Genomic DNA, 57671 nt, shown 5'->3' on the forward strand with positions numbered 1-57671 from the left:
TACGACTTCCCGTCCGCGGGTGAGCGCCTGCAGGTCCTCGACGAGACGCTGACGGTCGTGAAGCGGATGTGGACCGAGGAGACCGTCACCTTCGACGGCAAGCACCTGCACTTCGACGGCGCGTACTGCGACCCGAAGCCGATCCAGCAGCTTCCGCCCGTCTGGGTCGGTGGCGGGGGCGAGAAGGTGACGCTCGGGATCGCGGCCCGCCATGCGGACGCGACGAACTGGCAGGTCGGGCTGGACGCGTTCGTGCGCAAGTCACAGGTGCTACGGGAGCACTGCGAGCGCACGGGTCGCGACTTCGACGGGATCGTGCGGACGCACGGGCCCGACTGCCGGATCTTCGAGACCGACGCCGACCTGCGCCGGTGGATGGACGAGCCCGACGGCGGCGACCTCTGGGGCAACGACGACCCGGAGGAGTACGTGCGCGACAACCTCGTCGGGACGGTGGAGCAGGTGACCGAGAAGGTGCAGGCGTTCGTGGACGCCGGGTGCCGGGCGTTCGTGCTGTGGTTCCGCGACGCGCCGTCGTCGGCGAGCCTCGAGGCGTTCGCCCGTGAGGTCGCGCCCCAGATCACGGCATGACGCGGTGCGCCGGTCCGGGCGCGGCGGGTCGTATCATCCCCCGGATGTCCCGGGCGGCGCGATGAAGCTCGACCCCGGCGCGCCCGTCACCGTCGCGGAGCGCCCCACGGGTGCGCGCCCGCTCGAGGAGCGGTCGTGGTGGCGGCCGCTCGTCGCCTGGGCGATCGCCGGGATGCTGCTGGTGGCGGTCGTGCTGCGCTTCGTCACCAAGAGCGACCTGTGGCTCGACGAGGCGCTCTCGGTCAACATCTCGCGCCTCCCGCTGAAGGACCTCCACCAGGCGCTCAAGCAGGACGGCGCGCCGCCGCTCTACTACCTCCTGCTGCACGGCTGGATCTCGCTCTTCGGCACGTCGGACCTCGCGGTCCGGTCGTTGTCGGGCATCATCGGCGTCCTCACACTGCCGGTCGCGTGGCTGTGCGGACGCCGCATCGCGCGCGACGACCACCAGCGCAGCTGGCTCCCGTGGGCGGCCGTCCTCGTGGTCGGGTTCTCGCCGTACGCGATCCGGTACTCGACCGAGACGCGCATGTACGGGCTCGAGATCCTGCTCGTCCTGCTCGGGTACCTCGCGCTGCGCGGCGCGCTCGACGGGCCCCGCTGGACGAACCTGGTCGGCCTCGCGCTCGTCACCGGGCTGCTCCTCTACACGCAGTACTGGGCGCTGTACCTCGTCGTCGTCATCGGGGTCGCGCTCGCGTACGCGTCGTGGCGCGGCGACAACCGGCGCCATGCCCGGCTCGCGCTCGGCGCGATCGTCGTCGGTTGCCTCACGTGGGCGCCGTGGATCCCGACGTTCCTGTACCAGACGAGGCACACGGGCACGCCGTGGGGCCGTCCCGTCGCGCCACCGACCGGGATGGCGTTCACGTTCCTCGACTTCGCCGGCTCCAACCGGACCGAGGGCTGGCTCCTCGTCCTGCCGCTGTTGCTGCTCGCCCTGCTCGGCGTCTTCGCGCGAGCCATCGACCCGAACCGCATCGAGGTCGACGTCCGCACGTTGCCCGGTGTGCGCTGGGAAGCGCTGATCGCGTTCGTCACGCTGCTCTTCGGGCTCACCGCGTCGTTCGCGGCCCGGAGCGCCTTCCAACCTCGCTACGCCGCCATCATGTTCGGGCTGTTCGCGCTCGTCGTCGCGTACGGGACGCTCGTGTTCGCGCGCTACACGCTGCGGGTCGCCGCGCTGCTCGTCGTCGTCGCGCTGGGCTTTGCCGGCGGCGTCCGCAACGTCGTCGAGAACCGCACCCAGGCGTTCCAGTCCGCGAACGACATCAAGGCCCGCAGCCACCCGGGCGACGTCGTCGTGTACTGCCCCGACCAGGTCGCTCCCGACGTGTCGCGCCTGCTGCCCGCGAGCCTGCGCCTCGTGCAGGGGACGTTCCCGGGCTTCCGCGCGCCCGAGCGGGTGGACTGGATCGACTACGCGACCCGCAACGAGGCCGCCGACATCAACACGTTCGCCAAGCAGGTGCTCGCGACGGCCGGCACCCACGACATCTGGTACGTCTACTCGCCGGGCTACCGGACGTACGGCACGAAGTGCGAGGACCTGATCACCGCCTTCGCGGCGTCGAGGACGCCCGACCGGCTCGTCGCCCCCGACGACGTCAACTACTTCGAGTACATGGGTCTCGTGCACTTCCCCGCACGCACCCCCTGACCGTCGCGTGCCGGCCGGATGGCTCGGCGCCCACGTCCCGTCCTAGGCTTGCCACGCTCCGGGGTCACGGATGGCGTACGGACACGAGGGCGGGGGACAGATGAGGAACACGTTCACGTCGCGGACGGCGGCCGTCGTCGTCGCCGCGACCACCGTCGTGGCGCTCGGGGCATGCAGCTCCTCGGGCTCGGCGAAGTCGTCACGTCGGACGACGTCGACCAGCGCGGCGACGACGACCACCACGGCGGTCGTCCCCAAGGTGACCGTCGCACCGACCACCGGCCTGCACGACGGCCAGGGCGTCGACGTCACGGCGACGGGGTTCCCTCCGAACACGCAGCTCGCGGTCCAGCAGTGCGCGGACAAGGGCCAGCAGACGACGCCCGGTGACTGCGACCTCGACAAGACCGTCTCGGTGACGTCGGACGTCGCCGGCATCGTCCACACGTCGCTGCGCGTGACCGTCGGACCCTTCGGTACGAACAAGGTCACGTGCGCACCGCCGCAGCGGTGCCTCGTGCTCGTCGAGGTCGTGCCCGGCCGGACCGGGCTCAACGCGTTCGCGCCGATCACGTTCGGGGCCTAGCTTCTCGCCGCATGGCGCCCGACCCGAAGTCGTTCCTGCTGACCGACGACGTCCACCGGTACCTCGTCGAGCACGGCACACCACCCGATCGCGTGCAGGAGTCGCTGATCACCGCGACCCGCGAGCTGGGCGCCTTCGCGGGCATGCAGATCGCGCCCGAGCAGGGTGCGTTCATGACCGTCCTCGCACGGCTCGTCGGCGCGCAGCACGCGATCGAGATCGGCACGTTCACGGGCTACTCCGCGCTGTGCATCGCGCGCGGGCTGGCCGACGGCGGCCACCTGCTGTGCTGCGACGTCAGCGAGGAGTGGACGTCGATCGGCCGGCGGTTCTGGGAGCAGGCGGGAGTCGCAGACCGCATCGACCTCCGCATCGGCCCCGCGCTCGACACCCTCCGCGCGCTGCCCGACGACACGACCTTCGACTTCGCCTTCATCGACGCCGACAAGCGCAACTACGGCGCGTACTACGACGAGGTGCTCGCGCGGCTCGTGCCGAACGGCGTGATCCTCGTCGACAACGTGCTGTGGGGCGGTGGTGTGCTCGACGAGTCGCAACAGGACGACGACGTCCGCGCGATCCGCGCGTTCAACGACCGCGTCGCGGCCGACGACCGCGTCGACACCGTCATGCTTCCTATCGCCGACGGGCTCACGCTTGTCCGCAAGCGCAGCTGACCCGGGCCCGATCTCCGCACGCATGGGCCCGTTCCGGAACGGGTACCGCTCCGCGGTGACCACGCGCACGATCGATCCGCGCGACCTCGCCCACGAGGCGGCGGACACGCTCCACCGCGAGGAGGAGGAGTACGCACACGGCCGCGCGCGCCCGCTCGGCGGCTACGCGGCGCTGCTGACCGTCTACGGGAGCGGCGTCGCTGCCCTCGCGGTCGCGATCCGAAGGACAGGGAGGCTGCCCGAGCGGATCCCGGCCGGCGATCTCGTCCTCATGGCGATCGCGACGCACAAGCTCAGCCGGCTCGTGGCGAAGGACACCGTCACCGCGATCGTCCGCGCGCCGTTCACGCGCTTCGACAAGTCGATCGGCGAGGGCGAGGTGCAGGAGCAGGTGCGCGGCACCGGCGTCCGCCACGCGACGGGTGAGCTGCTGACGTGCCCGTTCTGCATCGGCCAGTGGATCGCGACGGGCTTCGTCGGCGGCTACGCGCTCGCGCCGCGCGCGACGCGCATGATCGCGTCCGTGCTCGCGCTTCTCGCCGGCAGCGATGCGCTCCAGTTCGCGTACTCCGCGCTGCGCGAGTCGGAGCAGTAGAGCGACGAGCTACATCGGGTTCGTGCGCATGAACCCCGTGTAGATGCTCGCGAACTTCGCGTTCAGCTCGCTCGGCAGCTCGTGGATCGTGCCGAGCTGACGCGCGCCCCACACGATCTCCGCCGTCCGCTCGACGAGCGCCGCGATCTTCATCGCGTGGTGGGGGTTCGCACCGACGGTCAGGAGCCCGTGGTTCGCCATCAGCACCGCGCTGCGGTCGCCGACGTGCTTCGCCACCTCCTCGGCCAGCGCCTCGGAGCCTGTCTCCCGGTACTCGGCGACCGGGACGTCACCGCCGACGTACACGACGAACTCCTCGATGACCGCCGGGATCGGCTGGCGGACCGAGGCGAACATCGTCGCGAACTTGGCGTGCGAGTGGATGACCGCGCCGATGTCCGTGTGCAGGCGCAGCGCGGTGCAGTGCAACGCCTTCTCCGACGTCGGCCCCCGGGTGCCGTCGACCACGTTGCCGTCGGGGTCGCACACCACGAGGTCTTCGAGCGCCATGGTCTCGTACGGCAACGACGAGGGCGTGAGCAGGACGTTGCCGTCGGGGAGTCGAGCCGAGAGATTGCCGGACGTACCCTCGACCAGACCCTTGCGGAGCATCTCCTTCGCCGTCGCGAGGAGCATCTCCTTCGTCTGCTGCACGTCGAGCTGGTCCGCCATGTCACGTCCCTCCTGTCGGTACGTCTCGGTCAGGCGCGGTCGAGGACCTCGGGGTTGCAGATGTGGACGGGCCGCTCGCCGTTCAGCAGGCGGACGAGGTCGTCGGCGATCAGGCACGAGTGGTTCGCCTCGGTGTCGTACGTCGCGCCCCCGATGTGGGGCGTGAGCACGACATTGCTCATCGTGCACAGCGGGTGATCCGTCGGTAGGTGCTCGCCCTCGAAATGGTCGAGGCCCGCGCCCCCGAGGTGCCCGGACTGGAGCGCGGCGACGAGCGCGTCCGTGTCGTGCAGCGCGGCGCGTGCCGTGTTGACGTAGATCGCGCCGTCCTTCATGCCCGCGAACTGGTCGGCGCCGATCATGCCGGTCGTCTCGGGCGTGACGACCGCGTGCATCGAGACGACGTCCGACTCCGCGAGGAGGTCGTCGAGCGAGTGCGTGGCCTCCGCGGCGTAGGGGTCGTACGAGATGACGCGCATCCCGAGGCCCTCGAGCCGCCACTTCGTCGCCCGGCCGACCGCGCCGAGGCCGACGATGCCGGCCGTCCGCCCGGACAGCTCCCACGCGCGGAACCGTTGGTAGGGGATGGTGCCGTCGCGGAACACCTGGCCCTCCCGGACGTCGCGGTCGGCGGGCACGACGCCGCGGTTGACCGCGAACAGCAGCGCCACGGTGAGCTCGGCGACGCCGTTGGCGTTGCGCCCGGGCGCACGCAACACGGGGATGCCGCGCTGGGTCGCGGCCGCGATGTCGACGTTGTTGGGATCACCGCGGCACGACCCGACCGCGACGAGCGGCAGGTCGAGGACCGGGCCCTTCACGCTGTCGCTCTCGACGACGAGGATGTCCGCCCCCTCGTCCTTCACGCGCTCCGCGAGCTGCTCCGAGCCGTAGATGCGCAGCGGCTGCTGCTCGATCCACGGGTCGTACACGACCTCGGCGATCTCGCGCAGGGTGTCGAGCCCCTCGCCGCGGAACGGCGCGGTGACCAGGGCCTTGTGGGCGTCCGTCATGGGCGCAGTCTCGCGCGCCGGAGCGTTCCCTGACTAACGTGTCAGGTTTGCGAGCCGGTGCGGCGACCGGAGACGAGCGAAGCGAGCGCAGGGAACTCGCCAGCGAACGAACGACGCGGGCGGTGCACGGTGAACTCCCGTGCCCTGCAGCGAGGGAGTGAGCGAGAAGACATTGCCGATTCACTACGCCAAGGACGACGAGCACATCGTGCTCATCACGATCGACCGGCCCGACGCGCGCAACTCGGCCGACATGGAGCACTTCAAGCAGCTGCGCGAGTCGTGGGAGCGCTTCAACGAGGACGACGACGCCTGGGTCGCGATCATCACCGGCGTCGGGGACGCGTTCTTCACCGGTGCCGACCTCAAGCGGTACATCCCGGAGATCACGAAGTTCCAGAAGCAGATCGCCGAGGAGGGCTTGAAGGAGCTCAACGGCTACCGGATCGACGACGGGACGCGCGCCGTGCTGCGCAACGTCCCGATCTTCAAGCCGATCGTCGCCGCGGTGAACGGGTTCTGCACCGCGGGCGGCATGGAGATGCTCGGCGGCACTGACCTGCGGATCGCCTGCCCGGAGGCGAAGTTCGCGGTGATGGAGCCGAAGCGCGGCCTGTTCGCGGGCGGCGGCACGACGGTGCGCCTCCCTCGCCAGATCCCGTGGCCGCAGGCGATGGAGTTCCTCTTGTGCGCCGACCTGATCCCGGCGCAGCGCGCGTTCGAGATGGGGCTGCTGAACGCGGTCGTCCCGCGCGAGCAGCTGCTCGACGCCGCGTACGAGCTCGCGCGTCGCATGACCGTCAACGCGCCGCTCGCCGTGCAGGCGACGAAGCGCAGCGCGCTCCAGGGCCTGTACTTCGACGAGGACACGACGCGTCTGCTGCGCGAGTCGCTCGCGTCGGTCGCGTCGTCGCTGCGTGAGGCGGGCGACCCGGAGGCTGCGCTGAAGAGCGCGGCCGACGCGCTCGACGGGCTCGTCAAGGAGCTGCGCACGCCGTTCGAGAAGGAGAGCAAGCTGTCGTCGAAGATCTTCCAGACCGAGGACGCGAAGGAAGGTCCCAAGGCGTTCGCGGAGAAGCGTCCGCCCCGCTGGCAGGCGAAGTGAGCGGGACCATCGATCCCCGGACGCCGTGCGTCATCGGGGTCGCGCAGCACACGTGGCATCCCGAGGACGTCGGCGACGAGGGCGCGCCCGAGCCGCTCGTCATGTGGGAGGACGTCGCGCGCGCGGCCGCAGCCGACGCCGGCGCGCGTGCGGACGTCGTCCGCGCGCTCGACAGCGTGCAGATCGTCTACTGCCAGACGTGGCAGTACGACGATCCCGTCGAGCGGCTGGTGGCGCGTCTCGGCATCTCGCCGCCGACGCGGCACTACTCCGGCATCGGCGGCACGACCCCGCAGGTGCTCGTGTCGCAGCAGTGCGAGGCGATCCTGCGCGGCGACGTCGACCTGGCGCTCGTCACAGGTGCCGAGGCGCTCGCGACGCAACGCCGGTACAAGCAGCGCGGTGAGCGGCCGTCGTACAGCTTCAAGCCCGCGGACAAGCGCGGGTTCCCGTGGGAGGCGCCGTTCCACCCGGCCGAGGTCGCGCACGACGTGTTCCAGGCGTGGCTGACGTTCGCCATCTTCGACAACGCGCGACGTGCCCACCTCGGGGTCGGTCTCGACGAGTACCGGCGCGCCCTCGGCGAGCTCCTGTCGCCGATGACCGCGGTCGCGGCGGCGAACCCGCACGCGTGGTTTCGCGTCGAGCGCTCGGCGCAGGAGATCGTCGAGCCGACGGCCGACAACCGCATCGTCGGGTACCCGTACACGAAGTACATGGTGTCGATCATGGACGTCGACATGGCGTCCGCCGTCATCCTCGCGAGCGAGGCGAAGGCCGACGAGCTCGGGGTGCCGCGCGAGCGGCGCGTGTACCCGCGCGGCTGGTGCTACGCGACCGATCCGACGTATGTCGCCGAGCACGACGACCTGTGGCGCTCGCCCGCGATGGCCGCCGCGAGTAGCGAGGCGCTGCGGATCGCGGGCGCCGGCGTGGACGACGTCGCCCACTTCGACCTGTACAGCTGCTTCGGCAGCTCGGTGAACTTCGCGCGCGACGCCCTCGGCCTGCGCGACGGCGACCCGCGGGGTGTGACCGTCACCGGTGGCCTCCCGTACAACGGCGGGGCCGGCAGCGACTACATGACGCACTCCATCGCGCAGATGGTGGACGTGTTGCGCCGCGACCCGGGATCGCTCGGGATGGTGAGCGGCGTCGGCATGCACATGACCAAGCACGTCTACGGCATCTACTCCACCGAGCCCGGGCCGGTCGCTCCGCCCCAGCAGTCGGACGTGCAGGCCAAGCTCGACGCGCGCGGCCACGTCGCGATCGTCGACGCGCACGAGGGCGACGCGACGGTCGCGGCGTACTCGGTCGCACACGGACGGGACGGGTCGCCCGAGTGGGGGGTCGCGGTGTGCGACGTCCCGGGCGGCCGGTGCTACGCGCGGCTCGAGGACGCCGACCTGTTGCGCGGGGCCGAGCGCGAGGAGCTCGTCGGCACGACGGTCACGCTCGAGACCCGGACCGTCCCGCTGATGACGGGCGGCGAGGGGCCGCGCAACGTCGTCAGGGTGTGAGTCAGGTCGTCGTCGCGACGGTCGACGCGCCGGGCGCCTGACGGGTGAACGCGGTGACCCGATCGGGGTCGTCGACGACGGCGACGATCGAGCCACCCGAGCCGGCCGACGTCGCGCGCATGCCGGCGCGGCGCGCGGCATCGACGAGAGCCTCCTGCGCGGGCGCGACGGCGCCGAGCGAACGGCGGATGCGCCACGTCACGTCGACGAGCTCGGCGAGGGACCGCTCGTCCCCAGACTCGATCGCGCTCGCTGTATCGCGCGCCGCCTGCGCGAGCTGGTGCATCGCGGCCTTGACCGGTCGGTCGCCGTCGTCGAAGCGGGCGCGCAAGTTGCCGTGGTACCGGTGCGAGGGACCCGCGCCGTCGGTGTCCCACGCGACGAGCAGCGCGATCGGACGCTCGACCCGTAACGGTGTGATGACCGGTGTCGAGCCTGACGTGTCGACGAGCACGGTGGCGTCGTGGGCCTGCACGGCGCGGTCCTGGAGGCCGGCCGCGATCCCGAGCTCGTCGCGCTCGACCGTCAGCGCGAGCGTCGCGAGCGCGTCGGCGTCCAGCGGGCACCGCCATCGTTGCGCGAGCGCGCGCAGCGTCGCGACGACGAGCGCGCTCGATCCACCGAGGCCGACAGACCGCGGGATGGTGGTGGTCCACGCAACGCGGAATGGCCGGTCGTCGGCGGGCGTGCCGATCGTCCGTGCGAGGCAGGCGATGCTCGCGGTCACCAGTCGCCCCGCGCCTTCGTGGCCGAATCGCTCCACGTCGTGCAGCAGCGTCGCGACGTCCGGCCAGTCGGACAGCTCCGGTCCGGTGATCTCGATGCGGTCGGCGTCTCGCACCTCGACGGTCGCGGCGCGCGCACGGACGGGAACCGCGACGACCGCGCCGCCGTACGCGTCGGACGGGTTGCCCACCAGGCCGGCCCGTCCCGGCGCGGTCGCCACGGTGCGCGTGGGCACGTCCATCGCCCCAGCTTGCTTGAATGACCGGCCGTGACGGTGCACGAGGCGGCGGACGGGCTCCGCGCGACGGTCGATCGCGACGGCACCGTGCGCATCGGCTGGGGCGAGGACCACGACTGGTTCGGTCCCGCGACGCCGCCTGCGCTGGACGGCATCCGATGCGACGTCACCGCGGACCCCGACCGGGCTGTCGTGGTGTTCACGATCGAGGCGACACGCGACCTCGCGGGGATCGCGACCGGGACGTTCGCGGATGCGTCGGTGCCGTGGCCGTGGTTCCGCCCGCGTGACCGCGCGCCCGGCGGGCAACCGGAGGGGACGCGCGCGTTCGGGTTCCAGTACAGCGAGTTCTGCTTCCCGGCCCACGCCGGCGGCGACCTCGCGGGCTGGAGGCTGCTCCCACACCGGCCCGCCGTCGTGTGGCCGCTGTGGCTGCGCGGACCTGACGGGCGGACGCTGCTGCTCGCGCCGCTCGACTACTTCCACGAGCACGTCGTCGGCGTGCAGGCTGCGGGCGACGACGTCGACCGCGGGCTCCGATGCGGCTGGCACGGCGATCTCGACCGTGTCCCGGCCGGGTTCACGACCCACCTCGCGGTCTGGGCCGGTCCCGGGCCGCGCGCGTGTCTGGACGCGTGGGCCGCGGACATCCGCCGACAGAACGCAACCGTGCGCCCCGGCCGGGACGCCGACGCGCTCTCCCGCCGGCCGTCGTACTGGACCGACAACGGCTCCGCGTACTGGTACCGCACGGACCGTGGCCGCACCATCGCGCAGACGTTGGCGGCCGCGGTCGACGACCTGCGCGCGCGGGACGTGCCGTTCGACGCGGTGCAGCTCGACTCGTGGTGGTACCCCCACGAGGTGCTGCGTCCGTTCGACACTGAGGAGTGGGAGGTCCCGCCGAGCGGGCTCGTGCGCTGGGAGGCGCGCGACGACGTGCTCCCCGACGGCGTGACCGGGCTCCGCCACGCGCTCGGCGACCCGCCGCTCGTGACGCACTGCCGGCACCTGTCCGCGTCGTCGCCGTACGTCGACGAGCTCCCCTGCTGGGTCGACGGCGACCGCGCGCACCCGAAGGGTCCCCAGCTCTACGAGCGCTGGCTCGACCAGTGCGTCGCGTGGGGCGTCGAGACGTTCGAGCACGACTGGCTCGTCGAGGCGTACCTGGGCGTGCGCGGGCTCCGGGAGGTGCCCGGCCGCGCGCGTGCCTGGCAGGAGGGCATCGACGCCGCCGCGGGAGAGCGCGGCATGACGTTGCAGTGGTGCATGGCGAGCCCCGCGGACTTCTGCCAGACCGCGACTTTGCGGAACGTCACGTCGATCCGCACGTCGGGCGATCACGGCTACATCGCGTGGCCGGGAATGCTGTGGGCCTGGTTCCTGTGGGTCAACGCGTTCGCACGCGCGCTCGGTCTGCGCCCGTACAAGGACGTGTTCCACGCCGACACGTCGGACGCGGGCGCGCATTCCGAGGTGGAGGCGTTGCTCTCGGCGCTGTCGACCGGACCGGTCGGGTTCGGCGACGCGATCGGGCGCGCCGATCCCGGCCTCGTGCGTCGGACGTGCCGCGCCGACGGTGTGCTCGTGAAGCCCGACGTCCCCGTCGCGGCGCTCGACCGTTCGTTCACGCGCGGGGTGCTGTCGGGACGGCGGCTGTTGGTCGGCGAGACGTCGACGCGTCACGGCGACGAGACGTGGCGGTACGTCGTCGCGTTGAACGCGGGTGCCGCGGGCGAGCCTGTGCGCGAGCGCGTCACGCTCGACGAGCTCGGCGTCGACGGGCCGGCCGTCGTCTGGGACTGGCGCGCGCGTCGGGGTGCGGTCGTGGGCGCGGGCGGCGGTTGGGACGTCGAGCTGGGACCGCACGGCTGGGACTACCGGGTCGTGGCGCCGGTGCTCGCGGGCAGAGTCGCGGTCGTCGGTGACGCCGAGCTCTTCGTGCCCGCGGGCGACCGGCGGATCGCCGACGTGACGGCCGAGGGCGTGGTGACGGTGAGCGGCGCGCCCGGCGAGACCGTCACGGTCACGGGCTGGGACGTCGAGCGCGACACGCCCGTCACTGCGACCCTGACGCTCCCGGACCGCGGCTGGACTCGGATCGAGCTATGAGCGAGGCAGCCCGAGGACGCGCTGGGCGAGGACGTTCTTGTTGACCTGGCTGGTGCCGCCCGCGATCGTCATCGAGCGCGAGTAGACCGCGTCGCGCCCCCACGTGCCCCGGTTCGCGTCGGGACCGAGCACGTCGGCGGCGACCTCCGCGAGATGCTGTCCGGTCTCGCTCCACACGAGCTTGGCGATGCTCGACTCCGGCCCCGTCGCGCGCCCGTGCAGCGCGCCGGAGATCGCCCGGTCGGCGAGTAGCTTCAGGTACTCGGCCTCGAGGTAGACGCGCGCGAGCTTGCGGCGGATCACCGGGTCGTCGGCGGCCGTGTGCCCGTCGCCCGCCGGCGTCGACTTCGCCAGTGCGAGCAGGTCGGCGACCTTTTCGCGCAACCCGAGATGCAACGCCGCGACGCCACCGCGCTCGTGCGCGAGCGTCGTCATCGCGACCCGCCACCCGTCGTGCAACGGCCCGAGCAGCGCGTCGCGCGGCACGCGCACGTCCGTGAAGAAGATCTCGTTGAACTCGGCGTCACCCGTGATCGTGACGAGCGGACGGACCTCGATGCCGGGCAGCGTCATGTCGACGAGCAGGCACGAGATGCCCTTGTGCTTCGGAGCGGTCGGGACCGTGCGGACGAGCAGCTCGCACCACCCCGCCAGGTTCCCGAGCGTGTTCCACGTCTTTTGCCCGTTCACGACGAAGTGGTCGCCGTCGAGCACCGCGGCCGTCTTCAGCGACGCGAGATCGGACCCGGCGTCGGGCTCGGAGAAGCCCTGACACCACACGTCGTCCCCGCGCAGCATGCGGGGGAGCAGCGTCCGCTTCTGCTCCTCGGTCCCGTGCTCGATGATCGCGGGCGCGATGTTCGACAGCCCGATCGGGTTCATCGTGCCGGGTGCGCCCGCACGGTGCAGCTCCTCGGCGAGGACGACCTGCTCCATGACGCCCGCGCCTCGCCCGCCGTACTCCTCGGGCCACGCGATGGCGGCGAAGCGCGCGTCCGCGAGCTTCCGGTTCCAGTCACGCAGCCGGGCGATCTCGTCGTCGGTCGCGCCGATGACCGACAGGCCGCGGACGTCGTCGGTCAGGTTCGCGTCGAGCCACGCGCGCACCTCGGCCCGGAACGCCTCCGCCTCGGGCGGGTACTCGAAGTTCACCGGCGCCCACCCCTCCTTCTGTGAAGCGTCATGCACACGTGGTGTGTCTGAGGCTTCACAGAACGGTCTTGAGCTCGCCGACGACGTGGACCTCGCCGAGCGTCTCGGTCATGTAGCCCGGACCCTCCGCGGTGGGGACGAACCATCCCGTCGGGCACATCGTGAGCACCTCGACGAACGAGAAGCCGTCACCGCGCAGCTGCGTCTCGAACGCGCGCCGCAGCATCTTCTTCGTGCGCGCGACGGAACCCGCGTTGTTGACCGAGCCGCGCGCGACGTACGCCGCGCCCTGCAACGTCGCGATGAGGTTGCCGATCAGGATCGGATAGCCGTGGTACGCGGCATCCCGCCCGTCGAGCGTGTTCTTCGTGCGTTGCCCGAGCACGCTCGTCGCCGTCATGTGCCCGCCCGTCTCACCGAACACGCCGTTGTTCAGGAGGACGCACGTGACCCGCTCGCCGCGTGCCGCGGTGTGCAGCACCTCCTGGAGGCCCTCGTTCACCATGTCACCGTCGCCCTGCAGCGTGAACACCACGCCGTCGGGCAGCATGCGCTTCACACCCGTCGCGACCGACGGTGCGCGCCCGTGCAGCGCCTGGACGAGGTCGACGTCGACCGTCGCGGAGAAGCTCGTGTAGCAGCCGATGCCCGCGACCATCACCGCGCGCTGCGCGACGCCGAGCTCCTGCAACGTCTCGAGGAGGATGCGCAGCGCGAGGGGCTCGCCGCATCCTGGGCACAGGTGGTGCTCCTGCGTGAGCAGGAGGTCGGGCTTGAAGTCGCCGACCTTGTGCGCGCCGACGGGCTCGGCGGACGTGTCGAGCACGGGACGACCTGCGTCGACCATGGACCACCTACCCCCTGTCGTTGACGGGCAAGGGCGGGAGCACCGCGTCAGCACCGTGGCGGTGCACTGCCAGCACGCGTTCGCGGATGATCTCGGCGTCGAGGAGCGGGCCGACACCGAACCCGGATCCGTCCGTCGAGATGCCGCCGATCCCGACGACCGGCGCACGGCCGAGCACGCCGAGCCGGACGTCGTCGATCATCTGCCCCGCGCACAGCTCGAACGTCGCGACCGCGCGCGCGCCTTCCGCCGTGCGGGCGACGGCCTCGTACGGGAAGGGCCACAGCGTGATCGGGCGGACGTAGCCGACGCGCTCGCCCTCGGCGCGCAACTGGTGGACGACGTACTTCACGAACTTCGCCGGCGTCCCGAACGCGACGACGACCGTCTCGGCGTCGTCGGTGAACGCGGTGTCCACGCGCACCTCCTGCGCGGCGATGCGCTCCTGCTTGGCGACGACGGCACGCAGGTGGCGCTCGATCCCGGGCGCGTCCTGCCCGACCTTGCCGAGCCCGAGCGGCGAGACGCTCCGCGACCGGCCGGTCCCGTTGCGCGACCCGTCGACCGCCCAGTCCTTGTCGGGCAGCGGACCGAGGTCGACGCGCTCGACGGACACCGCCTCCTGCATGTGCGCGGTGAGGTAATCGCCGTACACGAGCACGGGATGCCGCCAGCGGTCGGCGAGGTAGAACGCGAGCTGCGTCAGCTCGGCCGCCTCGGTGATGTCCGACGGGGCGAGGACGATGTGGCGGTAGTCGCCGTGGCCGCCACCCCGCGTCGCCTGGAAGTAGTCCTGCTGGCCGCGCGCCATGTTGAACACGACGAGCGGTAGCTGCGCGAGCGTGATCTCCGAGAACGACTCCTGCATCAGCGAGAGGCCCTGACCGGTGGAGCCCGTCGCCGCGCGCGCGCCGGTCGCGAGCGCGCCCCATGCCATGCCCACCGCCTCGAGCTCGCTCTCGGCGTTGACGCACACCCCGCCGACCTCGGGGAGAAGGCGGGCGAAGTGCTCGAGCACCTCGGTGAAGGGCGTCATCGGGTAGCCGGCGAAGAACCGGCACCCCGCCGCGATGGCCGCCGACGCGATCGCCTCGGAGCCCTCCATCAGGCGGCGCGTCGGCGCGATCGCGCTCACTCCGCGACCTCCGTCAGCAGCGGCGCGTCGAAGCGGTACACCTCGAAGCAGAAGTCCGGGCAGACGTCACGGCACGCATTGCAGCCCGTGCAGCCGGGGTGCAGCTGCGGGTACCGGTAGCCGAGGTGGTTCACCTCGCTCGACATCGACAGCACGCGCGGCGGGCAGGCGGTGATGCACAGCTCACATCCCTTGCACGTATCGACGTCGATGCGGACGGTGCCCCGGCTGCGGACGACGGTCACGCCGACGCCCCGGTGCTCGCCTTGCTCGTCGTCTGCTCCCACGCGGGGAACGACAGCCGGTCGACGTGCTCGAAGCCCGCGCGCAGCGCGTCCTCGTTCGCCGCGACGTGCTGACGACGGTACGGCGGGATCGACTCGCGCATGCCGGTGACGACGGCGTCGAGCGTGACGAGGCCGGTGATGCCGCTGTAGGCGCCGGTCATCACCATCGACGCCCCGAGCGGGTTCCCCAATTGCGCGGCGATGTCGGTCGCGGGGACGCGGACGACGTGGTACGTCGACGTGTCGAGTGGTGCGGTGAACGTCGCGTCGTTGACGAGCACGATGCCGCCGGCGCGCAGCTTGCGTTCGAGCGACGCCCAGAACTCGTCGTGCATGGCCATGGCCGACCACGCGTGCGACACGAGAGGCGGGGACTGGAGTGGCGCGTCGCCGACCACCACGGACGCATCGGTGTTGCCGCCTCGCATCATGCCGCCGTACACGCCGAACAGTGCGACGTAGCGGCCCTCGATCGTCGCCGCGCGCGCCACCACCTGCGCGGCGAGCTGCACACCTTGGCCGCCGATCCCGGTGAGGAGCAGCTCGCGTTCGGTCACGGTCGGTCTCCGTCACCCTCTGCGCCGCCGATGCCGGCGAGCGCGAACCGCACGAGGTGGGCGACGTCACGCGTGTCGGGGTGGGTGCGCGCGACGAGATGCGCGTGCATCGTCCCCATCGCGAGCTGGTACACCGCGTCGGCATCCCGCCTGGGGTCGCCACCCGCGTCACGGATCGCGTCGCGCAACGGCGCGACGACGAGATCCGTCGCGTGCTCGGTCTCGGCGGGGAAGCGGTCGCGCAGGCGCGCCGCGTTGAGCGCGAACGGCCGGGTGCGGGCGGCGGCGTCCGCGTTGCGGGCCTGCTCGAGCACGCCCTCGATCCAGCGCCGGATGCGGGGGATGCCCGGCCCCACGGCCGACATGCGGTGCTCGAGGTAGTCGACGAGCTGGCGCTGCCCGTCCTCGAGGACGGCGAGGAGGAGCGCGTGCTTGCTCTCGAAGTGCCGGTAGAACGCCTGGTTCGACAGGCCCGACCACCGGACGATGTCGCCGACGCGAGGGTCGAGGTCGCCGGTGTCGCGCATCACGGCGAACGCGGCGTCCAGCAGCCGGCGGACCTCGGTCGCGTACACCTCCTGCCGTCGCTCCACGCCCCGGCCCGCGACGCGCCGGGCGACGGGATCCCCCACGGGGGGCGCGTCGGGAACAGCGTTCCGCATATCGGGAATGCTATTCCGCCCGGCGTCGCGAGTCGAGGACGACGGGCGTCGCCGAAGGGTGCGGTCACCCTCGGCTGAGGATGCGCTCGAGGATCAGAGTCCGCTGGACCTGGCCGGTCGCGGGAGTGCGGGGGAGCGCGTCGACGAGCTCGACGCGGCGGGGGTGCTTGAACGGCGCGAGCCGCCCGTCGCAGTGGCGGCGGAGGGCGTCGACGTCGACCGCTGACGCGCTTGCACCGGGCGCGAGCACGACGACGGCGCAGACGATCTCGCCCCACCGCGCGTCGGGCACGCCGACGACCGCGATCTCCGCGATCGCGGGATGGTCCGCCAGCGCGACCTCGACCTCGCCGGGCGCGACGGTCTCGCCACCGGTCCGCAGCACGTCACGCGCGCGCCCGACGATCGAGAGGTAGCCCTCGTCGTCGAGCGCGCCGAGGTCGCCACTGTGGTACCAGCCATCGCGCAGCGCCGCCGCGGTCGCGTCGGCGTTGTCGAAGTACCCGTCCATGAGGAGCTCGCTCCGGATGCACACCTCGCCGTCGTCCGCGAGCCGCACGTCGACGCCGCGCGCCGGCAGGCCGACCGAGCCGGGCTTGCGCAGCACGTCGGCGTGCGGGAGGAGCGTGCCCGGCCCGGCCTCGGTCGAGCCGTAGTAGACGCGGGTGACCGTCTGCGGGAACGCGTCGCGGATCGCGGCGAGCAGCTCGGGCGGCGTCGCAGACGTCCCGGTGTCCGTCTCCGTCAACGTCGACAGGTCGTGGCGCGAGAGGTCGGCGTCGAGCACGCGCGACCAGACCGCGGGGATCAGGTACAGCCGTGTCGCGCGCCGTCGTTCGACCGTCGACAGGAGCGCGTCGGCGTCGGCCGTCGTGACGAGGTGCAACGGCGCCCGCGTCTGCCACGCGTTGAGCGCCATCGACCAGCCGGCCATGTGGAACAGCGGAAACATGCACACCGTCGCGGCGTCGCGGTCGTCGATGGGTGTCGGATAGCTGCGCAGCGCGCTGGCGCGGTGCGAGATCACGACCCCCTTCGACCGGCCGGTGCTGCCGCTCGTGAAGAACACGACGTGCGTGTCGCGCTCGTCGAGCGCGGGCTCGTCGACGTCGTCGGCGCTCGCGCCGTCCGCGGCGCGCGCCAGCTCGTCGTGCGTCACGACGGGGACGTCCCAACCGTCGACCATCTCGCGGTGCGCAGCGTCGACCACCAGCATGCGCGGCCGGGCGTACGCGACGACCTCGGCCGCCTCCGCCGCACCGAGGCGCGCGTTCACGGGCGCGAACGCCGCACCGAGCTTGGCGAGGGCGCCGAAGACGGGCATCACGTCGAGCGACGTGTCGCCCCACCACGCGACCCGGTCCCGGTGCGCGATCCCCATCCCGCGCAGCGCATGGCCCACCCGGTTCGACCGCTCGTCGAGCTCCCCGAACGTGAGCTCGGCGTCGCCGAGCGTCGCCGCCAACCGCCTCGGGACGACGCGGGCGGCGCGCCGGATCACGTCGCCGATGAGCAGACCGGGCATCGCGCGGCATGATGACGGACATGTCAGGTTCGGGCAACCGGTCCGGTGTCCGTGCGTGGGCGCGTGAGACGCCGGACAAGGTCGCGCTCACGCAGGCCGAGACCGGCGAGACGCGTACGTACGCGCAGCTCGACGACCGGTCCCGGCGCTGCGCCCACGCGCTCCACCGCCTCGGCGTGCGGCGCGGGGACCGGGTGTCGATCCTGCTCCCGAACTCGATCGAGTTCTTCGAAGCGCTGCACGGGTGCGGCCGCCTCGGCGCCGTCGTCGTGCCGGTCAACATCCACTTCAAGGCGGACGAGGCCGGCTGGCTCGTCAGCGACTCGAGCTCCACCGCGGTCGTCGTCGCCGACGAGCTGCAGGGTGCGCTCGACGGCGTGCCGCAGGTCCCACGGCTCGTGGTGGGCGAACACGGCGACTACGAGGCCGCGCTGGCCGCGGGGCCCGAGGGCGAGGTCGACGACGACGCGACCATCGGTGACGCGTGGCCGACGACGATGGCGTACACGTCCGGCACGACGGGGCGACCGAAGGGCGTCGCGATCGGCGAAGGCGACTTCCGGCGACGGGCGGACGGCGTTGCCGCGTCCGGTACGGGCTGGGGACTGACACCCGACGACGTGCACCTGCTCGTCGGCCCGTCGTACCACTCCGGTCCGTTGTTCTGGGCGCAGATGCACCTCGCGTTCGGCGGGTCGGTCGTGATCATGCGCAAGTGGGACGCGCCGCGTGCCCTGGAGCTGATCGAGCGGTACGGGATCACCAACGTGCACATGGTCCCGGCGAACTTCACGCGGATCCTCGAGCTCCCCGAGGACGTGCGGGCGCGCGCCGACCTTTCGTCGCTGAAGGTCGTCGTGCACGCGGCCGCGCCGTGCCCCGTCCCGCTGAAGCGCGCGTTCATGGACTTCGTCGGCGCGGACAAGGTGTGGGAGTACTACGGGGCATCCGAGGGCGGCGGCACCGTCATCAGCCCGCAGGAGTGGCTCGCGCACCCGGGCAGCGTGGGCCGGCCGTTCCCGGGCAACGAGTTCGTCATCCTCGACGACGACGGCAACGCGCTCCCGCCGGGTGAGGTCGGCACGGTGTACGCGAAGCCCGCCGCGTCGAGCTTCCGCTACCACAACGACGACGAGAAGACGGCGTCCGCGCACCGGGGTGGGTTCTTCACGGTCGGCGACGCGGGCTACCTCGACGCGGACGGCTACCTGTACCTCACCGACCGCAAGAGCGACATGGTCATCTCGGGTGGCGTCAACATCTACCCGCGCGAGGTCGAGGACGTGCTGTTGCGCAACCCGGACGTCGTCGACTGCGCGGTGCTCGGCGTGCCGGACGACCGCTGGGGCGAGGTGCTGCTCGCGGTCGTGCAGAAGCGTGACGGCGCGGCGCTCGACGAGGACGCCGTCGTCGCGTGGGTGCGCGAGAAGCTCGCCGACTACAAGCGGCCGCGCATCGTCGAGTTCGTCGACGAGGTGCCACGCGACCCGAACGGCAAGGTCCGCAAGCCGAAGCTGCGCGAGGCATGGCTCGCGCGACAGACCTCATGATCGACCCGTTGGTACACGACTCGCGGTCATAGCAACGACTTGTGTACCAACGCGGAAGGGGAGGAGCGACGTGACGACGATCTACCACGAGGACGACGGCGACCTGGGCGCGATCGCGGGGTCGCGTGTCGCGGTCGTCGGGTACGGCAACCAGGGACGGTCGTGGGCGCTCAACCTCCGCGACTCGGGGCTCGACGTGCAGGTGTGCGTGCGGGCCGACGAGACGCGCGAGCAAGCCGCGCGCGAGGGCTTCGAGCCCGGCGAGCTTGCCGACGCGTCCCGTGCCGACGTCATCTGCGTGCTGGTGCCCGACGACGTGATCCCGTCGCTGCCGCTCGCGCCACGCGACGACGCCCTGGTCGTCGTGGCGAGCGGGTACACGCCGGCGTTCGGGCGACTCGATCCCGCGTGCGACGTCGGGATGGTCGCGCCGCGCATGCTCGGCCCCGAGGTGCGCCGCTGCTACGAGGAGGGCGTGGGGTTCATCACCGCGGTCGGCGTGCACCGCGACACGACCGGTCGCGCGCTCACGCGCACGCTCGCGGTCGCGAAGGCGATCGGCGGGCTCCGGCAGGGTGCGATCGAGATGACGCCGAAGCAGGAGGCGCTGCTCGACCTGGCGGTCGAGCAGGCGCTGTCGCCCGCGCTCACGCACGTCAACAACGCGTTCGTCGAGGTGATGCTCGAGCACGGCATCCCAATCGAAGCCGTCGTCACCGAGCTCGTCCTGTCCGGCGAGGTCGAGCGCACCTACCGGTTGCTGCGCGAAGAGGGCTACGCGCGCCAGTCCGAGTACCACTCGCCCACGAGTCAGTACGGGCAGCTCACGCGGCGCGGCCGCTACGACGGCGTCGACATCCTGACGACGATGCGTTCGCTCGTCGAGGACATCGACACCGGCCGCTTCGCCGACGAGTGGGACGCCGAGCGCGACGCCGGGTACCCGGTCCTGCGTGAGCTCAAGGCGCGCTTCGCCGGTCCCGAGGTGCGCGCCTACGAGGACGAGCTGCGACGCCGGCTGGGGCCGACCGCGACGGCCAATCGGTAGCGTTTGCTAGTTGACAACCTTTGTTGATAGCGTGGTCGGCGTGAGGAGCGAGACGGAGCTCACGGCGCGGTTCCGGGAGGACGGCCTGCGGGTCACGCCGCAGCGCCAGTGCCTCTTCCGGCTGCTCGCCGACAACGACCGCCATCCGACCGTCGACGCGCTCTACGAGGCGGCGCGGGCGGAGATGCCGACGATCTCGCTCAAGACCGTGTACCAGACCGTCAACGACCTCGCGGCGATGGGCGAGGTGACGCTGCTCGACGTCGGCACCGGCAGCTTGCGCGTCGACCCCAACGTCGAGACCGCGCACCATCACGTCGTGTGCTCCCGGTGCGGCATGGTGCGGGACATCCCGGCCGACGCTCCGGTGCCCGCGCTGCCCGCCCGCTACCGTCGCCGCTTCTCCGTCGAGTCGGTCGAGGTCGTCTACCGCGGCCTGTGCGGGGAGTGCGCGTCGACGACCGATCATCCGAGGCGTCGAAACGATGATCCAACCGAGCGTCCCAACGAGCGTCCCAACGAGAAGGAGTGACATGGCCAAGCTGAGTGGCAGCAAGACCCACGACAACCTGAAGACCGCGTTCGCGGGCGAGAGCCAGGCGAACCGCCGGTACCTGTACTTCGCGCAGAAGGCCGACGTCGAGGGCTACCCGGATATCGCTGCGCTGTTCCGGTCGGTCGCCGAGGGTGAGACGGGCCACGCGTTCGGCCACTTCGACTTCCTCGCCGAGGTCGGTGACCCGGTCACCGGCGTGAAGGTCGGCGCCACGAGCGACAACCTCAAGTCGGCGATCGAGGGCGAGACGTACGAGTACACCGAGATGTACCCGGGCTTCGCGAAGACGGCTCGTGACGAGGGCTTCGACGAGGTCGCCGAGTGGTTGGAGACGCTCGCGCGCGCCGAGAAGAGCCACGCGGGCCGCTTCACGCAGGGTCTCGAGCAGGTCGGCAAGTAACGACGGGCTCGGTCGCACGCGATCCACGCCGACGGCCCCGGTCTCGCGCCGGGGCCGTCGTGTGTCACGACACGAGCGCGGGAGGCACGTGATGCGGAAGCTCACGATCGACGACATCAAGGACCAGCGCGCGTACGAACGTGAGCGGCCCGAGTTCCGCGCGCGCATCATCGCCATGAAGAAGCGCCGCCGCATCCACCTGGGCGATCTGATGACGATCACGTTCGAGAACACCGACACGATGCGCTTCCAGGTGCAGGAGATGGCGCGCGTCGAGCGGATGATCACCGACGAGCAGATCGAGCACGAGGTCGCGACGTACAACGAGCTCGTTCCCGATCCGGGCGAGCTGTCCGCGACGCTGTTCATCGAGATCGACGACAAGGAACGGCTGTACGAGTGGTTGCCGAAGCTCGTCGGCATCCAGCGCGCCGTGTCGATCTGGTTGCACGACGGGTCCGTCGTACCGGCCGAGCCGCTCGACGAGGACCGCCTGACGCGTGAGGAGACGACCACGACCGTCCATTACCTGAAGTTCCGCTTCGCGCCCGAGCAAGCCGCGGCGCTGAAGGAGCGGGGCGCGCGGATCGTCGTCGACCACCCGCACTACGACGCCGTCGTCGAGCTGACCGACGAGCAGCGCGCCGAGCTCGCCGGCGATCTCGACGCCGACTGACGGATTGCGCGCGTGCACGTCCACATCCAGCGTCTCGATCCGTCGCTCCCGCTGCCGCTCCAGCACCACGACGGCGACGCGGGCTACGACCTCCACGCGCGCGACGGCGTCGTGCTCGGCGCGCGCGGCGGCCGCGCGCTCGTCCCGACGGGCGTCGCCGTCGAGATCCCGCTCGGCTACGCGGGGTTCGTCGTGCCGCGCTCGGGTCTCGCGCTGAGGCACGGCGTCACGTGTCTCAACACGCCCGGTTTGATCGACGCGCCGTATCGCGGCGAGCTCAAGGTGCTCCTCGTGAACACGGATCCGGAGGACGCGTACGAGATCCACCGCGGTGACCGGATCGCGCAGCTCGTCGTCCAGCGCGTCGAGCTCGTGGAGTGGGTCGAGGTGGCGCAGCTCGGCGACAGCGACCGCGACGTCTTCGGCTTCGGGTCGACGGGCCGCTAGCGCGGGCGTCGCCACAATTGTGGTTCGGCGCTGCACAGGCGCGCCGAACCACAAAAGTGACGCGTCGCCTAGCCTGCGCGGCCCATGGGGAGCAGGCACCGGTTCCGGTTCGGCGTCCAGTGCTCGGACGCGACGTCGGCGACGGCGTGGCGCGAGCAGGCCCGCAAGATCGAGGACCTCGGGTACTCGACGCTGTTCATGCCCGACCACTACGCGGACATGGAGCTCGCGCCGATGGTCGGGATGGCAGTCGCCGCAGAGGCGACCACGAGCCTGCGGATCGGCTCGCTCGTGTTCGACAACGACTACAAGCACCCCGCGGTGCTCGCGAAGGAGGCCGCGACGCTCGACGTCCTGTCGGACGGGCGGCTGGAGCTCGGCGTCGGCGCCGGTTGGCAGCGCAGCGACTACGACGCGCTCGGACTTCCGTACGACCCGCCCGGCGTGCGGATCGCGCGTCTCGCGGAGGCGTTGCAGGTGATCCGCGGGGCGTGGGGCGACAAGCCGTTCAGCTTCCGGGGCGAGCACTACACGATCACCGACTACGACGCGCGGCCCAAGCCCGTGCAGTCACCGCCGCCGATCATGCTCGGCGGTGGCGGACGCCGGATGCTCACGCTCGCGGGGCGCGAGGCCGACGTCGTGGGCATCAACCCGAACCTCCGTGCCGGCGAGGTCGGCGCGGACGCCGTGCGCGACTCCGTCGCCGAGATGACCCGCAAGAAGCTCGACTGGATCCGCGACGGCGCCGGTGACCGCTTCGACGAGATCGAGCTCCAGCTGCGCTACTTCTTCGCCGCGATCACCGACGACCGGGTCGGGCTCGCGAACGCGGTCGCGCCGGGGATGGGGCTGTCGCCCGAGGACGCGCTCGACGCGCACGTGGCGCTCGTCGGCACCGTCGACGAGATCGTCGACCAGCTCGTCGAGCGGCGCGAGACGTGGGGCGTCACGTACGTCGTCGTCGGTGCCGACGTCTACGAGCAGTTCGCTCCCGTCGTCGCCCGTCTCGCCGGTACGTGAGGACGCGCTGAACTCACTCGCGCGCGTCGGCGAAGCGCGCGGGGATCCACTCGCGCAAGAGCGCGCGGACCTCGTCTCCCGACTCGCGCAACAGGTGACCCGTCATCGGTAGCAGCGCGACCTCGCCGTGCCCGGCCAGCTCGCGCACGACGAGACTCGTCTCCGGCGGCAGGAGCTCGTCGTGCTCGCCGTGCACGAGGAGCAGGGGAGTGTCACCGAGCTCCTCCGCCGTCTCGCACCCCGCGGACTGCGTCGCGAGCGTCACGACACCGGCGACGAGACCACCGAGCACGATCGCGGTCTGGATCGCGACCGCGCCACCGAACGAGTGACCGACGGCGACGAACCGCCGCGCGCCGTCACCGGCCGCGAGCTGTGCGGCCGCCGCGAGGTCGTGTACGCAGCGACCGAGGTCGCCCGGACGCCGGTAGCCCACGCGGATCGTCGCGATGTCCTCCGCCGTGAACGCGGTGCCGAGGTCGTGCTACAGCCCGTCCGCCGGCCCGAGGAGGCTGCCCATCGCGCCACTGCACGCAAGGACGACGTCCTCGCACGGCCGCGGTCCGTGCCACACCAACGTGAGCAGACCGTGCATCGTGTACAGCTCCACATGGTGCACGTCCGGCGCGACCTCGACGTCCTGCGTCGCGAGCACCTCGAGCAAGTCGAGCGGGGAGCGTGCGGCACGTGCGTCCGGGCCGTTGCCGGTCGCCGCGCCGTCGGGCTCGTCCATGGTGGCCTCCCTCGGGCCGGCCCGGCGTGCTTGCTATCCTGACTCGGCACGCGGACGTGGCTCAGTTGGTAGAGCATCACCTTGCCAAGGTGAGGGTCGCGGGTTCGAGTCCCGTCGTCCGCTCGGAGCGCCGGGAGGTCGTCGTTGCCCCGCGCGACCGTCCGCCGTAGAGGGCCTTCGACGCGGAAACGGGAACCACTCGCTGGACCGCGGTCTACCCGCAGGTCAACACGGCGCGCTTCCTCGCGATCGGGAACGGGATCGAGTACGTCGACCTCGAGGTCCCGTCGCGGCCGCCGGCCCTCGTCGCCCTCGACGCCGCGACCGGGGCCCACCGCTGGTGGACCACACCGCCCTTCGTGACCCCGACGTCGGGCTCGCGGAGGGCGGCGTCGTTCTCGACGGCAGCACGCTGCTGCTCGGCAACGACCTGCCGAACGCGGACGCGCTCGTCGCCGTCGACGCCACCGGCCACGTGTCGTGGACCGCGACGCCGCCCGGGACGATCCAGGACGTCGTCGCGGATCCGGGCAAGGTCGTGTACGCGGCGTCGCAGGTCGCCGAGTCGAACGGGACGCGCGTCGAGTTCCTCACCGGCTACCGCGAGGCGGACAAATCAGTGGCGTCGACGATCGAGCTCCCCGTCTCCGGTCCGATGTCGTTCGCGCGGGACGTCCTCTATCTCGACGACACCGCGCTCCTGCCGTCCACGGGCACGGTGCCGTGGCACGCACCGGGTGAGAGCGTCTTCGCCGTCAGCGGGTCGACCGTCGTCACCGCCAGCTCGACGGGCGATCTCGTCGCGCGCAACGCGCTGACCGGTGTCCGGTCTGGCGCGCGCCCGGGGCCGGACCGACCGCGGCGTCGTCGTCCGGGCAGCGGGTCGTCGTCGCGGGTTCGCTGGTGTTCGTGTCGCATCCGCACGTCATCGGGATCCGCAGCCTCGCCGACGGGTCACACCTGGGCTCGACACCGGCGGTCGGCACGTCGACATGTCGCCGGCCGTCGGGCACCTGTTCGTGACCGGCGCCGCGACGCTGTACTCCTTCGCGCCGACGCAGAGCGGACCGTCGGCCCGTCCGGACGGGCAGGCGGCGCACTAACGTCCCCGGGCGACGGTTGCCCGCCGGGGCCCCGGGAACCGCCCGGACGGGTCCCGACGACCGAGAGCGAGACGCACGGATGGTCAGCACGACTCCCGCGCCCGATCGCACCCAGGAGCGCATCGGTCGTCGCCGTCCCCGCCTCGCGCGGCCCGCGCGCCCGCCGCTGTGGTTCGTCTACGCGCTGCTCGCGGTGTTCGTGGGCGCGCTCGGGATCCGGCTCGCGGTCGTCGCGGCGGTGCACGTGCCGTCGGAGCCCGGCTACCTCGTCGACTACGACCCGATCTTCTACCACCGGCAGGCGAACCTGGTGGCGGACGGGCGAGGCTTCATCGCCCCGTACCGCCTCGACGACTCGGGTCACGGCGTCGTCACGCCGAGTGCCGGCCACCCGCCGTTGCTGTCGATCGTCCTCGCGGCCGGATCCGTCGTCGGTCTCCGCAGCTTCCGCGATCACCGCGCGATCACCGCGTTGATCGGTGCGCTCGTCGTCCTGCCCGTGGGCTTCCTCGCGGCATGGCTCGCAGGCTGGTGGGCGGGGATCGTCGCCGCGGCGCTCGCGGCCGTCTATCCGAACCTCTGGCTCAACGACGGCATGCTCATGCCCGAGGGTCTCTACGCGCTCCTCGTCGCGCTCATGCTCCTCGCGACGTACGCCGTCATCGTCGGCTGGCATCGACGCGCGAGCACCGTCGCGCTCGGGCTGTGCATCGGGCTGGCCGCGCTCACGCGCGGTGAGGGTCTGCTGTTCCTCGCGTTCCTCGTCGTGCCGCTCGCGATCCTCGCTCCGCTCGGCAGCGCACGACGAAGACTCCTCGTCGCGGGGACCGCGGTCGCGGCGACGGCCGTCGTCGTGCTGCCGTGGACGCTCTACAACCTCACGCGCTTCCAGCATCCGGTGATCATCTCGACGGCGCAGGACACGACGCTCGCGGGCGCCAACTGCAAGCTGGCGTACTACGGCAGCGGGCTCGGCTACTGGGGCGAGCAGTGCTTCGACGACATCCTTGCCCGCAACCTCGAGGAGTCCGTCGCGGCGCAGGACATGCGTAGCCGTGCCCTGCACTACGCGCGTCACCACGTGTCGCGCCTACCGGTCGTCGCGGCCGCGCGCTTCGGCCGTGAGTGGGGCCTCGTCCGGCCGAAGCAGACCGTCGACGCGGACATCCTGGAGAACAAGCCGCGCTCCTGGTCCTGGGTGGGGTACTTCTCGTTCTTCGTGGTGCTCGCGTTCGGCATCGCCGGTGCCGTGCGTCTCTGGCGACGCCGTGTCCCGATCTGGCCGTTCGTCATGACGGCGGTGATGGTCAGCGTCACCGCCGTCGTGTTCTACGGCAACACCCGCTTCCGGATACCGGTCGAGATCGCGATCGTCGTCCTCGCCGCGGTCGCGATCACGCCGAGACGCGACGTCGAACCCGCTCTCGAGCTGACGTGAACGTCGCGACGGCCGGCGGTACCGACGCGGCGGTCGAGGACGAGCGGGCGTCCGCGCGCCACCACGAGCCTTGGTTCGTCGGCGCGGTCGTCGCGGCGTTCGTCGTCAGCCGGATGCTCTACTACTGGGTCGCCGGCGTGCACTTCGACATGTATCAGCTGCACCTTGCCGATGCGCTGCTCGACCCGAGCCTGCTCCGCCACGATCTGTTTCGGAGCCTCTGGTACCTCCACGTGCAGCCGCCCGGGTTCAATCTGCTCGTCGGCAGCGTCCTCCAGCTGTCGCCGTTCGGCGACCGCTTCAGCCTGCAAGTCGTCTTCCAGATCGTCGGCGTCTTCCTGATCGTCGGTCTCTACGACGTCGCCCGTCGCCTCGGGTTGAACCAGTGGACGGCGTTGGTCGTCGCGGTCGTCATCGGCTGCAGTCCCGGCACGCTGATGTACGAGAACGGGCTCAGCTACGACTACCTCGCGGCTGCACTCGTCATCTGGGTCGTGGCGTTCACGATCCGCTGGGTCGCGACGGGTCGCCTCCGCGCTCTCGTCGGCCTCGTGGCGGTTGCGACCGCGACCGTCCTCGTGCGCGCGCTGTTCCACCCGCTGTGGCTGGTGGTCGTCGTCGTGCTCGCCCTCCTCATGCGGCGACCCAACCGGTGGACGTGGCGGCACATCGTCACGCTCGCCGTGCCGTTCGCGCTCGTCGGCGGCTTGATGGTGAAGAACGAGGTGCTCTTCGGGACGCCGCAGCTGAGCTCGCTGTTCGGGTTCAACATGTGGCGCGTCGCCGTCGCTGCGCTGCCGCCCGGCACGGCGGCCGACCTGCGGAAGGACGGGACGATCACGGCGCCGCTCCAGCCGCCGCGCTGCAAGCTCCAGCATCCCGGGGTCCCCGCCCTCGCCGACGAGCAGAAGCCGACCGCGATCGGAGGCGTGCATCCGAGGAACGCGAACTGGGAGTGCTTCCTTCCGTACTACGCGCGTCTCCAGCACGATGCCATCCGCGTCATCGAGAAGAAGCCCTTCGCCGTGGCGAAGAACATCGCCGGGTCGTTCGAGCTCTGGGCATATCCGTCGAGCTTGTTCCCGTCGGACAACATCAAGGAGTTGCGAACCGCCGACGCCGTGTACCGTCGAACCGTTCTGCTCGACGTCGTCTGGACTCCGCCTGTCGCGCTTCCCGTCGACAGGCCGGCGACGACGAAGCGTTATCACCTCAGCATCACGATCGTGCTCGGGACCTTGGCGGTGATCGGCGCGGGCGTCGTCGTGCTGGCGCAATGGTCGCTCCGCCGCCGCGCGATCTCACCGGTGCGCGCGGGGATGCTGATGGGTGCGTTCTGCGTGGCGTTCGTGACGTTCGCCAGCACGGTGCTCGAGCACGGCGAGAACCCGCGGTTGCGCTTCCCCGCTGAGCCGCTGACGCTGCTCCTCACCGCGGTGATCGTGATCACGGCGGTCCGGGCGCTGCTCGCTTCGCGGACCGACCATGTGGGTCTCGAGGCGCGGTCGACAAGGGCGATCCTTTGATCCGTCCCGTCCGAAGTGAGACGCGCGCGCGTTCGCAGCGCGGTGTCGTCGCCCACGTGACACTCGTGTTCGGCGCGGCGGCCGGCGCGACGCTCGTCGCGCTCGTCGTACGCCACCGCCTGCAGACGTTCCCGGACTCGGCGATCTACCTCGGTACGGCACGGAACCTGCTCCACGGTCGCGGCCTCACGTCGCCGGTCGCGTTGCCGTTCTCCGACTACTTCTCGCCGCTGCGAGAAGCGGGTTTCCACGGTGCCTTGCCGATCACGACGCATGCGCCGATGTACCCGCTGCTGATCGCGTTCATCGGGTTGTTCACGACCGTGACGACCGCGGCGCGGGTCGTCGGCGTCGTCGCGCTCGCGGCTGCGACCGCGCTCGTCGGCGATCTCGCGCTGCGACTCACACGGCGGTGGTACGTCAGCGCTGCCGTCATGGTGTTGTTCCTGCTCGGCGGTCCCGTGACGGGCGGTGCGTTCGTTCCTTCGTCGTGGATCCTTCTCGCCGGCAGCGGACTGGCCGAGACCCTCTTCCTCGTCTTCCTGCTCGCGTCGATCGCGCCGCTCACACGCGGGCTCCGGACGGGCGACACCGTCCCGCTCGTCGTGGCGGGCGCGGCGATCGGTCTGGCGATCGTGTCGCGGTTCATCGGCGTCTCGGTCCTCGTGGCCGCGCTCCTGCTGGTCGCGCTGCGCCCGCGCTGGCTCGCGCGCGACCGGGTACGTGCCGCGCTGATCGTCGGCCTGCCCGCGCTCGTGCCGGTCGTCGTGTGGCGGGTCGTCCTGCGCCTGACGGTCGGTCACGGCACGACGATCCCCGTCCGCTTCCACAGCATGCAGGGCGCGCACCCCGCCGAGAGCGTGCGCCTCGTCGGCGGGTGGTTCCTCCCGTCGAGCGCGCCGCACTGGGCCCTGTACGGCGCGGCGGTGCTCGCGGCCGTGGTGCTCGTCGGCGCCGGCATCGCGGGCGCCCGTGCGATCGCAGGCGGGCGCGTCGGCCCCGCGTGGCACGTCGGGCCGGACGGCGACGACGACGAAGAGGTCGGATGGCTGTTGGCCGTCCTCGTGGTCGTGCAGATCGCCTACCTGATCGCGATCGCGGCGACCGGGCTCTTCCTCGTCGCGAACACGGGATTCGACTCCCGGTTCCTCGCGATCGTCCGACCGATGCTGTACCTCACGATCGTCGGCGTCGCGTTCCGGTCCCTCTCCCGTCTCGCCACGGGAACAGCGGCGGCGACGGTCACGGTGGCCGCGCTGCTCGTCGTCGTGCCCTCGCTCGGGCCGACGACGCGCCTGGTGAGGCACGGCGTCGCCTCGACACCGTCGTCACCCGCGCTCGCGTCCGCGATCCGCGCGCTGCCGGCACACGCACTGCTCGTGTCGAACGCGCCTGACGCGGTGTACGGCGACGCCGGCCGTGCGTCCGTGCTCGTCGCGCAGCGGTGGTTCGCGACGTCCGACCGGGCGAACCCGTCGTTCTCGCGCGACCTCGGCCAGGTCGGTGAGCTACTGAAGCGGCCGGACAGCTACCTCGTCATGTTCGATCGGGGACCGGACACCGACCTCGCGACCGCGCAGGACATCATGCGGGTCGTGCGGCTGGTGCCGGTGGCGACCTTCCCGGGCGCGGCGATCTATCGTGCCGCGACTTGACGACCGCCCCGGCGAGGAGCGGGGGAGCGGCACCGGGTGGCTCGCGGTCCTGCTCGTCAGTGCGGCGCTCGGCGCGACCGTCGTCGGGCTCGCCGTCACGCGGCACCACCAGGCGTACTTCAACGACACCGCGATCTACCTCGGGACCGCGAGCAACATCGTGCACGGGAAGGGTGTCACGTCACCCATCTCGATGCCGTTCACGGACTCGTTCGCTCCCGCCGCGGCCGCCGCGTTCGACGGTGGTCTCCCGATCACGACGCACGCGCCGCTCTACCCGATCGCGATCGCGGCCGTCGCGTGGCTCGGGCCCGGTCTCGACACGGCAGCGCGCGTCGTCGGCGCGGTCTCGCTCGGCGCGATGACCGCCGTGACCGGCGCGGTCGCGTGGGTCCTCACGCGCTCCCGCGTGCTCGTGCTCGTGGCGATCGTGCTGCTCCTCGCCGGCGGTCCCGTCGTACAGGACTTCACGCCTGCGTCATGGATGTTGCTGTCCGGGACCGTTCTCGCGGAGGCCTTGTTCTTCGCGCTCACACTGGCCGGTTGCCTCTTCGCCGCGCGCGCGTTGACGCGCGGCAGCGCGGCGTCGGCGGTCGTCGCCGGTGCCCTGATCGCGGCGTCGGTCCTGACACGCTTCCTCGGTCTCGCGCTCCTCGTCGTCGTGGTCGTCGCCGCGCTCGTCCGCCCGGGCTGGGTGTGGTCGCAACGGCGGCGGACCGCGCTCGTCGTCCTGGTGGTCGGAGCGGGCCCGTTCGTGCTGTGGCGCGTGCTGCTCGCGGCGCTCGTCGGTCGCGGGCGCGGCCTGCCGCTCGCGTATCACGCGATGACCATGAAGCAGTGGAGGTTCGCGTGGCCCCACTTCACCCACTGGTTCGTACCGCTGTCCGTACCGAGCTGGGCCGCGACCCTCGTCTTCCTCGTGATCGTGGGCGGGACGGTCGCCATGGCGGCGTGCTCTCGTGGGGAGCCGACCGGCCGGCCGGCCAGGCTGCGCGCCGACGCGCCGGGCGACGAAGCCGGGTGGTTGCTCGTCGTGCTCGGCGGGTTCGTCGTCGCGTATCTCGCGGCGGTGTTCGTCACGCACTCGTTGCTCATCCGCGGGACCGGGTTCGATCCGCGGTTCCTCGCGGTCGTCCGCCCGATCGTCTACCTCGTCGTCCTCGGCGTGGCCTACCGGTTCCTCTGCCGGTTCGGGCCGCAGCGCGCGGTGCTCGGCGTCGCGGCGGCCGCGCTGGTCGTCGTGGCGCCGTTCGTGCCCGACGCCGTCCGCCTCGTCGACCACGGCATCCCGGTACGGACCACGAACGACGCCCTCGCACACGCGGTCCAGCGCCTGCCACGGTCGGCGTTGATCGTGTCCAACGGGCCCGATGCGGTGTGGATCGCGACCCAGCGCCCGAGCGTGCTCGTCCCGATCCACGTGTATCCGACGTCGGGCACCACGAACACGCGGTTCGCGTCGAATGTCAGGGAGGTCCGTTCGTTGATGCGCGTGCGTGACGCCTACCTCGTCATGTACACGCCCGGGGCGCCCGGTCTCGCGACGGTGAGCGACGTCGGCGACGGTCTCCTGCTCAGGACCGTCGCGACGGCACGCAACGGCGCGATCTATCGCGCCGCGTCCCGCTGAATCCCTGCCCGCGCGCCTCGGCTGCCGGCGCCGGGCACGGCTGCGGGCCAGCACCCCAACCTGGCGAACGCGGTGGGTGGTGGTGTACGTCTTCCCCGTGGCCCGCACCGACGTCGTCCCTGCACCGCCGTCGGTGACGACGCGGCGCGACGCGCCCCACTGGGGTTACCAGCCCGCCTTGGACGGGTTGCGCGCGATCGCCGTCCTCGCGGTGATCGCGTTCCACGACGGAATCGCGTCGGTGTCGGGCGGGTTCCTCGGCGTCGACGTCTTCTTCGTGCTGTCGGGCTTCCTGATCACGTCGCTGCTCGTGAACGAGCGGCAGCGGGGCGGGCGGATCGACTTCCGGGCCTTCTGGGCGCGGCGTGCACGGCGCCTCCTCCCGGCGCTCTTCCTCCTGCTCACGGTGATCGGCGTCTACGCCTCGATGACGTCCGGTTCGGCGCTGCCCGACGCGCACAACTTCCGTCTCGACGGCCTCGCGAGCCTGTTCTACGTCGCGAACTGGCGGTTCGCCGCGCTCGGGCAGGCCTTCTTCGCGTCGCTGTCGCCGTTCCGCCACCTGTGGTCGCTCGCCATCGAGGAGCAGTTCTACCTCGTGTGGCCGCTCGTCGTCGCGGGCTGCCTTCGGGCGGCGCGCGGCTCCCTTCGCCTGCTCACGGTGACGTGCATCGTCGGCACGGTCGTCTCGATCACGCTGTCCGCGACGCTGTACAGCGCGCACGGCTGGTCCCGCGTGTACTACGGCACCGACACGCGTGCTCACGAGCTCCTGATCGGCGCGCTCCTCGCCGTGCTGCTCGCCAGCTGGTCGCCGGGGTCGCCGCTCGCTCGTGGTGTCGTGCGCGGCCTCGGGTTCGCCGGCGCCGCAGCGTGCCTGTGGGCATTCCACGGCCTCGGCGAGCAGTCCGCGTCCTACTACCGCGGGCTCTCGGCGGTGTTCGCCGTCTGCGTCGCCGCGGTCATCGCGTCGGCGGTGCAACCGGGACCACACGTGCTGCGCGGCGCGCTCTCTGTCGGCGCGCTTCGCTGGATCGGGCGGATCTCGTACGGCCTGTACCTCTGGCACTGGCCCGTCGACGTCTACCTGTACGAGGGGAGAGCGGGACTCCACGGGCCGACGCTCGACGTGCTCCGTCTCGCGATCACCTTCGCGATCGCGACCGTGTCGTTCTACGCGCTCGAACGGCCGGTCCGGTCGGGAGCAGCGCGACGCGCCTTCGTGCGCTTCGGTGCGCCCGCCGGTGTGCTCTGCGCGGCGCTCGCGCTGGTCGTCGGGGCGAGCATGTCGACGCCGTCCGTCGCCGCCACCGGCACCGCCACCACCTCACCGACGCCGTGCAGCGGACCGAGCGCGTTGTCGCTCGCCTCGGCCGCGAGCTACGTCCGCCGGACAGGCGTGCAGGTCGATCCTCTCCCGACGCGCATGCGCGTCGCCGTCGTCGGCGACACAGCCGCGTGCAGCCTGCTTGCCGGCCTGACCGTCCTGGGGGAGCAAGCGGGAGTCTCCGTCGAGGGCGCCGCGGTCGCCGGATGCAGTCCCCTGACCGACGGGATCGGACCCGCCGGTGCTTCGCCGCGGGAGACGCAACGATGCGATTCGACCGTTCACGCATTGCAGGCGGCTGTTCTGACGCGTGGCCGCCCGGACCTCGTCGTCTGGTACAGCGGGCCGGACATCGCCGATCAGCGAGTCGGCCGGCGCGTCGTACGATTCGGTACGCCCGACGCGGACGCGCTCCTTCTCGCACGGATGGATGCCGCGCTCGCGCGGCTCACGGGCGGTGCGCGTCTGGTGATCGTGACGAACGCGCCCGACGCCGCCGTGGAGCACGCCCGTCCACCTGATGCCGCGAGAACGGCGGCGATCCTCCGTCTCGACGCGCTCTACCGTGACTTCGCGGCGAGACATCCGGGCCGAGTTGTCGTCGCCGACCTCGTCCCCGTGCTGTGCCCGGGCGGGCCACCGTGTCCCCGGTTGGTGCAGGGCGTCGTCGCGCGGCCGGTGGACGGCGTCCGACTCGACGGGCAGGGATCCGTGATCGTCGCCCGGTGGCTCGTCCCCGAGCTCGCGAGCATCGCCGCGCGCTGACCGGTCAGCGGGGCTCGGGCGCGCGCTCCGCCGCGCGTGTTCCACGCCTCCTCCGCATCGCGACGAGCGCGGTCGCGAGAAGCGCGACGAGCGCGACGAGGACGACGATCGACACGACTGCACCCGTGCGTACCGAGTGGGGCTCGTAGCGCAGCTCGACCTGCGTCGTGCCCGACGGGACGCGCACGGCGGAGAACGCGTAGTTCGCCGTGACGATCGGCGCGCTCCGCCCGTCGACCGTCGCCTTCCAGCCCGGGAACCGGCTGATGCGCGCGACGAGCCATCCCGGATCGGTGCGCGAGACACGCAGGACGACTCGGGTGGCCGTCTCGCTGACCACGCGCACGTCGCCGGGTGAGCGGCTGGGCGGGCCCGCGGGTGCATCCACGAGCACGACGTCCGACGGGTCGGCGTGCCGCGACGTCATCGTCCGCAACGCGGTGGTCGCGTTGGTCCGCACCGCGTGGGGAGGCGACCAGTAGCGCGGCGGTGCGCCGGGGACGCGGAAGATCCCGACGGGGGGAGACCGTCGGACGAGCTCGAGGCCGGGCACGCTCGTGTCGAACACGCTGCGGACCGCGATGGCATCCGGTGTGCGCGTTCCGTCGGACGCGACCGTCGCCGCGTACACCGCCGGTCCGGCGCCTCGCACGGGGGAGAACGTGAACACGCCCTCGCCGTCCCGGCACGTCGCGCGCGCGCCCTCCGCGACCGGTGTGCCGCGCGCGTCGGCGAGCGTCAACGTACACGGGTGCGCGCCGTGCTGTCCCGGGATCGTCACGCTGAGCCCGTCGAACGAGCCGTCCGTCACCGTGAAGCGCGCGGCGTCCGTCGCGCTCGGCTGCGCCGGGACTGGGCGCGCGTACGGGTACGGCCCTCCGGTGACGACGTACTGCACGCCGATCGCCGCGAGGCTCGTCGTGCCGTTCACGGGCGCGCCGTCGCCCTCGACGCCGATCTCCGATCCCGCGACGACGACACGCGGCGGTCGGAGGAGCCGGCGGTACAACGCGTCGTAGTCCTTCACGAGCACGGCGTCGTAGCTGTCGACCTTGTACAGCCGGTACCAGAGGTTGACGTCACCCGGGATCGACGTGATGTCCGTCGTCAGCATCACTGACTGGCCCACCGTGTTGCGGACGGTCTCGAGCGCCGGGGTCACCGGATAGACGTACTTGGGCGCGACGGTCGGGTTGAAGCGGCGGAACATCCAACCCGTCTGCGCGAAGATGACGACGACCACGACGCCGCACGCGACCGCCGTCACGCGGCGTGTACGACGGAGCGCGGCGACCGCAACGGCCGCCGCACCGACTGCCAACGACACCCCGACGAACAGGAGCTGGTCACGCGCCAGCCGCTTGGCCGCCGGCGTCGTGAGCACGCCGGGCGCGACCCGGGGCGTCGCGTAGTGGCGCAGGTAGCGCGCGGCGAGGTACGTCGCGAGGAGCAGCACGATCGTGCCCGCGGCCACGCCGACCGGCACCAGCCACGCCCGCGTGCGCTGCACCGCGGTGGTCAACAGGTCGCGGCGCGCCAACACGTCGAAGCCGATCGCGGACAGGACGGCGATGCTGAAGATCCACACCACGTCGCTGCGCACGACCTGCGCGACGTCTGCACCGGGAAGGTGGTTCAGCGCGCGGCCGATGCCCGCGACGTCGTACGCGTAGAGCAACCAGGCCGCCGCCGCACCGGTGAAGTACGCGACGGTTGCCCGGCGCCGACGCACGAGCGACAGCACGGCTGCTGCCGCGAGGAGGAGCGCGAGCAGCCCGACGTAGAAGCCGGCGTACTCCGGGAGCGGGATGACGTTCGGGTCGCGCGCGCCCGTGTTGTCACCGAAGATGCGTGGCACCGCGTACAGCGCGGCGAGGTGCACGTTGAGGAAGGAAGGTGAGCCGTGCTGGCGGAAGACGTAGATGGCGCTGCGGTGCAGGTACTCCACCGACGGGACGAGTTGCACCGCGGCCAGCGCGACGCCGGTCACGGCAGCCGCTCCGACCGTCACGACGCGCATTGCGCGCGCCGCCAGCGGTACGTCGGACGACGTCAGCGCGCGCACGATCACGTAGCCGGCGACGAGCACGAACGAGAAGAGCGATCCTTCCGGGTTGCCACTGAACAGGCTGAGGGCCACCGCGGCGGCGACCGCAATGCCCCCCAGGACGACGTGCTCGCGATCTCTTGCTCGGACGAGGCATTCGGCCGCCGCGATCACGGCCGGCATCAAGACGACGGGCGACGAGACGGGCCAGGAGAGCCACAGCACGCTGAACGCGCAGAACATGAACGCGGTCGCGCCGACGAGCGCTCCCCCGAAGCTCACCCGCAGCATCCGCAGGAACAGCCACGTGAAGAAGCCCGCCGCGACGAGCTTGAGGAACGCGGCCACCGCGAGCGCGGCGCGGAACGGCAACACCCAGTAGGGGAGGCTGAACGGCGAGAAGATCGCGGACTGGGTGTTGCCGAGCTGCGGCGCGCCGGCGCCGTTGTACGGGTTCCACAGCGGTAGGTGCCCGGAGTGGAGCGCGTCGCGCCCGTACTGGAACCAGGGATCGAACTGCCGGACGACGTCCGACGATCCCGGGTTGAGGGGCCGGTAGGACGGGTCTCCGAGATTGAAGACGGCCGACTGCTGGAGGATGTCGGCGGGCGTGTAGTAGCCGGCCGTCGTGATCGGCTTCCACAGGAAGACGGCCGCGAGCGCGGTGAGCACGAGCAGGGCACGAACCCACTCCGGCACGGTCGCGAGGCGCGCCGGTGAACGGACCGCCACCTCGTCCGATGCCGTGACCGGCGCGCCGGGGCGTCCCGTCACGGGGTCCCACCACATAGGCTGGCGACCCCATGTCGTCGACCTCGACCGCGTCGATCGAGCCCGCCGACGAGGCGCCCGTCGCGACCGGCGCGCGCGCCCCCACGTCGAGCTCGCAGCGCTTCTGGACGGTCCTGCTGCTGATCGCGATCGCGGGGCTCGGTCTGCGCGTCGCGTACGTACTGGGCGCGAAGCGGGGCGAGCCGATGATGGGCGACGCCATCTACTACAACGGCCAGGCCGTCGCGCTGGCCGAGGGCCGCGGCTTCACGTGCCCGTTCCCCGGCACGCCGAGCTGCCCGAAGAAGGTCCCGGTGGCCGATCACCCGCCGCTCACCGCGCTCGCGATGGCGCCTGCATCGTGGCTGTTCCCGAAGGACGACACCGCGCAGCGCCTGTCGATGACGCTCATCGGGACGGCGGGGATCGTGGTGATCGGCATGCTGGGGCGGTCGTTGGCGGGCGAGCGCGCGGGACTGATCGCGGCCGCGATCGCGGCGGTGTACCCGAACCTCTGGGTCAACGACGGGCTCATCATGTCGGAGACGCTCGCCGCGCTCACGGTCGCGCTGGCCCTCCTGCTCGCGTACCGCGTCGCGCGACGACCGTCCTGGACGAGCGTCGTCGCGCTCGGCGCGGTGTGTGGGCTGGCGATCCTCACCCGTGCGGAGCTCGGCCTCCTGATCCCCGCGGTCGCGATCCCGGTCGTGTTCGTCGCCCGCGGCCTGGCGACGCGCCGGCGCGTCGAGCTCGCCGCCGTGATCGTGCTGAGCGCGGTCGTCGTGATCGCGCCGTGGGTCGTCCCGAACATGTTCCGGTTCAAGAAGCCCGTCTACCTCTCGACGAACGACGGCATCACGCTCGCGGGCGCGAATTGCCCGTCTGTCTACTCCGGGAAGGGCCTGGGACTCTGGACGCTCGACTGCCAGACGGCGCCGAAGGGCGATCAGTCACAAGTCGACGCGTACCTCCGCCACCGGGGCCTCTCGTACATCAGGCACCACGTCGGGCGATTGCCGATCGTCATCGCCGCTCGTGAGGGGCTCGTCTGGGGCGTGTTCCGCCCGGCCACGATGGTCGCGTACAACAAGGGCGAGGGCCGCGAGACGTGGGTGTCGTGGCTGGGGTACGCCGCGTACTGGATCCTCGTGCCGCTCGCGGCTGTGGGCGTGCTGACGCTTCGCCGCCGGCGCGTGATGGTCTGGCCGTTGCTGGCACAGTTCGGCATCGTCGTCGTGACCGCGGCCGTGTTCTACGGGCTGTGGCGGTTCCGGATACCGGTCGAGGTGGTGCTCGTCGTCTTGGCCGCGGTGGCGATCGACGCGTTCGCACGGCGCGGCGCGAGGCGCGGCGGCGCTCATGCCGCCGCGCCGGCGTGATGCGCGCGCGTTGTTCGGTGCTCGCGGCGCTGATCTTCACGCTCGGCGCGGTCGCGCTCGCGGCCTGCTCGAGCAGCAACGCGAGCACCGACTTCCCGGCGACGACGACGACGCAACGACCGAAGGGATCGCTCAGCGTGAACGCCGACGTCATCCCGCCGGTCACGATCCCGCCGTCCGGATGCCCGGCCGCGACCGGCACCACCGTCGTCATCACCATCGACGAGAGCGGGATCACGCCGAAGTGCGTGACGGCGCGGCTGTCGCAGGACTTGCTGTTCGTCAACAAGGGAACCGCATTCCACAACGTCTCGATCGAGGACGTCACCGCCAACCTCGACGTCGGGGACCAGCAACCGTTCGGCCGGATCGGCCGCTACTTCATGCCGGGCGAGTACGCGATCCACTCGCTGACCGAACCGAGCGTGAGCATCAACCCGACGTTCCACGGGACGCTCGTCGTCACGCGCTGATCCCGCGCGCGACGGCGAGCGCGCGCAGCCCGTCACGGAGGTCGACGGTCGGCTCCCAGCCCGGCGGTCTCGGCGGGGACGGCCACGACGTGAACATCTCACGCGGTCGGTACGGCCGCGCGCCCCACCGGACGGCGAGTCGACGTCCGGTCACGTCCGAGACCGTGTCGACGAGCTCGCGCAGCGTGACCGGCCGGTCGGCGCGCGCACCGAAGAGTCGTCCGCGGGCGTCGCCGGCGAGCAGCGCGTCGGCGACGGCGAGCAGCGCGCGCACCACGTCGTCGACGTGGACGAGGTCGATGAGCTGCTCGCCCGGTGACATGTCGAGCGTCCGGCCCGACTCGGCCGCGTCGAGCAGCAGCGGGACGAGCTTCGGGCGGCGATCGTTGGGACCGTACGTGTCGAACAGCTCGAGGGTCGCGACCCGGAGCGCCTCGACGTCGCCGTAGTAGCGCAGCACGTCCGCGAACGCCTGCTTCGTCGCGGCGTAGAGCGAGGTCGGTGTCGCGTCGCGACCTTCGTAGCGCTGCCACGCGCTCGACACGTTGACGAACGGCGTCCCGGACCGGGCGGCCGCCTCCGCGAGCTGCGCGGGGAACGTGACGTTGGAGGCGACGAGCGGCGCAATGTCGGCCGGTGCGTGCGCGGCCTGGAACCGGGTTGCGACGTGGAAGCAGACGGTCGGTCTGACGGACGCGACGTACTCCACCAACTCGCCGGCGTCGCAGGGCAGCTCGCGCGCGTGGACGCCGTCGGGGGCGCGTGACAGCGGCGGCCGGACCAGCGCGTGGACCGACCAGCCGTCGCGCACGAGCCGGCGGACGAGGTGCCCGCCGACGAACCCGGTCGCGCCGGTGACGAGCGCGGCTCTCGCGGTAGTCATCGCCGCCTCAGAGCCGGAACGGGCTGACGAAGTCGGGGAGCGCGGGCAGGGCGCGGTCGCGCTCCGAGACGACGGGCTCGGGGATCGGCCACGCGATGCCCGCGCTGTCCCAGCGGATGCCGGTGTCGTGGTCGGGCGCGTGCTCGGTCGACACGAGGTACGCCATCCACGCGTCCGCCGTCGCCTGGAAGCCGTGCGCACACCCGCGGGGGACGTGCAGCGCGGCGGGCGCTGCGCCGTCGAGGACGACGCACGCGTGGTGCGCGTACGTGGGGGAGTCGACGCGGAGGTCCACGACGACGTCGACGACGCTGCCCTGCAGGCACGAGACCGTCTTCGCGTGGTCGTGCGGCGGGGTCTGGAAGTGGAGCCCGCGCACGACGCCGGGCGCCGAGCGCGAGAGGAAGACCTCGGCGATCGTCGGGTCCATGCCGTCGGCGGCGAATCGGCTGCGCTGGTAGAGCTTCACGAAGTCGCCGCGGTCGTCGTGCGCGAGCCGGAGGTCGACGAGGACGCAGCCCGGGATGTCGGCGAGGTCAACCAGCACGGGACGCGCGGCGCCGTGCGCGGACGGGCGCGGCGACGAAGTCGCGGACGACGCTGATCGTGTAGTCGAGCATCTCGTCGGTCAGACCTGGGAACACGCCGATCCAGAACGTGGACTCCGCGATCCGGTCGGCGTTGCGCATCGATCCGACGGTGCGCCGCGGGAGGTGCGTGTACGCGGGTTGGCGCAGCAGGTTCCCGCCGAACAGGAGACGCGTCGCGACGTTGTGCTCCTCCAGGTGGTGCACGATGTCGTAGCGGTCGAACCCGGCGTCGGGCTCGACCGAGATCGCGAACCCGAACCAGCTCGGCTCGGCGCCGTCCGTCGCGCGGGGGAGCAGCAGCCCGTCGACGTCAGCGAGACCGTCGTGGAGGCGGCGCCAGTTGCAGCGACGCGCGGTGACGAACGCGTCGAGCTTGTCGAGCTGCGCGAGCCCGACCGCCGCCTGCATGTCGGTGAGCTTCAGGTTGTAGCCCAGCCGTGAGTAGATGTACTTGTGGTCGTAACCGTACGGAAGATCGCCCAGCTGCCACCCGAAGCGGCGACCGCACGTGTCCTCCTTGCCCGGGTCGCACCAGCAGTCGCGGCCCCAGTCCCGGAGCGACTCGACGACTTTCGTGAGGCGCGCGTCGTTGACGACGACGCAGCCGCCCTCGCCCATCGTGATCTGGTGCGCGGGGTAGAAGCTGACGGTCGCGGTCGCGCCGAACGTGCCGACGGCCCGACCGCGATACGTCGCGCCGAGCGCATCGCACATGTCCTCGACGACCCACAGGCCGTGACGTTGCGCGACCTCGGTGACGGCGCCAAGGTCGAACGGGTTGCCGAGGGTGTGCGCGGCCATGATCGCCTTCGTGCGCGGTCCGACCGCTTCCTCCAGCAGTGTGGCGTCGAGGTTGTACGTCCCGAGCTCCGCGTCGACGAACACAGGGACGAGACCGTTCTGGTAGATCGGGTTCACGGTCGTCGGGAAGCCCGACGCGAGGGTGATGACCTCGTCGCCCGGTCGCAGCGCGGCGTCGCCGAGCGTGTGATCGGTGAGCGCGCTCAGGGCGAGCAGGTTCGCGGACGAACCCGAGTTGCAGAGGAGCGCGGCGCGAGCGTCGAACCGCTCGGCGAAGCGACGCTCGAACTCGTCCGCGAAGCGACCCGTCGTGAGCCACATGTCGAGCGCGGCGTCGAGCAGGAGCCGCAGCTCGGCGTCGTCGAGCACCTTTCCCGAGACCGGCACGGGCGTCACGCCGGGGACGAAGACGCGAGGCGGGAACGCGACGTCGTGGTACCGCCGGGCGAGGTCGAGGATCTGCTCGCGCAGCTCGGACGCGGTGGCGCCGTCGTCGCTCACGTCGCCGCTCCGAACAGCTCGCGGTACCACGCGACCGTCTCGCGCAGCCCGCGCGCGAGGTCGAACGCCGGCTTCCAGCCGAGCACGGCGCGCGCCTTCGCGGCCGAGAGGTACTGGCGCTCGATCTCCCCGGGCGCCTCGCCGAGCACGAGCGGTGGCGTGCCCGCACGTTCGGCCGCGTCGCACACCGCGTCGTAGATCTCCATGACCGACAGCGGTGACTCGTCGCTGAAGTTGAACGCCTCGCCCGCCGCGGTTCCGCTCACCACGGCCTCGGCGAGCCGGAGGTAGGCGTCAGCCACGTCCTCGACGTAGAGGTAGTCGCGCACGAGCGTGCCGTCGCTGCGGATGACGGGCTGCTCGTCGTGGAGCAGCGACCGGATGGTGCCGGGGACGATGCGCGACCAGTTGAGGTCGCCCCGGCCGTACACGTTCCCGCAGCGCGCGACCGCGACCGGCAGTCCGTAGCTCGTCGCGTACGCCTGCGCGACGAGGTCCGCGCACGACTTCGACACCTCGTACGGCTCCCGTCCGAGCAGCGCCATGTCCTCCCGGTACGGCAGCTCGTCGACGGAGCCGTACGCCTTGTCGCTCGACGCGACGACCACGGCCGACACCACGTCTGCGTGCCGCCGGCACGCCTCGAGCACGTTCCACGTGCCGCGCACGTTGGTCTCGAGCGTCGCGAGCGGCGCCCGCCGTGCCGTGCCCACGATCGTCTGCGCGCCGAGATGGAAGACGGCCTCCGCGCCGTGCGCGAGGAGCGCGCGCTCGACGTCCGCGTAGTGCTCGAGCCGTCCCGACACGACGGACACCCGGGCGACGTCGCCGCTGCGGTACAGCTCGGACCGCGGGTCGTGATCGAGGACGAGCGCGACGACGTCCGCACCGAGGTCGAGCAGGCGAGCGACGAGCACGGAGCCGACCATGCCTGTCGCGCCCGTCACCAGCACGCGCCGTCCGGCCCACTCGGCTCGCGCAGCTGCGTCGCCGCCGGGCGCCGTCAACGCTCCCACACCGCCCACGGCGCCTTGCCCGACGCCCACAGCTCGTTGAGGAGCAGCGTCTCGCGGTACGTGTCCATCGGCCGCCAGAAGCCGTCGTGGCGGTACGCCATGATCTCTTCATCGCGCGCGAGCGCCTCGAGCGGCTCGCGCTCGAGGATCGACTCCTCGTTCAGGTAGTCGAAGAAGTCGCGACCGAAGACGAAGAACCCCGAGTTCACCCAGTCGTCGGCCACGGGCTTCTCGCGGAACGTGCGGACCATCTGGTCGGCGTCGACGTCGACGACGCCGAAGCGCGACAGCGGTCGCGTCGCGGTGACCGTCGCGAGCTTCCCGTGACGGCGGTGGAACGCGAGCAGGTCCCCGATGTTCACGTCGGAGAGCCCGTCGCCGTAGGTGACCATGAAGACGTCGTCGTCGCCGACGTAGCGCTGCACGCGCTTCACGCGGCCGCCCGTCATCGTCTCGAACCCGGTGTCGGCGACGGTGACGCGCCACCCCGTCTCGAGATGCCCACCGTGGAACTCGACGGACCCCGGTTCACCCAGGGTCAGGGTGAAGTCGCTGTTCCAGGCCTCGTAATTGAGGAACCACTCCTTGATGATCTGGCCCTTGTAGCCCACGCACAGCACGAAGTCGCAGAAGCCGTAGTGGGCGTACGACTTCATGATGTGCCACAGGATCGGCCGCCCGCCGATCTCCACCATCGGCTTGGGCCGGAACTCGGTCTCCTCGCGCATGCGGGTCCCGAGACCGCCACAGAGGATGACGACCTTCATGTGCGAGCGCAGCGTACCCGTCCTGACCTGCGCCAACCGGCTTCACGCGCACGAACGGCCGGTGTGGCCACGGGCGGTGACGGGTACAGCTACCGATCGACCATCGAGCGCCGGGCCCAGCGGGGGTGAGCGTGGAGCGCAAGCGGATCGGCGTCCTCGTCGTCGCGTACAACGCGTCGTCGACGCTCGCGAAGGTCCTCGACAGGATCCCACGCGACTTCGTGCACCGGATCGACTCGGTGCTCATCTGTGACAACGCCAGCGAGGACTCCACGTACCTCGTGGGGCTGGGCTACAAGCAGGTGTGCGGCGATCTGCCGATCACCGTCCTCCGCCAGCCGCGCAACCTCGGGTACGGCGGCAACCAGAAGACGGGCTACCAGTGGGCGATCGACGAGGACCTCGACATCGTCGTGCTGCTCCACGCCGACGGTCAGTACGCGCCCGAGCTCCTGCCCGAGATCGTCGCGCCCCTCGAGCGCGGCGAGGCCGACGCGGTGTTCGGGTCGCGGATGATGAACCGCGGCGACGCGCTCCGAGGCGGCATGCCGCTCTACAAGTACGTCGGCAATCGCATCCTGACGACAGTGGAGAACTCGCTCGTCGGCATGGACCTCAGCGAGTGGCACAGCGGGTATCGCGCGTACAGCGTTGCGACGCTGCGCGAGGTCCCGTTCACGAGGCTGTCCGACGACTACGACTTCGACACCGGGATCATCCTGCAGCTCCACGAGGCCGGGAAGAGGATCGTCGAGCTGCCGATCCCGACCTTCTACGGCGACGAGATCTCGTACGTCAACGGTGTCCGCTACGCGAAGGACATCGTGCGGGAGGTCTTGCGCTACCGCGCGCACAAGGCCGGGCTCGGGACCGGCGAGACCGCGTTCGCGACGCCGGCCGCGGAGTGGGAGCAGGGGACCGAGGCCACACAGACCCGGATCATCGCGTGGCTCGCGCCGCGGCCCGCGAGCCGGATCCTCGATCTCGCGTGCGGCGACGGCGCGCTCGGCGCGCGGCTGCGTCGGTGTGGTCACCAGGTCGTCGGCGTCGACGCCGAGGAGCGTCCCGGCGTCGCGGACCGGCTCGACAAGTTCGTCGCGGCCGACGTCGATCAGGGCATCCCGGCCGACGTGGGCGACGGGTTCGACACGGTCATCGTCGGTCATGCGCTCGAGGAGGTCCGTGACCCCGAGCGTCTCCTGGCCGACGTCCGCCGGCTGATGCAGCCCCACGGCACGGCGATCGTGGCCGTCTCGAACTTCGCGCACTGGTACCCGCGTGTGCGGACCGTCGCCGGCCGGTTCGACTACGACCGCCAGGGAATCCTCGACCGGTCGCATCTCCGGTTCTTCACGCGCCGCAGCTTCGAGCGCCTCGCGCGCGACACCGGGTTCAGCGCCCGACGCCGGGCGGTGTCAGGTGTGCCGTTCGAGACGCTGCCCCCGCCGCTCACACGCGCGGGCGCGCGGGCGCGGCGGTGCGCACAGCTGACGGACCGGTTCGGCGCGACGACCTGGCCCTCGCTGTTCGGGTTCGAGCTGCTCTACGAGCTCGATCCGGCCCGTCCCTGCTGACGGACGGCCGCGGCGACCGAGCCGCCGATGCGGTCGCACAGCGGTGTCGCGACCGGCAGGGCGCGCGCACTCGACACGGCACCTGCCGCGCCGGTCGTCACGACACGCGGAGTCCCGACCGGGACGTGTGCGGCAGCTCGCAACGCGGTCCGGCCGTCGAGCGTGGCTGAGACGACACCGAGGGAACGATCGAGCAGCGCGTCGACCACGACGGGCCGTCCAGTCGGCGCGACGACCGGATCGCCCTCGATCGCGTGTCCGGATGTGTCGACGATGCCGACGCGCGCGTGTGACCCGTCGACGCGGCGGACCGTCAGCTGCAGCGGCGCGGCGGCGCCGACGGTGGCGATCGTCGCTCTCGAGGTCGGGCGGGCACCCGCCGCGAGAACGACCGCGGCGCGCACGTGCCCGCCGGCCGCGCCGAGCTCGAGCTGGCGCCATCCGGCCCGCGGCTCCCACCAGTAGAGGCCGGCGCAGCGACCCACGACCACGAGCGCGTCCGGGGAATGGTCACGCGGCAGCGTGTCGACGTGTCGCGCCGCCCATCCCCGCGTGCCCAACGTGTTCGCGACGCTCTCCTGGAACCCGAAGAAGCCGGTGCGCAGCGTGGGCGTGATCGATCCGTAGACGCGCTGGTACGTGAGCGTGATCGCGCCGTTGGCCCAGACGGTGAACAGCGCGAGCAACGTGACGGCGAGGAATGCGGCGGCGTGGCGTCGTGGTCGACGGCTCCACGACCGGTCCACGTGTCGCAACGCGTACTGCATCCCGACAACCGCGGGCAGGAGGACGAGCGGCACGAAGTCGATCAGGTACCGGTTGGCGATGAACCCGATCACGAGCGTCGGAACGACCGCGATCGCGGCGGCGAGGGTCGCCGCGCCGAACGTCAGGGCGACGTCCGGACGGACGCGACCGCGTGTGACCGCGACGACCGCGACGACGGCGAACACGAGGAGCAACGCCATCGTGGCGGGAACGCTCGACGTCCGGTCGATCGTGTCGAACCGCACTCCGAAGAACGTCTGCACGGATCGCGTCGGGAAGTCGGCGAACGGGAACAGGTGCCAGAGCCGCAGCGCGTCCGGGCGGGCATAGGCCCACACGGTCGTCGCGGCGTAGCGCACGTTGAACAGCGAGCCACCGTTCGCATGGAGCGCCGCGATGCGCGCCGGTTGGTACCTGGAGTAGAGCTGCTTGTCGAAGGGGACGCTGAACCACGTGCCGAACTTCGCGTGGTTGACGAGCGCGTACACCACGACCGGGACCGCCGTCGCGACCGCGATCGGCCACCCGCGGCGTATGCCCCCGACGATGCGGTCCGACGCGCCTCGCGCGTCCCGCCGGACCAGCGGCGACAGGACCGCGCCGGCTGCGAGGATGCCGAGCATGGCCGTCGGCCCGAGCCCGACCGACGGGCGCGCGAGGAGCGCGCACACGCACACGACGGACGCGGCCGCGAGCCGCGTCGCGGTCGGCGAGACCGCGACACCGATCACGAGGTCGAAGCCGACCAGTGCGAGCGCGGTGCCCCACAGCTCGGCCTCGTGGTACACGATCATCCGGCTCGCCGGGAACAGCAGCGCCGACCCGACGCCGAGCGCGAACGTCCACGCGCCCGTCAGCGCGAGCTCGGCCCGGCCGACGGGCGCGTCGCCACGCAGCATGGCGCGCGCTCGCCAGAGGAGCCGGGACGCGCCGAGCATCGCGACCGCGAACGCGAGGATCATCGACACCTCGGTCAGCCGGCCGTCGAAGCGGTGCGTCACCGCGAGCACGGGCATGCGGAGCAACGCGGGGAACGGTCCGTAGTACTCGTACGTCCGCCCGTGGATGACGATGCCCTCGAACGCGAGCGAGCCCGTCGGGACGTTCCAGTGCCCGCGGAAGAGGCTGCGGGCCTGGATGTCGTAGAAGTTCGCGAAGAACGGCGGCCGGGCGAACAGGTTGCTGCGGCCCAGCATCGCGAGCCACGCGAACACGACGAGCGCCGCGACGGCTCCGAGGGCGCAGGCGGACGCGAACCGCCGGGCCGCGGCCGCGTGCTCGGTGTCGACGCCGCCCGGGCTCGCCTCGGGCTCGCCCACGGCCGTCGCGGCCTGCATGGCGGGACACGTTACCGACGGGGTCTCGTCCCGTCGGTGCGCACGTTCACGCGGCGGGGCCGGTACCGTCGCGCGGCTGCGGGACCGGGGAGAGAGCCGACCTATGGCGAGCAAGGTCGAGGCGCCGCCGGCGAGCGGACGCCCGGCTTCGGGCAACGAGGCGACCACGAGCGTCGAGGCCGCCGTTCCGCCGCGCTGGCGCGACGACGCGCGGCACGTTCTCGTCCCGTGGCTCGTCGCGCGCGTCGTCGTCGTCGGTTCGCTCGCGGTCTCCCGCTACCTGTTCACGAACATCGGCCACGGCCGGCGTCCGGTCGCGCTCGGCCAGGGGCTGTTCGCGTGGGACGCCGCGTTCTACCGGTCCATCGCCGAGCACGGCTACCGCTCGTTCGACGGCAGCCTGCGGTTCTTCCCGCTCGTACCCGTCGTCACGCGGATCGTCGGCTGGGTCACCGGCGATGCGGTCGCGCTCGTGCTCGTCGCCAACGCGAGCGCGTTCGTGCTCGCGGTGCTGCTCGCGCGGCTCGTCCGGCGCGACCTGCACGACGAGGTCGCGGTCGACCGCGCCGTGTGGCTCGTGGCGATCGCGCCCTCCGCCGCGGTCCTCGTGCTCGGATACGCCGAGGCGACGTTCATGGCGCTCGCGGTCGCCACGTTCCTCGGGCTCCGCAGTCGCCGGTGGTGGGTCGCGGCGCTGTGCGGATATCTCGCCGGGCTCACGCGGCCGCTCGGTGCGCTCCTCACGATCGGGGCCGCCGTCGAGGCCGGGCGCGGGTGGCGCGGCGCGAGCACGCGAGAGCGGATCGAGCGTTCGATCGCGGTCGTCGCGCCCGCCGCGGGGACGGGGACGTTCCTCGCGTGGGTCGGCGCGCGCTACGGGGACTGGCTCGAGCCCCTGCACCTCCAGCAGCGCGGGATCGCGCGCGGGGGGTTCCTCGACCCGGCCCGTGCGCTCTGGCACTCCGCGCAGGAGCTGCTCGGCCGCCACCATGTCGGGACCGGCCTGCACTTCGTGTGGGCGCTCGGGTTCCTCGCGCTGCTGGTCGTCGTCGCCCGCCGGCTGCCCGCCTCGTACACGGCGTTCGCCGGGACCGGGCTCCTGCTCGTCCTGTCGTCGCACAACCTCGACTCGCTGGAGCGGTACGCGCTCTCCCTGTTCCCGCTGGTCGTCGCCGGGGCGGTGCTGATCCGGAGCGAGTCGGTCGCGCGGCCGGTGCTGCTGCTGTCGGTCGCGGGCCTCGTCGGCTACTCCGTGCTGGCCTTCTTCGGCGTGTACGTGCCCTGAGCAGGGCGTTCGCGCGTCGCGAACGATGGCGCGGACCGGACACCCGGCGGCGGCCGGTCGCTACACTGCGTAGCCGCCGGAGGGGCGGCAGCCCGCGTCACGCGTGCGCGCCCGGCGCCCGACGGCACCCGGCCCGACGACACCGGCATGGTGGGGACCCGCATCCGGCCGACGCATCGCGGAGCGACATGACCAACCAGGAAGCGACGTCCTCGACCTCGACCACCGTGGACGACCCCGCGTCGCGAGAGTGCCAGGTGGTGATCATCGGCGCGGGTCCGGCCGGGCTCACCGCCGCCTACATGCTCATGAAGCGCGGCTACTCGTCGACGGTCCTCGAGGCGGACGACGTCGTCGGCGGCATCAGCCGGACGGTCGAGCGCGACGGGTGGCGCTTCGACATCGGCGGACACCGCTTCTTCACGAAGGTCAAGCCGGTCGACGACCTCTGGTTCGAGATCCTCGGCGAGGACGAGTTCCTGCGCCGTCCCCGGATGAGCCGCATCTTCTACCGGGGGAAGCTGTTCGACTACCCGATCGTGCCCCTGCAGGCACTGAAGACGCTCGGGCTCGTCGAGGCGGTGCGCTGCGGCGGGTCGTACCTGTGGGTCCGGGTCAAGCCGCCGAAGGACCAGGAGCACCTCGAGGGCTTCTACGCGCGTCGCTTCGGATGGCGTCTCTACCAGCACTTCTTCAAGACGTACACGGAGAAGGTCTGGGGCGTGCCGGTCTCCGAGCTGTCGGCCGACTGGGGCGCGCAGCGCGTCAAGGACCTCTCGCTGTTCAAGGCGCTGTGGGAGGGCCTCAAGCCGAAGTCGATGAAGGCCCGGCGGGACAAGTCGAAGCAGGTGACGAGCCTGATCGAGGAGTTCAACTACCCGAAGTACGGGCCCGGTCAGATGTGGGAGAAGGCGACCGACCTCGTGACGGCAGCAGGGACGAAGGTCGTCTTCAACAGCAAGGTCACCGCGGTCCACCACCGCAATGGACGCGCGTACGCGGTCACCGCCGAGACGGACGGCGTCCCGAGCCGTTACGACTGCACCGACGTCGTCTCGTCCATGCCGATGAGCGCGCTGGTCAAGGCGATGGACCCGCCGCCCCCCGCCGACGTCCTCACGGCTGCGAACGACCTCCGCTACCGCGACTTCATGACTGTGGCGCTCGTCGTGCCGGAGGAGTACAGCTTCCCGGACAACTGGATCTACATCCACGACCCGGACGTGAAGGTGGGGCGCATCCAGAACTTCGGGCGCTGGTCGCCGTACCTCGTGAAGGACGGGCGGACCTGTCTCGGCCTCGAGTTCTTCGTGACCGAGGGCGACGAGATGTGGACCAAGCCCGACGACGAGCTGATCGAGCAGGCCAAGCGCGAGCTGCACCACCTCGGTCTCGCCGACGCGTCGCGTGTCGAGGCCGGCTACGTCGTGCGCGTCCCGAAGGCGTATCCGCACTACGACGACCACTACAAGCACAACGTCGACGTGATGCGCGAGTGGATCGCGCAGCACTGCTCGAACGTGTATCCCGTGGGTCGCAACGGGATGCACAAGTACAACAATCAGGATCACTCGATGTACACCGCGATGCTCTCGGTCGAGAACATCCTCGGCGCGCACCACGACGTGTGGAGCGTCAACGTCGAGCAGGAGTACCACGAGGAAGGCGACGAGGAAGGCGACGGCACTGCCGAGTCGGGGACGGGGCGCGCCGCGCCGGTCATCCCGCGCCGCGTCTCGGACGCGTCGTCGTCCTGACACGCACGCGCGGCCGGTCGACCCGCGCCGAGCGGGGGAGGGCATGATCGAGCGCCTCGGGGACCAACCGGTTGCGGAGACCGCGGCGCCCGCGAAGCGTGCCCACTTCCGATGCCTCGACGCGTACCGCGCGATCGGGATGCTGATGATCCTGCTGTTCCACGCGCACTTCTACGCGCTCGCGCACAAGATGGGCGTCCTCGGCCCCGTGTTCGGGCGCTTCGACGTCGCCCTGCCGTTCTTCTTCGTGCTCTCGGGCTTCCTGCTGTTCCGGCCCTACGTCGTGGCCCTGCTCGCGGACCGTCCGCCGGCCTCGGCGGCCCGCTTCTACCGCAACCGTGCGATCCGCATCTTCCCGGCGTACTGGTTCGCGCTCCTCGGGGCCGTGCTGCTCTTCGACGTGCGCTTCCACAGCGTCGGCGAGTTCCTGACCTTCGCGTTCGTCCTGCAGATCTACCGGTCGTCGCTCGTGTTCGGCTCACGGTTCCAACCCATCTACCAGTCATGGAGCATCGCGACGGAGATCGGCTTCTACCTGCTGCTCCCGCTGCTCGCCTGGGGACTGCGCCGTGCCGTCGCGGGGCGTGACGACCGCGTGAAGATCACCGGGTGCGTCGCGCTCGTCGCCGCGTTGTACGTCGTCGGCACCGCCTTCCGTGCGGCCGTCGTCGCGTTCCACCCGAGCTGGCAGGGGAGCGCGGTGCTGAGCGTGGGCGCGTGGCTCGACATCTTCGCGATCGGGATGATCCTCGCCGTCGCGAGCGCGTGGCACGCGCACACCGGACGGCACGTGACCGTGCTCGAGTGGCTCTCGCACCACATCGTCGTGTCGTGGGCGCTCGCGGCCGTGTTCTTCTGGATCACGACGCGCTTCGCGCCGCCGAAGCAACCCCTCGTCTTCCACGGGACCGAGTACGTCGCGCGCTACTTCCTCTACGGGCTGGTGTCGTTCTTCTTCCTCGTGCCCGGCATGATCGGCGACCAGGGCGTCGGCCGGATCCGGGGCGTGCTCGGCAGCCGGGTCCTCACCTTCCTCGGCACGATCTCGCTCGGCTTCTACCTGTTCCACGTCGGGTTCCTCGGACGCGCGCAGGCGTGGACGGGCGCGGGCGCGTTCCAGGCGAGCTTCGTCGAAGAGGTCGCGATCGCGGTGCCGCTCACACTCGTCGCCGGAACCGTCAGCTACTTCCTCGTCGAGCGGCCGGCGCTGCGCTGGAAGGGTGACCGGCGATCGCGGCGCGCGCCGGCACGGCGCCGAGCGCCGGCAGGCACGTAACCTTTGTCCGGCATGCGCACCGAACCGACGACGCGGCCGGGCTCGACGGCGGTCGCCGGAGCCGCCGGCTCCCCGCTCGGGCGCACGCTCGTCCTCATCCCGGCGTACAACGAGGCCGAGGCGCTGCCGGCCGTGCTCGACGAGCTCGCCCGCGAGCGGCCCGACCTCGACGTGCTCGTCGTGTCCGACGGGTCGACCGACGGCACCGCCCGGGTGGCCCGGGCCGCCGGTGTTGCCGTCGTCGAGCTGCCCTTCAACCTCGGGATCGGCGGCGCGCTGCGCACCGGGTTCCGCTATGCCGTCGATCACGGCTACGACGCGGCCGTCCAGTTCGACGCCGACGGTCAGCACGACCCGCACGCGGTCCAGCGGCTGCTCGACGCCGTCGCGTCGGGCGCCGACCTCGTCATCGGGAGCCGCTTCATCGCGGGAGGCGCGCCGACGTACCGCGTCGGCCGCGTCCGCCGGATCGCGATGCGGGGGCTACAGCGCGTCGTCCGCGTGCTCGTCGGCCGGGAGTTCACGGACACGAGCTCCGGGTTCCGCGGCTTCTCGTCGGCGATGCTGTCGTTCTTCGCGCTGAACTACCCGGTCGAGTACATGGACTCGGTCGAGGCGCTCGTCCTCGCGGTCAACGCGGGCTACGACGTGCGCGAGATCGCGGTCGACATGCGCGGCCGGACCGGTGGTGCGCCGTCGACGCGCGGATGGCGCCTGGCGTACTACTACGCGCGCCTGCTCGTCGTGCTGCTCACCTCCTACACCCGTCCCGGACACCGGCCGCAGGTGGCACGACTCGAACCCGCGTCCGCGCGCGCGCTCGACGGAGGTGCGCGATGAGCCTGCGCGCGCACATCTCCATCCTGCTGCTCGCGCTGCTCACGCTCGGGTTCATCCTGCAGCTCGTCCGCCGTCACCGGCTCAAGGCGAAGTACTCGGTGCTGTGGGTGTCGCTCGGACTCGGGCTCGCGATCCTCGCGTCGGCCCCGATGCTGCTCGAGCGCTTCTCGGACCTCGTCGGCATCAAGACGCCGGCATTCACGTTCCTGCTCATGGCGATCACGTTCCTGCTCGTGCTCGCGCTCCACTTCTCGTGGGAGCTCTCCCGGCTCGAGGACCGGACGCGCGCGCTCGCGGAGGAGTGCGCGCTGCTGCGCGAGCGCGTCGAGCGGGCCGCCCCGGAGCGCGAGGCCGAGACGTTGCTGAGGTCAGCGGGGAACGGGACGACCGATCACGAGCATCTCGTCGGCGACGAACGGCGCGCCGAGACGCCCGAGCGTCCGCGTGAACCACAGCAGGGTGGTACCGCCGGCGCGCAGCAGGCGCCCTGACGACGTCGTCGGCTTCACGGTCGTCACGAACGTGTGGAACTCGGTCGCCTCCCAGCCGTGACGCGCCATGAGCGTCGTGAGCGTCCGCCAGCTGAACATCGTGACGTGATCGGGATGGGTGATCTCGTAACCGACGATCGCAGCGAGCGCGTTCCCGAGGCAGTTCGCGTTCGGCGTCGTGAGCACGAGCTGCCCGCCGTCTCGCACGAGCGGGTGCAACGCGTCGAGGAACGCGCCCGGCGCGTCGAGGTGCTCGATCACCTCACCGGCGATGACGACGTCCGCGGGCGGCAGCCCGAGCGCGCGCACGGACTCGACGTCGCGGCAGTCCGCGACGTAGGCCTCGTACCCCGCGGCCTTCGCGGCCTCGACGCCCGCGACGTCGACGTCGATGCCGACCAGCGAACCCGCGGTCTGCGCGAGGTGGGCGTGCAGCCACGTGCCCGCGCCCTGCTGCATCTCCCGACAGCCCGCGTCGGCGAAGCCGACATGGATCACGGACTTCCCGCGCACGAGCCCGCTGAGGAACGGCAGGCGGTCGACGACCGTCGCCCGCGGGAGGCGGTGGATCATCGCCGCCTGGTCGAACTCGGCACCGCTCGTGTGCGGCGCGCCGGCAACCTCGCTCATGACCGTCCGCTCACGCGGCCACCCTCGCGAGGACGGGCAGATCGTCCGGCAGCGATGCGACGCGTTCGCGCAGCGGCGGCGCGCTGCGTCCCGAGAGCACGCGGTCGACGCGGTCGAACATCACCGACCGGCGCCGCCAGATCAGCCGGCTCCCGACCCGGCCGGCCTCGGGCAGCACGCGGAACGGCTCGTCGGGATCGAAGTCGTACGGGTGCGCGTAGGTCCAGGCGACGGTGCAGTCGGTCAGGAGTTGCATGCCGGTACGGATCGCCGGCCACGGCAGGTTCCGCAGCCAGACCCCGGCGAGGAAGGGGAAGCCCGCCCGGCCGCGTCGGAGCACCGGGCACGGCAGCTCGACGATCCCGTTCGGCCACCGGAACGCACCGGCCGGGCACGTCGGGTCGCCGAAGAGCGGGTGACGGATCGGCAGCACGCTCGCCGAGTACGTGAAGCCGAGCCCGGCGAGGACATCGAGGGCCCAGCGCGTCGAGGGCACGAGCGAGAACATCGGCGCCCGGTACCCCACCACGGGCTGCTGCGCGAGGTCTTCCAGCCGTGCCTTGACGTCCGCGATCCCGGGCCGGAAGCCGTCGGCGGTCAGCTCGGGCAGCGCGACGTGCCGGTGGCCGTGGACCGCCAGCTCGTGGCCGTCGGCCGCGATTGCGCGCACGAGCCCGGGGTCCTCGTCGACGACGTCGCCGACGAGGAAGAAGGTGCCGCGCACGCCGCGCTCACCGAGGAACTCGAGGACCTCGCGTGTCGAGGCGAGATGGCGCGGGTCCGTCGCGATGTCGTCGCGGTGATCCTCGACGTCGAGCGTGAACGTGATGCGCATCAGAACGCGTCGACATCGAGGAACTCGTACGTCGTGAGCTCGACGGCGTCCTGGTCGATCGTCCCGTCGAGCTGGCGCACCAGCATGAACAGCGGCGCCGGTCGGATCCGCTTCGGCGGTTCGAACCCGCGGATCACGACGTGCTCGTTCGTCCCGCCGTGCAGCGCGAGCGGCGTGCGGTGGTGGCGGCATGCAGCCGCGACGACGCGCTTCGACGACAGTGGGCCGCGCCGGCCGCCGCGCGGCAGCAGCTTCAGCAGCACCGCAGCCGGAACACCGCGCTGCACCGTGCGCGAGCTCACCGCGAAGATCTCGTCGCTGACGTGCACGGAGTAGTGCGCGTGCGGGCGCCGCAGGCGCCAGCGCAGCTGCTCGGTCGTCCAGCAGTTCGTGACGCCCGTCGTCGGGTACTCGTCGAGGTCGCGCGTCAGCTCCTCGAAGTCCGCGCTCCCGAGGAACGACTCCGTGACCGGGTACGTGTCGACGCCGCCCGTCGACAGCGTGGTCGGGACGACGAGCTTGATCGTCATCTGCCCGTAGAGCCGCCAGCCGAGGTACTTGACGCCCGCCCCGACGGACTTCTCGTTCGGGAGCGCGGTCGCGAGCCGCCGTCCGTCGTTGCCCGCCTTCTCGTAGACCTGCTTCGCGATCGTGACGAAGTAGCCCTTGCGCTGCGTCCCGGAGCGGGTGACCGCGTTGAGCGAGTAGCAGCCCGGGACGGGCCCGTTCGCGTCGCGGTAGTCCTGCGGGATGAGGGCGTAGTGCGTCATCCGCACGCCGTCCTCGTCGACCGCCTCCTGGTACGCGGGCCCGAGCGGGTTCTCGTCGTAGAGCCACCGCAGGTACGCGTCGTCGGCGAAGCGGACGTCGGGCAGCTCCGCGTTGAGGAGCTCGGTGTTGGCGCGGTTGTCGCGCTGTCGGTCGTCGGACGGGGTCGTCTCGGACATGCCTCGGGCCTCGTTGCCGTCGTTCGTCACTCCGCCACGGCGCGCGGGAGCCCACGCACTGCGGTCCGGGTCGCGCCGGCGGAAGTCTACCGAGCGACCGCCGGGCCGGGCGTGGCCGGCGTGTCGTCGCGACGGGCACGGCGCCGCGCGACGAGGCCGGCGACGACGGCTTCGATCGTCGTCGCGCCGGCGATCACGATGCCCGGCTCGGCGCTGACGCGATACCGGAGCACGCCGAACGTCATGGCGGCCGAGGCCGTCACGACGACGATCGGCACCACGATCGGGGAGATCGGGAGCCCGCGGCGCTTGAAGATCACGAGACCGGCGATCGCGAGGGGCACGAGCACCCACGTCGTGTCGGCGGCGAGCCGCGACGCGAGGAGCGTGCGGCCCTCGATCTCGGCCTCGAACCACTCCGTCTGCCTGGGTCGCCAGACGCCCCACAGGCGCCCGACCCGGGCGGCCATCACGACCGGGAGCCGGTTCAGATGGTGCTTGATGTACGTGACCGCCTCGTGGCGGACGACGGCGTCACGCTCGGACGCGTCGCCGGGGATCGTGCCCTTGCGGCCGATCACGTCGTGGCAGTTGAAGTACCAGCCCTCGTACTTGCCGTGGTACGTCTGGTCGCAGCTCGCCGCGGACAGCACGGACCCGTAGCTGTCGCTCATGTACACGGGCTTCTGGAACCGGCTCAGGTTGTAGATCACCCACGGCGCGATCAACGCGGCCATGACGAGCCCCGTGACGACGAGCAGCCGGAAGCAACGCGCCAGCCCGAGTCGCCGCCGCATCCCCCAGAGCAGGAACACCGCGACGAGCGGGCCGATGAAGAGGATCTCGCTGCGGCTGTTCGCCGCGAGACCGAACGCGACGCCGAGCAAGATCGCGTTCCGCGTCGTCGGCCGGAACCAGAACGTGTACGCGGCGAGCAGCAGGAACGCGACCGTGAGCGCGGCCATCGACTCCGACAGCAGCATGCCGTCGTTGATCCAGAGGTTCGCGTAGACGGCCGCGATCGCGGCCGCGATCAGCCCGACACGCTCGTTGACGACCTTCCGGCCGGTCAGGCCGATGCCGATGACCGCGCCCGTACCGAGGAAGGTCGACGCGACGCGGTGCGCGGTGACGCTCCAGAACCCGAGTCGCGAGACGACCGCGAGGTAGAGCGTGTACAGCGGCGGGTTCGCGGCCGCCGGCGCGCGGACGCGGCCGTGACTCGACGCGAACCGCAACGGGTCGATGAACCAGTTGCCGTCCGCGACCGTCCACGCCTGGCGGTGGTAGTAGATCGCGTCACCACCGATCCGGTAGTAGTCGTAGCCGACGAGCACGAAGTACAGACGGATCGCGAGCGCGACGAGCGCGATGACGACGAGCCCGATCACGAACGTGCGGGTCGCGTCGCGCAGCGGCCGTACCGGCGGCGGGATCTCCTCTGCCCGGCGCGCCGCACGGCTCGCCGCGACCCTCGTGTCGCGGTCGACCGCGAGCGTGTCGCTCACGATCTGGCGCTCCCGAGTGTGAGCCCTTCGTCGGCGTTCTCGGCACCGAGCCGTCGCCGCGTCCACCGGATCGCGGCGTCGAGCGCGACGGCCGCGAGCACCACCGCGGCCGCGTCGAAGCCGGCCCGATATCGCGTGACGCCGAACGTCAGCGCGGCCGCGACGATCACGGAGATCGTCAGCGCGACCCACGGGCTGATCGGTAGCTTGCGCCGCCACATCACGACCGCACCCGCGATCGCCAACAGCGTGATCGGGTAGTACTGCCAGAGCGCGATGCGCGACGGCCAGCGTCCCCGCCGTTCGAAGAACGTGTCGAACTGGATGCTCTGGCGGACGCGGTAGACCTGGAACAGCCGGCCGACGCGTGCAGCGGTCACCTTGGGGAGCTCGCCGAGGTGCGTGCGGACGTAGTGCTGGGCCTCCTTGCGTGCCTCGGTGTCGAGGACGGTCTCGTCATCGGTGTTCTGGAAGCCCTTGATCCCGCACGTCCACGACCAGTACCCGAGGTATGTCCCCGAGTACCCGGCGTCGCAGTCGCCGAAGGTCATCGCGACGCCCGATCCGGTCACGATGAAGATGTGGTGCTTGAACCGGCCCGTGTTGTTGTAGATCACCCAGGGTCCGATGACGATCGCCGCGGTCAGCGCGGCGACGCCGACCATCTTGAGCCGGCGCGACCACGACGCGTTCGGGATGCGCAGCGCGATCGGCACGACCGCCAGCGGGTAGAGGAAGATCGCCTCCGACCGCGTCAGCGACGCGAGCCCGATCCAGAGGCTCATCCACGCGAACCGTCCCCACGTCGGCCGCTTCCAGCACCGGATCGCGGACCACAGGAACAGCGAGATCAACACGACGTACGGCGTCTCGGACAGGAGCGCGGCGTCGTTGATCCAGAGGTTCGCGTACAGGGCGGCGAGGACGGCGGCGATCATCCCCGCGATGTCGCCCGCGATCTCGCGGGCGGCGAGCGCGAGGAACACGATCGCGACCGCGCCGAGCACGCACGACCCGAGCCGTTGCTCGAACGGCGTCTCGATCCCGAGCCACGACAACGTGCCGAGGAACACGGGGTACACGGGTGGATGGCCCGCGCTCGGGACGTAACGGTGCTGACCGCCCCACACGAACGGGTTCCCGAAGCCCCAGCCCGTCGCGATCATCTTCCCGGCCGCCCAGTACCAGCGGTTGTCGGTGAGCTTCCCGATCGGCTGGTGGCGTCGCCCGAACCACGTGAACGTGAGCCGGAGCGCGAGGCCGCCCAACGTGACGACGGTCAGCCAGGCCGAGAAGTGCGGGATGCGGTACGCGCGGGCGCGCCGCGGCGTGGGCTCGGAGGCGGTCTCGGGGTCGGTCGTGTCGGTGCGATCGTCGGCGATGCGCACGGCCCTCCCCCGACCGATGTGTGGCGATCGCCTCGCCGGTGCGCGAACTCGGAGCCGACGAGACTACCGGGCGGTTTGTGCGCCGTCCCACCACGGTGGGCAGTCGCCGCGGTACGGACCGATGCCTACACTACCGGCCCATGCGTGCAGCCGCCGAGTACCTGGAGTCGCTCCGCGACGGTCGTGTCGTGCACTACCGCGGGCGCCGCATCGACGACGTCACCAAGGAACCCGACCTGCGCGTGGCGATCGACATGGCCTGCATCG

53 protein-coding genes, 1 tRNA gene and 1 pseudogene (1 of these 55 running past the window's edge) are annotated in these 57671 nt (G+C 71.4%); 30 read left to right on the forward strand and 25 right to left on the reverse strand.

Going from position 1 to position 57671, the window contains the following annotated elements:
- The 5 genes from VFC33_09835 to VFC33_09855 form a co-directional block, all read left to right on the forward strand.
- Positions 1-591, forward strand: a 591-nt coding sequence (locus tag VFC33_09835; GenBank protein HZR13541.1) for an LLM class flavin-dependent oxidoreductase, incomplete at its 5' end; no start/stop codon positions are given.
- Between the two features lie 61 nt (positions 592-652).
- Positions 653-2251 (forward strand): glycosyltransferase family 39 protein, encoded by a 1599-nt coding sequence (locus tag VFC33_09840; protein ID HZR13542.1) that lies wholly within the window; start codon positions 653-655, stop codon positions 2249-2251.
- Positions 2252-2351: 100 nt separating this feature from the next.
- Positions 2352-2837, forward strand: a complete 486-nt coding sequence (locus VFC33_09845) for a neocarzinostatin apoprotein domain-containing protein (protein HZR13543.1) — start codon at positions 2352-2354, stop codon at positions 2835-2837.
- A gap of 11 nt (positions 2838-2848) precedes the next feature.
- Positions 2849-3514, forward strand: coding sequence for an O-methyltransferase (locus VFC33_09850; GenBank protein HZR13544.1), 666 nt, complete (start codon positions 2849-2851; stop codon positions 3512-3514).
- 55 nt (positions 3515-3569) lie between these two features.
- Positions 3570-4109 (forward strand): DUF1360 domain-containing protein, encoded by a 540-nt coding sequence (locus VFC33_09855; protein ID HZR13545.1) that lies wholly within the window; start codon positions 3570-3572, stop codon positions 4107-4109.
- 9 nt (positions 4110-4118) lie between these two features.
- On the opposite strand, the gene VFC33_09860 is transcribed toward VFC33_09855, so the two are convergent.
- Both VFC33_09860 and VFC33_09865 read right to left on the reverse strand, forming a co-directional pair.
- On the reverse strand, positions 4119-4781 hold the full coding sequence (locus VFC33_09860) for a class II aldolase/adducin family protein (protein ID HZR13546.1): 663 nt from the start codon (positions 4779-4781) through the stop codon (positions 4119-4121).
- A gap of 29 nt (positions 4782-4810) precedes the next feature.
- Positions 4811-5794, reverse strand: coding sequence for an NAD(P)-dependent oxidoreductase (locus VFC33_09865; protein ID HZR13547.1), 984 nt, complete (start codon positions 5792-5794; stop codon positions 4811-4813).
- A 157-nt stretch (positions 5795-5951) separates the two neighbouring features.
- On the opposite strand from VFC33_09865, the gene VFC33_09870 reads away from it, so the two are divergent.
- Complete coding sequence (locus VFC33_09870) at positions 5952-6899, forward strand: enoyl-CoA hydratase-related protein (protein HZR13548.1); 948 nt, start codon at positions 5952-5954, stop codon at positions 6897-6899.
- Entirely contained in the window at positions 6896-8422 is a 1527-nt protein-coding gene (locus VFC33_09875; GenBank protein HZR13549.1) for an acetyl-CoA acetyltransferase, read from the forward strand. The genes VFC33_09870 and VFC33_09875 overlap by 4 nt, the downstream gene beginning before the upstream one ends.
- Position 8423: 1 nt before the next feature.
- Here the strand turns inward: VFC33_09875 and VFC33_09880 are convergent, their stop codons facing one another.
- Positions 8424-9389 (reverse strand): hypothetical protein, encoded by a 966-nt coding sequence (locus VFC33_09880; GenBank protein ID HZR13550.1) that lies wholly within the window; start codon positions 9387-9389, stop codon positions 8424-8426.
- 27 nt (positions 9390-9416) lie between these two features.
- Between VFC33_09880 and VFC33_09885 the strand changes: the two genes are divergently transcribed.
- Complete coding sequence (locus VFC33_09885; GenBank protein HZR13551.1) at positions 9417-11498, forward strand: hypothetical protein; 2082 nt, start codon at positions 9417-9419, stop codon at positions 11496-11498.
- Here the strand turns inward: VFC33_09885 and VFC33_09890 are convergent.
- From VFC33_09890 to VFC33_09920, 7 genes are all read right to left on the reverse strand, one after another.
- Positions 11493-12650, reverse strand: coding sequence for an acyl-CoA dehydrogenase family protein (locus VFC33_09890; protein ID HZR13552.1), 1158 nt, complete (start codon positions 12648-12650; stop codon positions 11493-11495). The genes VFC33_09885 and VFC33_09890 overlap by 6 nt on opposite strands.
- 55 nt (positions 12651-12705) lie before the next feature.
- A complete protein-coding gene (locus VFC33_09895) occupies positions 12706-13497 on the reverse strand; it encodes a thiamine pyrophosphate-dependent enzyme (GenBank protein ID HZR13553.1) in 792 nt (263 codons plus the stop codon).
- Positions 13498-13504: 7 nt separating this feature from the next.
- On the reverse strand, positions 13505-14632 hold the full coding sequence (locus VFC33_09900; GenBank protein HZR13554.1) for a hypothetical protein: 1128 nt from the start codon (positions 14630-14632) through the stop codon (positions 13505-13507).
- Entirely contained in the window at positions 14629-14877 is a 249-nt protein-coding gene (locus VFC33_09905; protein HZR13555.1) for a 4Fe-4S binding protein, read from the reverse strand. The genes VFC33_09900 and VFC33_09905 overlap by 4 nt, the downstream gene beginning before the upstream one ends.
- Entirely contained in the window at positions 14874-15476 is a 603-nt protein-coding gene (locus VFC33_09910; protein HZR13556.1) for a 2-oxoacid:acceptor oxidoreductase family protein, read from the reverse strand. Before VFC33_09910 ends, VFC33_09905 begins: the two co-directional genes overlap by 4 nt.
- On the reverse strand, positions 15473-16138 hold the full coding sequence (locus VFC33_09915; protein HZR13557.1) for a TetR/AcrR family transcriptional regulator: 666 nt from the start codon (positions 16136-16138) through the stop codon (positions 15473-15475). The genes VFC33_09910 and VFC33_09915 overlap by 4 nt, the downstream gene beginning before the upstream one ends.
- Positions 16139-16202: 64 nt before the next feature.
- Positions 16203-17663: an AMP-binding protein gene (locus VFC33_09920; protein ID HZR13558.1), complete on the reverse strand. Its 1461-nt coding sequence runs from the start codon at positions 17661-17663 to the stop codon at positions 16203-16205.
- A 20-nt stretch (positions 17664-17683) separates the two neighbouring features.
- On the opposite strand from VFC33_09920, the gene VFC33_09925 reads away from it, so the two are divergent.
- The 7 genes from VFC33_09925 to VFC33_09955 all read left to right on the forward strand — a co-directional run bounded on the left by VFC33_09925 (position 17684) and on the right by VFC33_09955 (position 23363).
- On the forward strand, positions 17684-19213 hold the full coding sequence (locus tag VFC33_09925) for an AMP-binding protein (GenBank protein ID HZR13559.1): 1530 nt from the start codon (positions 17684-17686) through the stop codon (positions 19211-19213).
- Between the two features lie 70 nt (positions 19214-19283).
- Positions 19284-20261, forward strand: a complete 978-nt coding sequence (locus VFC33_09930; GenBank protein HZR13560.1) for an NAD(P)-binding domain-containing protein — start codon at positions 19284-19286, stop codon at positions 20259-20261.
- A gap of 40 nt (positions 20262-20301) precedes the next feature.
- Positions 20302-20793, forward strand: coding sequence for a Fur family transcriptional regulator (locus VFC33_09935; protein HZR13561.1), 492 nt, complete (start codon positions 20302-20304; stop codon positions 20791-20793).
- A gap of 1 nt (position 20794) precedes the next feature.
- On the forward strand, positions 20795-21217 hold the full coding sequence (locus VFC33_09940) for a rubrerythrin family protein (protein ID HZR13562.1): 423 nt from the start codon (positions 20795-20797) through the stop codon (positions 21215-21217).
- Positions 21218-21308: 91 nt separating this feature from the next.
- Positions 21309-21893 carry a DUF3501 family protein gene (locus VFC33_09945; GenBank protein ID HZR13563.1) on the forward strand — a complete coding sequence of 195 codons (585 nt, stop codon included), beginning with the start codon at positions 21309-21311 and terminating at the stop codon, positions 21891-21893.
- A gap of 3 nt (positions 21894-21896) precedes the next feature.
- Positions 21897-22340: a dUTP diphosphatase gene (dut, locus tag VFC33_09950; GenBank protein ID HZR13564.1), complete on the forward strand. Its 444-nt coding sequence runs from the start codon at positions 21897-21899 to the stop codon at positions 22338-22340.
- 84 nt (positions 22341-22424) lie between these two features.
- A complete protein-coding gene (locus VFC33_09955; protein HZR13565.1) occupies positions 22425-23363 on the forward strand; it encodes a TIGR03621 family F420-dependent LLM class oxidoreductase in 939 nt (312 codons plus the stop codon).
- Between the two features lie 13 nt (positions 23364-23376).
- Here VFC33_09955 and VFC33_09960 read toward each other — a convergent pair whose 3' ends face one another.
- On the reverse strand, positions 23377-23799 hold the full coding sequence (locus VFC33_09960) for a hypothetical protein (protein HZR13566.1): 423 nt from the start codon (positions 23797-23799) through the stop codon (positions 23377-23379).
- A 48-nt stretch (positions 23800-23847) separates the two neighbouring features.
- Positions 23848-24096 carry a hypothetical protein gene (locus VFC33_09965; GenBank protein ID HZR13567.1) on the reverse strand — a complete coding sequence of 83 codons (249 nt, stop codon included), beginning with the start codon at positions 24094-24096 and terminating at the stop codon, positions 23848-23850.
- A gap of 50 nt (positions 24097-24146) precedes the next feature.
- Between VFC33_09965 and VFC33_09970 the strand changes: the two genes are divergently transcribed.
- Positions 24147-24219 (forward strand) — tRNA-Gly (locus VFC33_09970).
- Between the two features lie 91 nt (positions 24220-24310).
- On the opposite strand, the gene VFC33_09975 is transcribed toward VFC33_09970, so the two are convergent.
- The gene (locus VFC33_09975; GenBank protein ID HZR13568.1) at positions 24311-24571 is read right to left on the reverse strand and encodes a hypothetical protein; all 261 of its coding nucleotides are present in this window, start codon (positions 24569-24571) and stop codon (positions 24311-24313) included.
- Positions 24572-25278: 707 nt separating this feature from the next.
- On the opposite strand from VFC33_09975, the gene VFC33_09980 reads away from it, so the two are divergent.
- From VFC33_09980 to VFC33_10000, 5 genes are all read left to right on the forward strand, one after another.
- Positions 25279-26637 (forward strand): glycosyl transferase, encoded by a 1359-nt coding sequence (locus VFC33_09980; protein ID HZR13569.1) that lies wholly within the window; start codon positions 25279-25281, stop codon positions 26635-26637.
- The gene (locus tag VFC33_09985; GenBank protein ID HZR13570.1) at positions 26634-28163 is read left to right on the forward strand and encodes a glycosyltransferase family 39 protein; all 1530 of its coding nucleotides are present in this window, start codon (positions 26634-26636) and stop codon (positions 28161-28163) included. The genes VFC33_09980 and VFC33_09985 overlap by 4 nt, the downstream gene beginning before the upstream one ends.
- Before the next feature lie 56 nt (positions 28164-28219).
- The gene (locus tag VFC33_09990; GenBank protein HZR13571.1) at positions 28220-29818 is read left to right on the forward strand and encodes a hypothetical protein; all 1599 of its coding nucleotides are present in this window, start codon (positions 28220-28222) and stop codon (positions 29816-29818) included.
- Entirely contained in the window at positions 29805-31448 is a 1644-nt protein-coding gene (locus tag VFC33_09995; protein ID HZR13572.1) for a hypothetical protein, read from the forward strand. The genes VFC33_09990 and VFC33_09995 overlap by 14 nt, the downstream gene beginning before the upstream one ends.
- A gap of 97 nt (positions 31449-31545) precedes the next feature.
- Positions 31546-33540 (forward strand): acyltransferase family protein, encoded by a 1995-nt coding sequence (locus VFC33_10000; GenBank protein ID HZR13573.1) that lies wholly within the window; start codon positions 31546-31548, stop codon positions 33538-33540.
- 4 nt (positions 33541-33544) lie between these two features.
- Here VFC33_10000 and VFC33_10005 read toward each other — a convergent pair whose 3' ends face one another.
- On the reverse strand, positions 33545-36361 hold the full coding sequence (locus tag VFC33_10005; GenBank protein ID HZR13574.1) for a YfhO family protein: 2817 nt from the start codon (positions 36359-36361) through the stop codon (positions 33545-33547).
- A 29-nt stretch (positions 36362-36390) separates the two neighbouring features.
- Here VFC33_10005 and VFC33_10010 point away from each other — a divergent pair, with 29 nt between their 5' ends.
- Together VFC33_10010 and VFC33_10015 are read left to right on the forward strand one after the other, a co-directional pair.
- Positions 36391-37737, forward strand: coding sequence for a glycosyltransferase family 39 protein (locus VFC33_10010; protein ID HZR13575.1), 1347 nt, complete (start codon positions 36391-36393; stop codon positions 37735-37737).
- 17 nt (positions 37738-37754) lie between these two features.
- Positions 37755-38210 carry a hypothetical protein gene (locus VFC33_10015; protein HZR13576.1) on the forward strand — a complete coding sequence of 152 codons (456 nt, stop codon included), beginning with the start codon at positions 37755-37757 and terminating at the stop codon, positions 38208-38210.
- Here the strand turns inward: VFC33_10015 and VFC33_10020 are convergent.
- From VFC33_10020 to rfbF, 5 genes are read right to left on the reverse strand one after another with little or no spacing between them, the layout of a single operon-like run.
- The gene (locus VFC33_10020; GenBank protein HZR13577.1) at positions 38200-39093 is read right to left on the reverse strand and encodes an NAD(P)-dependent oxidoreductase; all 894 of its coding nucleotides are present in this window, start codon (positions 39091-39093) and stop codon (positions 38200-38202) included. The genes VFC33_10015 and VFC33_10020 overlap by 11 nt on opposite strands.
- Before the next feature lie 7 nt (positions 39094-39100).
- The gene (locus tag VFC33_10025) at positions 39101-39640 is read right to left on the reverse strand and encodes a dTDP-4-dehydrorhamnose 3,5-epimerase family protein (protein HZR13578.1); all 540 of its coding nucleotides are present in this window, start codon (positions 39638-39640) and stop codon (positions 39101-39103) included.
- Positions 39630-40985 carry a lipopolysaccharide biosynthesis protein RfbH gene (gene rfbH / locus VFC33_10030; protein ID HZR13579.1) on the reverse strand — a complete coding sequence of 452 codons (1356 nt, stop codon included), beginning with the start codon at positions 40983-40985 and terminating at the stop codon, positions 39630-39632. Before rfbH ends, VFC33_10025 begins: the two co-directional genes overlap by 11 nt.
- Positions 40982-41992, reverse strand: a complete 1011-nt coding sequence (locus VFC33_10035) for an NAD-dependent epimerase/dehydratase family protein (protein HZR13580.1) — start codon at positions 41990-41992, stop codon at positions 40982-40984. Before VFC33_10035 ends, rfbH begins: the two co-directional genes overlap by 4 nt.
- On the reverse strand, positions 41989-42768 hold the full coding sequence (gene rfbF, locus VFC33_10040; protein ID HZR13581.1) for a glucose-1-phosphate cytidylyltransferase: 780 nt from the start codon (positions 42766-42768) through the stop codon (positions 41989-41991). The genes VFC33_10035 and rfbF overlap by 4 nt, the downstream gene beginning before the upstream one ends.
- A gap of 131 nt (positions 42769-42899) precedes the next feature.
- On the opposite strand from rfbF, the gene VFC33_10045 reads away from it, so the two are divergent.
- A complete protein-coding gene (locus VFC33_10045) occupies positions 42900-44342 on the forward strand; it encodes a bifunctional glycosyltransferase/class I SAM-dependent methyltransferase (protein HZR13582.1) in 1443 nt (480 codons plus the stop codon).
- Here the strand turns inward: VFC33_10045 and VFC33_10050 are convergent.
- Entirely contained in the window at positions 44312-46447 is a 2136-nt protein-coding gene (locus tag VFC33_10050) for a hypothetical protein (GenBank protein ID HZR13583.1), read from the reverse strand. The two genes, VFC33_10045 and VFC33_10050, sit on opposite strands and share 31 nt — an antisense overlap.
- 103 nt (positions 46448-46550) lie before the next feature.
- Between VFC33_10050 and VFC33_10055 the strand changes: the two genes are divergently transcribed.
- The 5 genes from VFC33_10055 to VFC33_10075 all read left to right on the forward strand — a co-directional run bounded on the left by VFC33_10055 (position 46551) and on the right by VFC33_10075 (position 52096).
- Complete coding sequence (locus VFC33_10055) at positions 46551-47732, forward strand: mannosyltransferase family protein (protein ID HZR13584.1); 1182 nt, start codon at positions 46551-46553, stop codon at positions 47730-47732.
- A 188-nt stretch (positions 47733-47920) separates the two neighbouring features.
- Entirely contained in the window at positions 47921-49489 is a 1569-nt protein-coding gene (locus tag VFC33_10060) for an NAD(P)/FAD-dependent oxidoreductase (GenBank protein HZR13585.1), read from the forward strand.
- A gap of 43 nt (positions 49490-49532) precedes the next feature.
- Positions 49533-50765 carry an acyltransferase gene (locus tag VFC33_10065; GenBank protein HZR13586.1) on the forward strand — a complete coding sequence of 411 codons (1233 nt, stop codon included), beginning with the start codon at positions 49533-49535 and terminating at the stop codon, positions 50763-50765.
- 12 nt (positions 50766-50777) lie between these two features.
- Positions 50778-51605, forward strand: a complete 828-nt coding sequence (locus VFC33_10070) for a glycosyltransferase family 2 protein (GenBank protein HZR13587.1) — start codon at positions 50778-50780, stop codon at positions 51603-51605.
- Complete coding sequence (locus VFC33_10075) at positions 51602-52096, forward strand: DUF2304 domain-containing protein (GenBank protein ID HZR13588.1); 495 nt, start codon at positions 51602-51604, stop codon at positions 52094-52096. The genes VFC33_10070 and VFC33_10075 overlap by 4 nt, the downstream gene beginning before the upstream one ends.
- A 54-nt stretch (positions 52097-52150) precedes the next feature.
- On the opposite strand, the pseudogene VFC33_10080 reads toward VFC33_10075, so the two are convergent.
- The 5 genes and pseudogenes from VFC33_10080 to VFC33_10100 form a co-directional block, all read right to left on the reverse strand.
- Positions 52151-52726, reverse strand: a pseudogene (locus VFC33_10080) (class I SAM-dependent methyltransferase).
- 10 nt (positions 52727-52736) lie between these two features.
- Complete coding sequence (locus VFC33_10085; GenBank protein HZR13589.1) at positions 52737-53561, reverse strand: DUF3473 domain-containing protein; 825 nt, start codon at positions 53559-53561, stop codon at positions 52737-52739.
- The gene (locus VFC33_10090) at positions 53561-54508 is read right to left on the reverse strand and encodes a hypothetical protein (protein HZR13590.1); all 948 of its coding nucleotides are present in this window, start codon (positions 54506-54508) and stop codon (positions 53561-53563) included. The genes VFC33_10085 and VFC33_10090 overlap by 1 nt, the downstream gene beginning before the upstream one ends.
- An 86-nt stretch (positions 54509-54594) precedes the next feature.
- The gene (locus VFC33_10095) at positions 54595-56016 is read right to left on the reverse strand and encodes a glycosyltransferase family 39 protein (GenBank protein ID HZR13591.1); all 1422 of its coding nucleotides are present in this window, start codon (positions 56014-56016) and stop codon (positions 54595-54597) included.
- Complete coding sequence (locus VFC33_10100; protein ID HZR13592.1) at positions 56013-57404, reverse strand: glycosyltransferase family 39 protein; 1392 nt, start codon at positions 57402-57404, stop codon at positions 56013-56015. Before VFC33_10100 ends, VFC33_10095 begins: the two co-directional genes overlap by 4 nt.
- Positions 57405-57544: 140 nt before the next feature.
- Here VFC33_10100 and VFC33_10105 point away from each other — a divergent pair, with 140 nt between their 5' ends.
- Positions 57545-57671, forward strand: the 5' end (the start) of a protein-coding gene (locus VFC33_10105) for a 4-hydroxyphenylacetate 3-hydroxylase N-terminal domain-containing protein (protein ID HZR13593.1). Its footprint extends 1286 nt past the window's final position; the window shows 127 of its 1413 coding nt (coding positions 1-127); it begins with the start codon at positions 57545-57547; its stop codon lies beyond the right edge, outside the window.

This window comes from Acidimicrobiia bacterium (genome assembly GCA_035651955.1).
GTDB lineage: Bacteria > Actinomycetota > Acidimicrobiia > IMCC26256 > JAMXLJ01 > JAMXLJ01.

Excerpts from the sequence above, each read along its gene's own strand:
- VFC33_09840 (HZR13542.1), top strand. The coding sequence starts at position 653 with ATGAAGCTCGACCCCGGCGCGCCCGTCACCGTCGCGGAGCGCCCCACG.
- VFC33_09845 (HZR13543.1), top strand. The coding sequence starts at position 2,352 with ATGAGGAACACGTTCACGTCGCGGACGGCGGCCGTCGTCGTCGCCGCG.
- VFC33_09850 (HZR13544.1), top strand. The coding sequence starts at position 2,849 with ATGGCGCCCGACCCGAAGTCGTTCCTGCTGACCGACGACGTCCACCGG.
- VFC33_09860 (HZR13546.1), bottom strand. The coding sequence starts at position 4,781 with ATGGCGGACCAGCTCGACGTGCAGCAGACGAAGGAGATGCTCCTCGCG.
- VFC33_09865 (HZR13547.1), bottom strand. The coding sequence starts at position 5,794 with ATGACGGACGCCCACAAGGCCCTGGTCACCGCGCCGTTCCGCGGCGAG.
- VFC33_09880 (HZR13550.1), bottom strand. The coding sequence starts at position 9,389 with ATGGACGTGCCCACGCGCACCGTGGCGACCGCGCCGGGACGGGCCGGC.
- VFC33_09895 (HZR13553.1), bottom strand. The coding sequence starts at position 13,497 with ATGGTCGACGCAGGTCGTCCCGTGCTCGACACGTCCGCCGAGCCCGTC.
- VFC33_09915 (HZR13557.1), bottom strand. The coding sequence starts at position 16,138 with ATGCGGAACGCTGTTCCCGACGCGCCCCCCGTGGGGGATCCCGTCGCC.
- VFC33_09920 (HZR13558.1), bottom strand. The coding sequence starts at position 17,663 with ATGCCCGGTCTGCTCATCGGCGACGTGATCCGGCGCGCCGCCCGCGTC.
- VFC33_09925 (HZR13559.1), top strand. The coding sequence starts at position 17,684 with ATGTCAGGTTCGGGCAACCGGTCCGGTGTCCGTGCGTGGGCGCGTGAG.
- VFC33_09940 (HZR13562.1), top strand. The coding sequence starts at position 20,795 with ATGGCCAAGCTGAGTGGCAGCAAGACCCACGACAACCTGAAGACCGCG.
- VFC33_09945 (HZR13563.1), top strand. The coding sequence starts at position 21,309 with ATGCGGAAGCTCACGATCGACGACATCAAGGACCAGCGCGCGTACGAA.
- VFC33_09955 (HZR13565.1), top strand. The coding sequence starts at position 22,425 with ATGGGGAGCAGGCACCGGTTCCGGTTCGGCGTCCAGTGCTCGGACGCG.
- VFC33_09965 (HZR13567.1), bottom strand. The coding sequence starts at position 24,096 with ATGGACGAGCCCGACGGCGCGGCGACCGGCAACGGCCCGGACGCACGT.
- VFC33_09980 (HZR13569.1), top strand. The coding sequence starts at position 25,279 with ATGGTCAGCACGACTCCCGCGCCCGATCGCACCCAGGAGCGCATCGGT.
- VFC33_10010 (HZR13575.1), top strand. The coding sequence starts at position 36,391 with ATGTCGTCGACCTCGACCGCGTCGATCGAGCCCGCCGACGAGGCGCCC.
- VFC33_10020 (HZR13577.1), bottom strand. The coding sequence starts at position 39,093 with ATGACTACCGCGAGAGCCGCGCTCGTCACCGGCGCGACCGGGTTCGTC.
- rfbF (HZR13581.1), bottom strand. The coding sequence starts at position 42,768 with ATGAAGGTCGTCATCCTCTGTGGCGGTCTCGGGACCCGCATGCGCGAG.
- VFC33_10050 (HZR13583.1), bottom strand. The coding sequence starts at position 46,447 with ATGCAGGCCGCGACGGCCGTGGGCGAGCCCGAGGCGAGCCCGGGCGGC.
- VFC33_10055 (HZR13584.1), top strand. The coding sequence starts at position 46,551 with ATGGCGAGCAAGGTCGAGGCGCCGCCGGCGAGCGGACGCCCGGCTTCG.
- VFC33_10060 (HZR13585.1), top strand. The coding sequence starts at position 47,921 with ATGACCAACCAGGAAGCGACGTCCTCGACCTCGACCACCGTGGACGAC.
- VFC33_10065 (HZR13586.1), top strand. The coding sequence starts at position 49,533 with ATGATCGAGCGCCTCGGGGACCAACCGGTTGCGGAGACCGCGGCGCCC.
- VFC33_10070 (HZR13587.1), top strand. The coding sequence starts at position 50,778 with ATGCGCACCGAACCGACGACGCGGCCGGGCTCGACGGCGGTCGCCGGA.
- VFC33_10075 (HZR13588.1), top strand. The coding sequence starts at position 51,602 with ATGAGCCTGCGCGCGCACATCTCCATCCTGCTGCTCGCGCTGCTCACG.
- VFC33_10085 (HZR13589.1), bottom strand. The coding sequence starts at position 53,561 with ATGCGCATCACGTTCACGCTCGACGTCGAGGATCACCGCGACGACATC.
- VFC33_10090 (HZR13590.1), bottom strand. The coding sequence starts at position 54,508 with ATGTCCGAGACGACCCCGTCCGACGACCGACAGCGCGACAACCGCGCC.